Source organism: Listeria cornellensis FSL F6-0969 (genome assembly GCF_000525855.1).
Lineage (GTDB): Bacteria > Bacillota > Bacilli > Lactobacillales > Listeriaceae > Listeria_A > Listeria_A cornellensis.
The window spans coordinates 1-57,671 of record NZ_AODE01000008.1 but is presented as its reverse complement, the minus strand read 5'-3'; the positions used below and the strand labels follow the sequence as shown (position 1 = coordinate 57,671).

52 protein-coding genes and 6 pseudogenes (1 of these 58 running past the window's edge) are annotated in these 57,671 nt (G+C 42.4%); 49 read left to right on the top strand and 9 right to left on the bottom strand.

Features of this window, described 5'->3' with window-relative positions; translation table 11 throughout:
- The 15 genes and pseudogenes from PCORN_RS03130 to PCORN_RS20710 form a co-directional block, all read left to right on the top strand.
- A pseudogene (locus tag PCORN_RS03130) lies at positions 1-85 on the top strand (nitrate reductase subunit alpha) (it extends 3,589 nt beyond the left edge of the window).
- The gene (narH, locus tag PCORN_RS03125) at positions 75-1,670 is read left to right on the top strand and encodes a nitrate reductase subunit beta (protein WP_036077464.1); all 1,596 of its coding nucleotides are present in this window, start codon (positions 75-77) and stop codon (positions 1,668-1,670) included. Before PCORN_RS03130 ends, narH begins: the two are co-directional and overlap by 11 nt.
- Positions 1,633-2,238 carry a nitrate reductase molybdenum cofactor assembly chaperone gene (gene narJ / locus PCORN_RS03120; protein WP_241433055.1) on the top strand — a complete coding sequence of 202 codons (606 nt, stop codon included), beginning with the start codon at positions 1,633-1,635 and terminating at the stop codon, positions 2,236-2,238. The genes narH and narJ overlap by 38 nt, the downstream gene beginning before the upstream one ends.
- On the top strand, positions 2,228-2,896 hold the full coding sequence (gene narI, locus PCORN_RS03115; protein WP_036077459.1) for a respiratory nitrate reductase subunit gamma: 669 nt from the start codon (positions 2,228-2,230) through the stop codon (positions 2,894-2,896). Before narJ ends, narI begins: the two co-directional genes overlap by 11 nt.
- 181 nt (positions 2,897-3,077) lie before the next feature.
- A complete protein-coding gene (locus PCORN_RS03110) occupies positions 3,078-4,325 on the top strand; it encodes a nitrate/nitrite transporter (protein ID WP_077913762.1) in 1,248 nt (415 codons plus the stop codon).
- A 151-nt stretch (positions 4,326-4,476) separates the two neighbouring features.
- Positions 4,477-5,022 (top strand): molybdate ABC transporter substrate-binding protein, encoded by a 546-nt coding sequence (modA, locus tag PCORN_RS03105; RefSeq protein WP_241433054.1) that lies wholly within the window; start codon positions 4,477-4,479, stop codon positions 5,020-5,022.
- Positions 5,006-5,176 carry a substrate-binding domain-containing protein gene (locus tag PCORN_RS20025; protein ID WP_241433053.1) on the top strand — a complete coding sequence of 57 codons (171 nt, stop codon included), beginning with the start codon at positions 5,006-5,008 and terminating at the stop codon, positions 5,174-5,176. Before modA ends, PCORN_RS20025 begins: the two co-directional genes overlap by 17 nt.
- 88 nt (positions 5,177-5,264) lie before the next feature.
- A complete protein-coding gene (locus tag PCORN_RS03100) occupies positions 5,265-6,485 on the top strand; it encodes a molybdopterin molybdotransferase MoeA (RefSeq protein ID WP_036077457.1) in 1,221 nt (406 codons plus the stop codon).
- Positions 6,464-6,949, top strand: a complete 486-nt coding sequence (gene mobB / locus PCORN_RS03095; RefSeq protein ID WP_036077456.1) for a molybdopterin-guanine dinucleotide biosynthesis protein B — start codon at positions 6,464-6,466, stop codon at positions 6,947-6,949. The genes PCORN_RS03100 and mobB overlap by 22 nt, the downstream gene beginning before the upstream one ends.
- Positions 6,946-7,368: a molybdenum cofactor biosynthesis protein MoaE gene (locus tag PCORN_RS03090; RefSeq protein ID WP_036077455.1), complete on the top strand. Its 423-nt coding sequence runs from the start codon at positions 6,946-6,948 to the stop codon at positions 7,366-7,368. Before mobB ends, PCORN_RS03090 begins: the two co-directional genes overlap by 4 nt.
- Complete coding sequence (gene moaD, locus PCORN_RS03085; RefSeq protein WP_036067452.1) at positions 7,355-7,597, top strand: molybdopterin converting factor subunit 1; 243 nt, start codon at positions 7,355-7,357, stop codon at positions 7,595-7,597. Before PCORN_RS03090 ends, moaD begins: the two co-directional genes overlap by 14 nt.
- Before the next feature lie 18 nt (positions 7,598-7,615).
- Complete coding sequence (gene moaC / locus PCORN_RS03080) at positions 7,616-8,095, top strand: cyclic pyranopterin monophosphate synthase MoaC (RefSeq protein WP_036077452.1); 480 nt, start codon at positions 7,616-7,618, stop codon at positions 8,093-8,095.
- Between the two features lie 18 nt (positions 8,096-8,113).
- Positions 8,114-9,115, top strand: coding sequence for a GTP 3',8-cyclase MoaA (moaA, locus tag PCORN_RS03075; protein ID WP_036077450.1), 1,002 nt, complete (start codon positions 8,114-8,116; stop codon positions 9,113-9,115).
- Between the two features lie 59 nt (positions 9,116-9,174).
- Positions 9,175-9,735: an NADPH-dependent FMN reductase gene (locus PCORN_RS03070; protein ID WP_036077447.1), complete on the top strand. Its 561-nt coding sequence runs from the start codon at positions 9,175-9,177 to the stop codon at positions 9,733-9,735.
- Positions 9,736-9,746: 11 nt separating this feature from the next.
- Positions 9,747-9,875, top strand: a complete 129-nt coding sequence (locus tag PCORN_RS20710) for an LOG family protein (protein ID WP_277620150.1) — start codon at positions 9,747-9,749, stop codon at positions 9,873-9,875.
- 55 nt (positions 9,876-9,930) lie between these two features.
- Here the strand turns inward: PCORN_RS20710 and PCORN_RS03065 are convergent, their stop codons facing one another.
- Together PCORN_RS03065 and PCORN_RS03060 are read right to left on the bottom strand one after the other, a co-directional pair.
- A complete protein-coding gene (locus tag PCORN_RS03065) occupies positions 9,931-10,416 on the bottom strand; it encodes a MogA/MoaB family molybdenum cofactor biosynthesis protein (RefSeq protein WP_036077445.1) in 486 nt (161 codons plus the stop codon).
- A gap of 12 nt (positions 10,417-10,428) precedes the next feature.
- Complete coding sequence (locus PCORN_RS03060) at positions 10,429-11,424, bottom strand: ThiF family adenylyltransferase (RefSeq protein ID WP_036077567.1); 996 nt, start codon at positions 11,422-11,424, stop codon at positions 10,429-10,431.
- A gap of 95 nt (positions 11,425-11,519) precedes the next feature.
- On the opposite strand from PCORN_RS03060, the gene PCORN_RS03055 reads away from it, so the two are divergent.
- Positions 11,520-12,149, top strand: coding sequence for a VanZ family protein (locus tag PCORN_RS03055; RefSeq protein ID WP_051999209.1), 630 nt, complete (start codon positions 11,520-11,522; stop codon positions 12,147-12,149).
- Between the two features lie 92 nt (positions 12,150-12,241).
- Here PCORN_RS03055 and PCORN_RS17035 read toward each other — a convergent pair whose 3' ends face one another.
- Positions 12,242-14,719: a LapB repeat-containing protein gene (locus PCORN_RS17035; protein WP_051999208.1), complete on the bottom strand. Its 2,478-nt coding sequence runs from the start codon at positions 14,717-14,719 to the stop codon at positions 12,242-12,244.
- A gap of 180 nt (positions 14,720-14,899) precedes the next feature.
- On the bottom strand, positions 14,900-15,451 hold the full coding sequence (gene def, locus PCORN_RS03045; RefSeq protein ID WP_036077444.1) for a peptide deformylase: 552 nt from the start codon (positions 15,449-15,451) through the stop codon (positions 14,900-14,902).
- Between the two features lie 797 nt (positions 15,452-16,248).
- On the opposite strand from def, the pseudogene pdhA reads away from it, so the two are divergent.
- From pdhA to PCORN_RS03000, 9 genes and pseudogenes are all read left to right on the top strand, one after another.
- Positions 16,249-17,365: pseudogene (gene pdhA, locus PCORN_RS03040) on the top strand (pyruvate dehydrogenase (acetyl-transferring) E1 component subunit alpha).
- A gap of 2 nt (positions 17,366-17,367) precedes the next feature.
- Positions 17,368-18,345, top strand: coding sequence for an alpha-ketoacid dehydrogenase subunit beta (locus PCORN_RS03035; RefSeq protein WP_036077442.1), 978 nt, complete (start codon positions 17,368-17,370; stop codon positions 18,343-18,345).
- A gap of 437 nt (positions 18,346-18,782) precedes the next feature.
- Positions 18,783-20,417 (top strand): dihydrolipoyllysine-residue acetyltransferase, encoded by a 1,635-nt coding sequence (locus PCORN_RS03030; protein ID WP_036077440.1) that lies wholly within the window; start codon positions 18,783-18,785, stop codon positions 20,415-20,417.
- Between the two features lie 5 nt (positions 20,418-20,422).
- Entirely contained in the window at positions 20,423-21,826 is a 1,404-nt protein-coding gene (lpdA, locus tag PCORN_RS03025) for a dihydrolipoyl dehydrogenase (RefSeq protein ID WP_036077438.1), read from the top strand.
- Between the two features lie 340 nt (positions 21,827-22,166).
- Positions 22,167-22,487, top strand: a complete 321-nt coding sequence (locus PCORN_RS03020) for a hypothetical protein (protein ID WP_051999207.1) — start codon at positions 22,167-22,169, stop codon at positions 22,485-22,487.
- A gap of 82 nt (positions 22,488-22,569) precedes the next feature.
- Complete coding sequence (locus PCORN_RS03015) at positions 22,570-22,884, top strand: hypothetical protein (RefSeq protein ID WP_036077561.1); 315 nt, start codon at positions 22,570-22,572, stop codon at positions 22,882-22,884.
- Positions 22,885-23,079: 195 nt separating this feature from the next.
- Complete coding sequence (locus tag PCORN_RS03010) at positions 23,080-23,958, top strand: Rossmann-fold NAD(P)-binding domain-containing protein (protein WP_051999206.1); 879 nt, start codon at positions 23,080-23,082, stop codon at positions 23,956-23,958.
- Complete coding sequence (locus PCORN_RS03005) at positions 23,948-24,220, top strand: UPF0223 family protein (protein WP_036077436.1); 273 nt, start codon at positions 23,948-23,950, stop codon at positions 24,218-24,220. Before PCORN_RS03010 ends, PCORN_RS03005 begins: the two co-directional genes overlap by 11 nt.
- Positions 24,221-24,235: 15 nt before the next feature.
- Entirely contained in the window at positions 24,236-24,769 is a 534-nt protein-coding gene (locus tag PCORN_RS03000; RefSeq protein WP_036077433.1) for a thioredoxin domain-containing protein, read from the top strand.
- A 43-nt stretch (positions 24,770-24,812) separates the two neighbouring features.
- On the opposite strand, the gene PCORN_RS17030 is transcribed toward PCORN_RS03000, so the two are convergent.
- The 3 genes and pseudogenes from PCORN_RS17030 to PCORN_RS02985 all read right to left on the bottom strand — a co-directional run bounded on the left by PCORN_RS17030 (position 24,813) and on the right by PCORN_RS02985 (position 27,479).
- Positions 24,813-25,640 carry a hypothetical protein gene (locus PCORN_RS17030; RefSeq protein WP_051999205.1) on the bottom strand — a complete coding sequence of 276 codons (828 nt, stop codon included), beginning with the start codon at positions 25,638-25,640 and terminating at the stop codon, positions 24,813-24,815.
- 77 nt (positions 25,641-25,717) lie between these two features.
- Complete coding sequence (locus tag PCORN_RS02990) at positions 25,718-26,662, bottom strand: magnesium transporter CorA family protein (protein WP_036077429.1); 945 nt, start codon at positions 26,660-26,662, stop codon at positions 25,718-25,720.
- 198 nt (positions 26,663-26,860) lie between these two features.
- Positions 26,861-27,479 (bottom strand): annotated as a pseudogene (locus PCORN_RS02985) (YktB family protein).
- A 132-nt stretch (positions 27,480-27,611) separates the two neighbouring features.
- Here PCORN_RS02985 and PCORN_RS02980 point away from each other — a divergent pair.
- The 4 genes from PCORN_RS02980 (at position 27,612) to PCORN_RS20700 (ending at position 31,551) form a co-directional block, all read left to right on the top strand.
- A complete protein-coding gene (locus PCORN_RS02980) occupies positions 27,612-28,388 on the top strand; it encodes an inositol monophosphatase family protein (RefSeq protein WP_036077426.1) in 777 nt (258 codons plus the stop codon).
- 279 nt (positions 28,389-28,667) lie between these two features.
- On the top strand, positions 28,668-30,506 hold the full coding sequence (gene typA, locus PCORN_RS02975; protein ID WP_036077424.1) for a translational GTPase TypA: 1,839 nt from the start codon (positions 28,668-28,670) through the stop codon (positions 30,504-30,506).
- Between the two features lie 153 nt (positions 30,507-30,659).
- Positions 30,660-31,196: a DUF5068 domain-containing protein gene (locus PCORN_RS20705; RefSeq protein ID WP_051999204.1), complete on the top strand. Its 537-nt coding sequence runs from the start codon at positions 30,660-30,662 to the stop codon at positions 31,194-31,196.
- On the top strand, positions 31,162-31,551 hold the full coding sequence (locus PCORN_RS20700; protein ID WP_051999203.1) for a DUF5068 domain-containing protein: 390 nt from the start codon (positions 31,162-31,164) through the stop codon (positions 31,549-31,551). The genes PCORN_RS20705 and PCORN_RS20700 overlap by 35 nt, the downstream gene beginning before the upstream one ends.
- A 35-nt stretch (positions 31,552-31,586) precedes the next feature.
- Here PCORN_RS20700 and PCORN_RS02965 read toward each other — a convergent pair whose 3' ends face one another.
- Entirely contained in the window at positions 31,587-31,802 is a 216-nt protein-coding gene (locus PCORN_RS02965) for a YlaI family protein (protein WP_036077422.1), read from the bottom strand.
- A gap of 518 nt (positions 31,803-32,320) precedes the next feature.
- Between PCORN_RS02965 and PCORN_RS02960 the strand changes: the two genes are divergently transcribed.
- Entirely contained in the window at positions 32,321-32,599 is a 279-nt protein-coding gene (locus PCORN_RS02960; RefSeq protein WP_036067182.1) for an Fpa/YlaN family protein, read from the top strand.
- A 486-nt stretch (positions 32,600-33,085) separates the two neighbouring features.
- Here PCORN_RS02960 and PCORN_RS02955 read toward each other — a convergent pair whose 3' ends face one another.
- Positions 33,086-33,997 carry an ArsR/SmtB family transcription factor gene (locus tag PCORN_RS02955; protein WP_036077420.1) on the bottom strand — a complete coding sequence of 304 codons (912 nt, stop codon included), beginning with the start codon at positions 33,995-33,997 and terminating at the stop codon, positions 33,086-33,088.
- Positions 33,998-34,368: 371 nt separating this feature from the next.
- Between PCORN_RS02955 and PCORN_RS02950 the strand changes: the two genes are divergently transcribed.
- The 19 genes and pseudogenes from PCORN_RS02950 to PCORN_RS19215 all read left to right on the top strand — a co-directional run.
- A complete protein-coding gene (locus tag PCORN_RS02950) occupies positions 34,369-35,340 on the top strand; it encodes an ABC transporter substrate-binding protein (RefSeq protein ID WP_051999202.1) in 972 nt (323 codons plus the stop codon).
- Positions 35,324-35,632, top strand: a complete 309-nt coding sequence (locus PCORN_RS20015; RefSeq protein ID WP_051999201.1) for a hypothetical protein — start codon at positions 35,324-35,326, stop codon at positions 35,630-35,632. The genes PCORN_RS02950 and PCORN_RS20015 overlap by 17 nt, the downstream gene beginning before the upstream one ends.
- 66 nt (positions 35,633-35,698) lie before the next feature.
- Positions 35,699-36,601 carry a carbohydrate ABC transporter permease gene (locus PCORN_RS02945; RefSeq protein WP_036077418.1) on the top strand — a complete coding sequence of 301 codons (903 nt, stop codon included), beginning with the start codon at positions 35,699-35,701 and terminating at the stop codon, positions 36,599-36,601.
- Between the two features lie 22 nt (positions 36,602-36,623).
- The gene (locus PCORN_RS02940) at positions 36,624-37,466 is read left to right on the top strand and encodes a carbohydrate ABC transporter permease (protein WP_036077417.1); all 843 of its coding nucleotides are present in this window, start codon (positions 36,624-36,626) and stop codon (positions 37,464-37,466) included.
- A gap of 12 nt (positions 37,467-37,478) precedes the next feature.
- A complete protein-coding gene (locus PCORN_RS02935; protein WP_036077414.1) occupies positions 37,479-37,907 on the top strand; it encodes a hypothetical protein in 429 nt (142 codons plus the stop codon).
- A complete protein-coding gene (locus tag PCORN_RS02930; RefSeq protein WP_036077411.1) occupies positions 37,904-39,640 on the top strand; it encodes a glycoside hydrolase family 2 protein in 1,737 nt (578 codons plus the stop codon). Before PCORN_RS02935 ends, PCORN_RS02930 begins: the two co-directional genes overlap by 4 nt.
- A gap of 137 nt (positions 39,641-39,777) precedes the next feature.
- Positions 39,778-40,977 carry a putative lipid II flippase FtsW gene (gene ftsW, locus PCORN_RS02925; protein WP_241433052.1) on the top strand — a complete coding sequence of 400 codons (1,200 nt, stop codon included), beginning with the start codon at positions 39,778-39,780 and terminating at the stop codon, positions 40,975-40,977.
- A 315-nt stretch (positions 40,978-41,292) separates the two neighbouring features.
- Positions 41,293-44,736, top strand: coding sequence for a pyruvate carboxylase (gene pyc, locus PCORN_RS02920; protein ID WP_036077406.1), 3,444 nt, complete (start codon positions 41,293-41,295; stop codon positions 44,734-44,736).
- Between the two features lie 336 nt (positions 44,737-45,072).
- Positions 45,073-45,964: pseudogene (locus tag PCORN_RS21205) on the top strand (ABC transporter substrate-binding protein).
- 293 nt (positions 45,965-46,257) lie between these two features.
- A complete protein-coding gene (locus PCORN_RS02905) occupies positions 46,258-47,064 on the top strand; it encodes an ABC transporter permease (protein WP_036077402.1) in 807 nt (268 codons plus the stop codon).
- Positions 47,065-47,077: 13 nt separating this feature from the next.
- A complete protein-coding gene (locus tag PCORN_RS02900) occupies positions 47,078-48,070 on the top strand; it encodes an ABC transporter ATP-binding protein (RefSeq protein WP_051999200.1) in 993 nt (330 codons plus the stop codon).
- Positions 48,071-48,338: 268 nt separating this feature from the next.
- Positions 48,339-48,740 (top strand): annotated as a pseudogene (locus PCORN_RS20005) (NlpC/P60 family protein); the annotation flags it as partial.
- A 287-nt stretch (positions 48,741-49,027) separates the two neighbouring features.
- Positions 49,028-50,272 (top strand): SH3 domain-containing protein, encoded by a 1,245-nt coding sequence (locus PCORN_RS02890; protein WP_036077397.1) that lies wholly within the window; start codon positions 49,028-49,030, stop codon positions 50,270-50,272.
- A 390-nt stretch (positions 50,273-50,662) separates the two neighbouring features.
- Positions 50,663-51,610: a glycosyltransferase family 2 protein gene (locus tag PCORN_RS02885; RefSeq protein ID WP_036077395.1), complete on the top strand. Its 948-nt coding sequence runs from the start codon at positions 50,663-50,665 to the stop codon at positions 51,608-51,610.
- Positions 51,607-52,044 carry a GtrA family protein gene (locus tag PCORN_RS02880; protein WP_036077392.1) on the top strand — a complete coding sequence of 146 codons (438 nt, stop codon included), beginning with the start codon at positions 51,607-51,609 and terminating at the stop codon, positions 52,042-52,044. Before PCORN_RS02885 ends, PCORN_RS02880 begins: the two co-directional genes overlap by 4 nt.
- A gap of 15 nt (positions 52,045-52,059) precedes the next feature.
- Complete coding sequence (locus PCORN_RS02875; protein WP_036077390.1) at positions 52,060-53,550, top strand: DUF6056 family protein; 1,491 nt, start codon at positions 52,060-52,062, stop codon at positions 53,548-53,550.
- Positions 53,551-53,651: 101 nt separating this feature from the next.
- The gene (locus tag PCORN_RS17010) at positions 53,652-56,900 is read left to right on the top strand and encodes a PA14 domain-containing protein (RefSeq protein ID WP_051999199.1); all 3,249 of its coding nucleotides are present in this window, start codon (positions 53,652-53,654) and stop codon (positions 56,898-56,900) included.
- Positions 56,901-57,068: 168 nt separating this feature from the next.
- Positions 57,069-57,170 (top strand): annotated as a pseudogene (locus tag PCORN_RS21200) (helix-turn-helix domain-containing protein); the annotation flags it as partial.
- Between the two features lie 198 nt (positions 57,171-57,368).
- On the top strand, positions 57,369-57,671 hold a 303-nt coding region (locus PCORN_RS19215; RefSeq protein WP_159102515.1), incomplete at its 3' end, for a helix-turn-helix domain-containing protein.

Genomic DNA, 57,671 nt, shown 5'->3' with positions numbered 1-57,671 from the left:
TAACTATTATGGACCAATTGGAAATCAGCGGGATCTCTATGTTGCTGTCCGGAAACTGAACGAGGTGAATTGGCTTGAAGATTAAAGCGCAAGTAGGAATGGTAATGAATCTAGATAAATGCATCGGCTGCCATACGTGTAGTGTGACATGTAAAAATACGTGGACAAACCGGCCTGGTGCTGAGTATATCTGGTTTAATAACGTAGAAACGAAGCCAGGTATTGGTTATCCGAAACAATGGGAAGACCAAGAACGCTACAAAGGCGGCTGGAAACTGAAAAAAGGAAAATTGGAACTAGCGGCTGGTTCGAAGTGGAACAAAGTCATGCTTGGGAAAATTTTCTACAATCCAGATATGCCGGAATTAAAGGATTATTATGAACCGTGGACGTACAATTACGATACGCTTTTCACGCCGAAAGAGAAGAAAAATCAACCGGTGGCGCGTCCGAAATCTGTGATTACAGGTAAGAACATGGAAATCGAATGGGGTCCAAACTGGGAGGATGATTTGGCGGGTGCACCAACAACGATGCCGCTTGATCCGAACATGAAAAACATCGAAACGGAGATAAAAACCAATTTTGAGACAGCGTTTATGATGTATTTGCCACGTTTGTGTGAGCATTGTTTGAATCCTTCTTGTGTGGCGTCGTGCCCGAGTGGTGCGATGTATAAACGCGATGAGGACGGGATTGTTCTTGTTGACCAAGAAGCGTGTCGTGGATGGCGTTATTGCATGACTGGTTGCCCGTATAAGAAGGTATACTTCAACTGGAAAACGAATAAGGCGGAGAAATGTACGTTCTGTTTCCCACGTATCGAGGCTGGCTTGCCAACGGTTTGTTCGGAGACGTGTACAGGTCGGATTCGCTATCTTGGCGTGATGCTTTATGACGCGGATGGTGTGAAAGAAGCGGCTTCTGTGGAGGACGAGAAGGAGTTGTATCAAAAACAACTAGACTTGTTCCTTGATCCAAATGATCCAGCGGTAATTGAGCAGGCGCGCAAGGATGGTATTAAAGAAGATTGGATTAAAGCGGCGCAGAATTCTCCTGTTTACAAAATGGCGAAGGAATACAAGATTGCGTTCCCGCTTCATCCAGAATACCGTACAATGCCAATGGTTTGGTATGTGCCACCACTTTCGCCAATCATGAACTATTTTGAAGGGAAAGATTCGATTAACAATCCGGATATGATTTTCCCAGCGATTGATGAGATGCGGATTCCTGTCGATTATTTGGCGAGTTTGCTTACGGCGGGAGATACGGAAGTAATTAAGACGTCGCTACAAAAAATGGCGATGATGCGGATGTATATGCGTGCAGTGAGCTCTGGTAAAGATTTTGATACGGAGAAATTGAAAAAAATCGGTATGACGGAGCAGGAAGTGAAAAAGATGTATCGACTGCTTGCGATTGCGAAATATGAGGATCGTTTTGTGATTCCGGCGAGTCATAAAGAGGATTACATCGATACGTATAAAGCGCAAGGCTCGTCTGGTTTTTCGGAAGATGTTTGTGGTGGTTGTAGTTTAGCGGATCAGATTAATAAGCCGGATGTCACGAATACACCAATGCCAATGGGAAATAGTACGCAGCAGCCTTCGAAGTCAACGCAGGACATGTATGAAGAAAGTTTTTATGGGGGGATTTGGCGTGATTAATTATGCCTTGCTAGACGAAAAACGTGCTGTTTTTGGCGCTATTTCGGCGGTTCTATCTTATCCTGAAAAACGTTTTATCAATGATCGGTTCCTGCTGTTAGAGACGTTTCGGAATCCTAAAACGCTGGAATTAATAACGGCGTTTTGGGAGGAAATTTCTGCGCTGACTTTTGGTGAGATTACGGAAACGTATGTGGACACGTTTGATTTTAATAAAAAGACGACGCTGTATATGACGTTTTATAAGTTTGAAGATGCGCGGGAACGTGGGCAAATGTTGGCGAAGTTGAAAGTGTTGTATGAGATGTTTGGTTTGTTGCCAGACGATGCGGAGTTGACGGATTATTTGCCACTGATGCTTGAATTTATCGATGCGGGTGATTGGTATCTGGATGAGCGTTCTGGTGATAGTATAGAGCTTTTGATTGGTGTCATTGAAGATGGTTCGTATCATTTGCTTCAGGCGCTTGAAGAGGTGGGGAATCCGTATCGGTTTGTGATTGAGGCGATGCGGAATGAATTGCGCGTTTGCGTGAAACAGGGAGAGGAGAAGCAGCATGTGGAATAATTTTTTATGGGTTGTTTTGCCCTACCTTGTTTTGGCGAGTTTCGTGTTTGGACATATTTTCCGTTATCGGTATGATCATTTTACGGTGACCTCGAAATCTTCGGAAATGATTGAGAAAAAGCAATTGATGGTTGGTAGTATTTTATTTCATATCGGGATTATTTTCGTTGTCGGTGGGCATTTTATTGGCTTGGTGATTCCGAAAAGTTGGACGACATCGATTGGCATTAGTGAGCATATGTATCATATTGTAGCTGTTGGAATCGGTAGTGTATTCGGGATTATGGCGTTTGCAGGGATGTTTTTATTGACGTTCCGGCGGTTGTCGAATGATCGCGTGCGGATGACGAGTTCGATTATGGACATAATCGTGAATGTGACATTGTTGTTGACGCTGTTCCTTGGGATGGCGAGTACATTGTTTGCGAACCCAGCGAATCCTGGATTTGATTACCGGGAATCGATTGCGGTTTGGTTTAGGCAGTTGTTTATTTTCCAGCCGGATGCGAGTCTGATGGCGAATGTGCCGGTATTTTTCCAACTGCATATTATTAGTGCGTTCTTGATTTTCGCACTATTTCCGTATACGCGATTGGTGCATGCATGGAGCGTGCCATTGTCGTATTTGAAGAGGAGTTATATTATTTATCGTCGCTAGGAATTTTATGAGATTGGGACATAACTAAAAGCTGAGAAATAACTGCTTTACCATATTTAAAGGGTAGGACGAAAATTTGGCTTAACACAAATCGAGCGAAAGCGTTTGTATTCCATCCGTTTGGTGGAAGCCGGAAGCGGAGCATACTGGTGTATGTGAGAACCGGAAGTTCGCTAAACGGATGGAATGCGAACGCTTGCCGCCGATTTACAGCGGTTATGCACCAAACTCCATACGAGGGGAGAAATTAACATGCAACACACATCAAAAAAAAGACGCGTATATCGCGCTTACCATTGCTACGGTTGCGATGGCGATTTCATTTATGGTCTGGGCTTCCTTATCGCCCGTTTCTAATCAAATTGCCGCGGAATTTGGCCTGTCTGCTTCACAAAAAAGTTTACTTATTGCGACACCGGTACTTCTAGGGTCTATTATGAGAATTCCAATGGGGATCTTAAGTGATCGGTATGGTGGAAAGAAAATATATATTATTACGATGCTATTCACGTTGATTCCACTGGCGCTGATTCCGTTTGCTAGTACTTATTTATACTTAATGCTCTGCGCATTTTTCATCGGTATGGCGGGGACAACTTTTGCCATCGCAATTTCTTACGTTTCTACCTTTTTTCCAGCTGAAAAACAAGGTTTAATTCTTGGTATTGCTGGGATGGGGAACATTGGTAATGCGCTTTCTGGTCTGATTATCCCGCGTATTAATGCGAACTGGGGATTCGATTGGATTTATTATTCCTTGATGATTGCGATTGTGGTTATTGTTGCTATTTTTGCTATTTTTGCGAAAGAAATGAACCTTTCGACGGAGAAGAAAACGTTGAAGCAGTCGCTGTCGGTTGTGAAGGATAAGAACACGTGGTATCTATCTTTGTTCTACTTCCTGACTTTTGGGGCTTTTGTAGCGCTGAGTAACTATTTACCAGCATTTATGGGTGACCAATTCTCGATTGGGGCGGTTAATGCTGGGTTATTCTCTGCTGGATTTGCAGCGACTGCGACCTTTATGCGTCCTGTCGGTGGGATTTTAGCGGATAAATTAAATCCAACGAAATTGTTGACCACTGGTTTTGCGATGATTGCTGTGGCTGCGTTCTTGATTGCTTTTTCACTCACGCAGTACGGTATATTCACGACACTAATTTTTATCACAGCGCTAATTGTAGGTCTTGGAAACGGGATTATTTTTAAAATGGTGCCGATGGTCTCTAAAGGAAATACAGGTGCAGTGACAGGATTCGTTGGTGCTGCCGGGGGACTTGGTGGATTTTTCCCACCGCTCCTGTTAGGTATTATTAAACAAAATACAGGTTCTTATACGCTCGGATTTATTTTGCTAGGCGTGTTTGCACTCATATGTCTTGTGACGGTTTGGGCTGTTTATTTACGCAAGCCAGCCGCAACAAGCTGATTCGAAAAGGAAGGCAGTGGAACTATTTCGCTGTCTTTTTTTTAAGAAATTCCGTACAATGGGGATAGACCGAAATAGGGGGAAGACAAGGTGAAAATGTGGATAAAAAGTGGGCTGATTTTTGTTGGGGTACTATTTGTTATGGTAGGGTGTGGTACGCAAAAAAAACCAAACGATACATATTTCTGTGGCGGCGAGTTTGAAAGATGTGATGGATGATGTGAAACCTTTGTATGAGAAGGAGCACGACAATGTGACATTAGAATTCGACTTCGCTGGTTCAGGGCAAATCCGCGAGCGTGTGGAAAATGGGGCACCGATTGATGGTGTTATTTTAGCGAGCGCGGCGGATACGGATAAATTGATGGATAAGAAGTTGATTGATGGTAACCAGGAAATTGCTTCGAATACGTTGGTGGCTGTGATACCGAGTAAGAGCGTTCCGAGTGGAGATATTAAGACGGAATTAGCAAAGGCTCGTGTGATTGCGATTGGTGACTCCGCTTCGGTGCCTGCGGGGAAATATGCAGAGGAGTTTTTGACGAAAGAGCAGTTGATCGACAGTGTGAAAGCGCGTTTGGTGAAGGCAAGTGATGTGCGTCAAGTATTGGCGTATGTGGAGTCTGGAAATGCAGATATCGGTTTTGTTTATCAAACGGACGCAATGATTTCGAAAAAAAGTGCAGACGGCGTATAATATTAGCAATGATTTGTATAGCCCAATTGGGTATTATGCAGCGGCAATCAAGGATTCGGATGCAACGGATGAGATATCCCAATTCATGGATTACATGGAAGGAACACAAGTGCAGAAGATTTTGAAGAAGTATGGATTTGGTGGGGCGAACTAACAGAAAGTGAACGCTTACACTGTTATTTTCATAGGGATTGATGTATAGTGGAACTAGCTGAAATTTGTGGAAAAAGGAAGTGTCGGGAATGTTGGATAAACGAGTAGCGATTCGAGTGGAGGAAGCGCAGAAAAAGTTGATGGAGAACGCGGTCATGCTTGGCGCAGAAGAGATCGAAATCGCAGACGCGAATGGTCGAATCTTGGCGCAGGAAGTAAAAGCAACGATGGCGATGCCGTATTTCAGGCGTTCAGGCTATGACGGTTTTGCGATTCGAGCCGAGGATGACGCGAATTATCCGCGAATTTTTCAGGTTGTGGCGGACGTGCCATGCGGTTCCGCGTATAATCACGATTTGCAGGAAAATGAGACGGTGCGCATCATGACCGGCGCGAAAGTCCCTGAGAATGCCGGCAAAATTATCATGTTGGAACAGTCCCGCGAAACAGGAGATCCGGCCACAATCACACTCGTAAATACGCATAAAAATACCAACATCACCGAGCGTGGCGAAGAATTCGAGGCGGGCGCAACGTTACTCCAAGCCCATCACCATTTGAATCCCGGCTCGATTAGCCTACTCGCAGCATTCGGCATACCGAACGTGACCGTGTTTCGCCGACCACGTGTCGCGATTTTATCCACCGGTTCCGAACTTGTCCAACCCGGCGAGCCCCTTCCAGACGGAAAAATTTTCAATAGTAACCATCTGATGTTGGTGGCGCTTGCGAAAGATGCAGGCGCGGAAGTCATTGCGGTGGAGCAAATTGAAGACGACCTAGCGTTGACGAAAAACCGGCTCACCGACCTTGCCAAACAAGCCGACCTGATCCTCACGACAGGCGGTGTTTCCGTCGGGGACTTCGATTTCATGGCAATCATCGCAAAAGAAGATGCCGAACTGCTCTACAATAAAATCCAAATGCGGCCAGGCAGCGTCACAACGGCGATGCGCTATGAAAATACACTGGTCGCGGCTTTATCCGGCAATCCAGGTGCTTGCTTCACCGCGTTCCACTTACTCATCGCGCCAGTGCTTGCCAAAATGAGCGGCGACATCGAAACCCAGTTCACTTTTCAACCGGCAAAAATGGGCGTGGACTATCCGAAAAACAACGCTTACGATCGCTTTTTACGCGGACAATTATTATACGAGGCAGGCGAACTAACCGCAGTTCCCGTCGGCAGCGACATGTCGAGCGCGCTGGGCAATTTACACCTAACCGAATGCCTCATCAAAATACCGAGCGGCAAAACGGGCAAAAATAAAGGAGAGGAGATCGAGATATGGCGCTTATCTTCCAAATAACCGGATTCAAAAAAAGCGGAAAAACAACACTTACGAACTGCTTCGTGCAGCAATTAAAAGCACAAGATTACACAGTAGCCGTCATCAAACACGACGCCCACGCCTTCGCAATCGACCATCCGGACACAGATTCTTACTCGTTTCGCGAAAGCGGCGCAGATATCGTCGCCTTATCTTCCTCCTCCCAGCACGCCATCATGGTCGACCAAGGAATCACACTAAAAGACATGATTGCAAGTTTGCCGCCAACCGATGTGATTTTAATCGAAGGCTACAAGGAAGCGCCGTTTCCAAAAATCGTGATGGTGCGCGATTCGGAAGATGTTGCCACACTAGAAACGTTACCAGCAATTTACAAGATGGCGACGTTGCGCGATGATCTTCCAGCCAGCATTTTGAAAGTAAGTACGCAAACTGCTCAAGAAGCACTATGTCAAACGATAATCGAGGAATTTTTACAATGATAGATGTTAGATTACAACAGGAGCCGATTGACGTTGGCGCCACATACCAGAAGTTAGTAAATGCCAAATTTGGTGCTGTGAACATGTTTGTCGGCACGATTCGCGAATGGACCGGCGACATTCAAACGCAAACGATTCGCTACACGGCATACAAAGAAATGGCAATCAAGGAACTGTCAAAACTCGCGCATGAAGTAGAGGCTAAATATGACGCAGACGTGATCGTAATTCACCGTTTAGGGGAGTTAGCGTTGACCGATATCGCCGTATTTATTGGGGTCGCAACGCCTCATCGTGCCGCATCTTATGAAGGTTCCCGTTTTATTATTGAGGAACTAAAAAAAAGGGTGCCAATTTGGAAAGAAGAAGTGGATACGGATCGTGTTCGTTGGGGAGGTGAGCGAGATGACGCCTATTAAACTATTCGCTTTTCTCGTGCAGAAAGCAGGATTCCAAGAAGTGAACCTCGACCTTTCTGATTGCAAGACTGTCGCAGATGTGAGACAGTTAGTAAGCAAGGAAATTCCAGCGATTGAGGCCGACGTGGCGAAATGCATGATCGCGGTCAACATGGAGTTTCAAACAGACGATAGCCTGCTGACAGACGTTTCAGAAATCGCGATAATCCCTCCAGTAAGCGGAGGATGAGATGAAGGAGCCGATAAAATGACTGATGAACTATCCCATTTCAATGACGAACAACGTGCCCATATGGTAGATGTAACAAAGAAAAGTGAGACGCAAAGACGTGCCATCGCCCAAACAACGCTACATATGGAAGAGGCGACCTTAACGCGTATTAAAGACGGACTCATCGATAAAGGGGATGTATTAGCCGTTGCGCAAGTTGCAGGAATTATGGCTACCAAAAAAACAAGCGAACTAATCCCAATGTGCCACCCGATTATGACGACGAAAGTGAATATTATGTTCACTGATGATGGGAAAGATCATTTAACGGTGATTGCAGAAGTTGTAACCATTGGCAAAACAGGCGTGGAGATGGAAGCCCTAACCGCCGTAACCGTCACAGCCCTAACCGTTTACGACATGTGTAAAGCAATCGACAAAAGAATCATCATTGAGAATACCCATCTTGTTGAAAAAACAGGTGGCAAAAGCGGAAAATTCCGTTTCGATAAATAAGGATAGGAGTTCGATATCATGCCATTATTAACCGATCGCTTTGGACGCGTCCATGATTATATCCGCATTTCCGTCACCGATCGCTGCAATTTGCGTTGTGTTTATTGCATGCCTGACGAAGGAATGACCTTTTTACCACATGAACAAGTACTTTCCAAAGATGAAATTGTTGACTTTATGAAAATCATGGTCGGCTATGGCATCAAAAAAGTACGGATTACAGGTGGGGAACCACTTTTGCGAACAGACATCGTGGACATTATCGCAGGTATCAGCGCACTTCCGGAAATCGAGGATATTGCGGTGACGACAAATGCGATGTACCTCGTCAAAAAAGCAGAAGCATTGAAAGCAGCTGGATTAACGCGTGTTAATATTAGTCTAGATTCGCTACAAGAAGACCGGTTTAAAAGCATCACGCGTGGTGGTAGATTGCAGAAAGTATTGGACGGTATCGCGAAAGCCGAAGAAGTTGGCTTTTTCCCGATTAAGCTCAATGTTGTGTTGATAAAAGGCCAGAATGATGATGAGATTCTGGATTTCTTGAAGTTTACGAAAGATAAAGATATTAATATTCGTTTTATCGAGTATATGCCAATCGGTCACGCGGGAGACAGCTGGAAGAAGCAATATTTGTCGCTCCAAACCGTTTTTGATGCTTGTGATAAAGAAGGGTTTACGTATGAAGCTGTGGACACGATTCGCGGGAACGGCCCATCTGAGAATTACCGCTTAGAAGGCGCTAAAGGAACGTTTGGCCTGATTCACCCAGTTAGCTCTCATTTCTGCGCAAGTTGTAATAGGCTGCGTCTGACGGCAGATGGCTATATTAAAGCATGTCTGTACTGGGATGAAGAAATGAACATTCGCCCCTTCATCGATGATCCAGAAAAATTGATGGCTCTTGTGCAGCAGTCTGTCGATAATAAACCAGAAAGTCATGAGATGGCGATCGCTTTGCAAAACGAAATGCAATCTCACAAACCGACGACACGACGTATGAGTCAAATCGGAGGATAATTTAGAATGAACAGAGTTTGTCCCAGCCTTTTTCTATATCATATAAGGAGTGATGAACAATGTCTGAAAAACCAAAAATAGGTTTAATTATTGGAAGTAACCGACCAACGCGTGTTTGCCATACCATAGCAGAGTGGGCGATGAAAGAAATGGAACATGACAAGTTAAATTTAAGCTTGATTGATCTCGCCGAAATGAACCTCCCATTTTTAGATGAACCAGAAATTCCAGCACATCATAACTACCAAAAAGATTACACCAAGGCTTGGAGCAGCTTGATCAGTGGTTATGATGGTTTCGTTCTCGTTTTCCCGCAGTATAATTGGGGATATCCTGCCGTCTTAAAAAATGCATTGGATTTCCTATACGATGAATGGCGCGGGAAACCTGTAAGTATCATGTGTTACGGCGGACATGGCGGTTTCCAGGCGGCGCTTAGTATGAAGCTCGTCACGGAAGGTTTACATATGCATGCCATGGCGACCAACCCACCACTCGATATTTCAGACGAGATGTTTGATGAGACAGGTCAATTTAAAAACATTGAAAAAGACTTCGCACATTATAAAACATCATTACAAGCCGTATCAAACGAGTTCGCGAATTTTTTAACCAAATAATAGGAGTTGCAATGTTTGAATTATATCGCAGTATTTGGTGGGGCAGAATAGGCGAGTACGTGAATCCATGTATCTTATACAATGTGAACGGCTATTATGACTTGCTAGCGAAATTTATCGCCAACGATTCGAGTCTATAAATAACGCAAAAAATCCTAGCGACATACACGCCGTTAGGATTTTTTGTGCCTATGCTTATTTTCGACGTTCTGCTAAAAAATGTGGCAACTCTGGAATAATCAGCTGATTGATTGCAAGCCCACACGCATTGGACGAGCCTGGGATTACAAATAGTAAGACATTATCGAGTGTAAATCCAGCAAAAGCTCGTGACAACATCGCACGCGTCCCAATCTCTTTATAACTCAACATCCGGAACAATTCACCAAACCCAGGAATCTCCTGTGCGACTTGATCCCGCAACGCCTCAAATGTCACATCACGAACCGCAATTCCGGTCCCACCATTCGAAATCACACAATCAGATTGCGGCTTCAGCCCCGCCAAACCCTCATTAATCAAGAAATCATCATCTTTCACAACCATGCGCTGTACGACAACATGGCCCGCCTCCGCAAGCGCCTCCGCTAGCAACTGCCCGCTTTTATCCGTGTCCAAATCCCTCGTATCACTAATCGTTAAAATGCCAACTCGCGCCTGAATAAATTCCTTCTGCTCCATTTTCACGCCTCCTCAAATTTCATTAAAAAAGTGTTGATACTGCTTCTTCGCCACCACTAAATCAGCCGTCCCATGCACTAACACACGCCCGTTTTGAAAAACAGTGAAATCATACCCTTGAAAAGTAAACGTCAGAACAAAGCGATTCGTTTGAAAAATAATATCTTGATTTTGAAGCACCATTTCTAGTTCGCGAAAATCAATCGCTGCACCAATCTGAAATTGCACCGTGTCACGTCCGCAAAGTAGAACTGGCTGTTTCGAAAACGAAATCTCAGCCTTCTCGCCGCGTACACAAACCGCACAATCAGGATTCCGAGTCACACCAAACGCCTGAAATGTCATCTCCCAATTATCCATCTGATAATATTTCGCGCTTCGTTCTCCGAGCAATAGTTTTGTCAAAAGGGACACCTGAAGCCCCGCAAGCATTGGAATAAGCGCACCATGAACCCCGATAATATCACAACTTGTCTCATTGAAAAGTGGCATTTTCTCCATCAAACAATGTAAACAAGCCGTTTCACCAGGAATAATCGGCATCACATTCGCAAAAGTCCCCGCACATGACGCAAAAACCCAAGGCACTTGCTGTTCCAAACACCACTGATTCAAAAAGCGCCGCGTAGCAAAATTATCCGTACAATCTAAAACCGCATCGACCGTGCCAGCATAAGCCGACAAAGACTGCCGATTTGCATCATCCACCAAAAAATCAACCTTAATATCCCGATTAATCGCGCGCAAAGCTTTCGCTGCCGCCCATGCTTTCGCCTCTTTTTGCATCGCATCCTGTTCCGTAAACAACGTCTGCCGTTGCAAATTCGATAATTCCACAAAATCCCGATCCACTAAAATAAGCCGTCCAAATCCCATTCGAGCTGCGATTTCAGCTGCATATGTACCAATCGCGCCCACCCCAATAATTAAAATCGTACTCGCCTGCACTGTTTCCTGTCCTGTCTTCCCAATCTGTGCTACCCGCATTTGACGGTCATAACGCTCAATCTGAAACACCTTCTCTCTGCTCTTCCATTTTACCAGAAAAACGCTTATGAAGCTGTAAAAATGGATGTAATTTCCGAATTATTTCGAGTGAAAAATTGCCGATTCGAGCACATTTAGATATAATAACTACAACCAAACACATCAAAGGAGATAAAAATGATAGAGGCACCAGTATTAGTCGTCATAACACCAATCGTATACATTATTTTTTTTGTTCACATGGCTCAGAAAAAAAAGAAACAATCAAGCGAATAATTTTTAAATCGATCATGCTCATATACATAGTGGGAGTAGTCGGCTATACGATATTTCCAATATTGATAGATCGGGAAATCGGAGGAGGAGGGGCAACTATTTTCCAACTAGGCGTAAATATCATTCCCTTTGCCGCAATGGGAGATATCTACACACAAATGGGCGATGGCGGCCGAAATCACGCGCTATATCAAGTCATCGGCAATATTATTATGTTCATCCCGCTAGGCTGCTTATACCCACTTTGTTCCAAATGCCGAGTCTCATGGAAAAGAATGTTTTGGATTTCTTTATCCGCCTCATTATTTATTGAGCTATCCCAGCTAGCACAAAATATTGTTTTTCAAACCGCATTCCGATCGGCTGATATAGATGACGTAATATTGAATGTAAGTGGAGGCTTCATTGGTTACGCATTGTTCCGACTCTGCAAACCACTTTTCAAAAAAATGAAGCTCTATAATTTCTAGCAAAAAATCATTTTTAAACACGATTACAAGAAAAATCCCCAAAGGCCAGACAACCTATTTCTAGTCATCTAACCTTTAGGGGTTTTTCTATACTATTTTCTTTTTTTCAATAATAGAACTCCTGAAACAAATATAATCCAACCAAATGCGGCAAGTGGAAGCGAGGAATCGCCGGTTTTAGGCAAGCGTTGTACGTCCTCCGACTTATTCGAATCTACCTGACTTTTATTTGGCACAGGCTTTGTCGGATTGACAGGATTAATAGGATTGGTAGGGTCATCCGGTTTCGGCGCAAGCACATGAACTGTCACTTTCACAGGAACCGCAACATTCCCATCCGAATTCACTGCGTTCAATGTAACAATATAATCACCAGCTATCTCCAAATTTACCGCACTCGCAAAATCAGAAGAAACGACACCATCATTGCTAGCACTGGCTTTATCATCCCTCAAAAATTGCGCTGCACTAACCGTCGCGTATTGCTGATAAGTCACATCACTATCCGCCGAAATTACAGGGACTGTCGAGCTAACAATTTTGACAGTCACACGCACGGGTTCCGCAACGTTCCCAAAATTATCGGTAGATTGCAAAGTAACAGTATACTCGCCCGGAATAGCGAAATTCACGGCCGATTCAAAGTCCGAAGTAATCGCGGAACCATCATCCGTTTTTGCTGCAATGCTATCCAAAAAATCTGATTCACTTACCGCTTGATCGATTTCATAAGTGACAATAGGGGATGCGGTAATCACTGGTGGCGTCGTATCGACAATATGCACAACAACACGCACCGGATTTGCAACATTTCCATACTGATCCGTCGCCGTTAGTGTAACAGTATAATCACCTACAACCGCCGAATCGACTACATCTACAAAATCCGAAGTAATCGCGGAACCATCATCCGTTTTTGCATGAATATCTTGTAGAAAAATAGCTTCATTAAGCACGCTACCAGATTCATACGTATACGCACTATCGGCAGTTATCACGGGAGGAACCGTATCCACCACATGAACAGTAACGGTCTCTGGTGTCGCTACATTTCCCATATTATCCGTAGAATTTAACGTAACAGTGTAATCACCAACCACATCCAAGTTTACTGCCGTTGCAAAATCAGAGGTAATAACAGAACCATCATCTGTTATCGCATTAACATCCAGCAAAAACTGACTAGCGGTTGCAGTATCATGTTGTTCGTAAGTAAAGCTAGAATCGGCTGTTATGACTGGTGGTGTTGTATCGGGGATTAAAGGTATCGTAACAGTACCTTGAAAAGATCCAGCATAGCCCCCAAGTACTATCGTCTTAGCAAATGTGTATTGTACGCTTAACTGATTTGTTAAACCAGTCCAAGTAATCATTGGAGCGATAAAAGTTCCACCATTTGAAATCGTATCCGGTGGTAGCTGACTGCCATCGATACTTGTGATTGACATTTCCACGATGCTGAGTGGGTCTGTTGTATTGACCGCTGGCGATGTGAACGTCTGCGAATCAAAACGGAAACTAGAGAGATTAGTTAGGTTAGCAAGCGGACTAATGTCGTTAATATGATTGCCGATCAATCTTAAAATTCCCAGTTGAGTTAAGCCACTTAGAGGCGTCACGTCTGAAATATTATTATTTATTAAATTTAAAGAAGTAATATATTTTAAATGTTCCATACCAACCAAAGACGTAATACCCCTATTCAATGTTTCGCTGTCACCTAAAGATACAATCGTGTTCAAATCAGCTTGATTCACGATATCCGTTACATTCTTTCCTAGTTTCGTTGCAATAATTTGTGCTAAATTTTCATCAGGAAAAATCGTATTTATCGGTCCAATCGGATTAAGCGCCACATTTTGTGTCGGCTGCGTCACTGTTCCGTGGAAAGTACCAATTACAGCCCCGTTTACAACAACATCCTGGATAAATCTAAAACTAAGACTAGTCTGCGATGTTAAGCCGTTCCAAGTGACATTTGGGATACTATAAGAACCGCTATTACTTATGGTATTAATTGTGGTTGGAATGTCACCACTCATATTTTTCAGAACACCAGTTAAGTTTAATACTAAAGACCCGTTATTGGAAACTTGCGGCAAAGTGATAGTCTGAGAGTCAAATCGACCAGCCACTAATTTGGTAAGTCCAGCTAGAGGGGTAATATCGCTTATATGATTAGCGGAGATGTATAGAGAAGTGATATTAGTAAGTCCAGCAATGGGTGTTAAATCACTGATATTATTTGAGTTTAGTCTTAACCCTTGAATATTGTTTAAATTCTGCATGCCATCAAGTGAAGTTATTCCTTTGCCTGAACCCTCGGCATCAGAAATACTCGTAATGGTATTCAAATCAGCAACAGTTACTGTATCAGTGACTGTTTTGCCAAGCTTAGTAGCAATCACTTGCGCGAGTGCAGCATCTGGAAATACTTGATTGATAGGCGCTGGCAAGGTTGCGCTAAGAGGCGATTCCGCCGTCACCTCGGTGCTTGTGCTTAATCCGATACTCCCGAATACGATGACGATACAAATCAATAATTTTAATCCGTTCTTTAAATGCTTCATTTATAAACCCCCAATTTTCCATATAAGCTCATATGTAGTCGTCATTTAAATTTGAAAGAGCTTTTAATAATTAATACCCTTTTTATGAAAAATAACACTATGATGAAGCATTTCCATTTCATCATACAAATAAAAAAGCAATCCAAGCTATATCAAACAGCCAGGATTGCTTCGTTTTCGTTATTCATAAATAGTGACATCTGGTGGTAAATACGACGGGTTCTTCTTATTAATATGATCATAAAACATAATCCCGTTTAAATGATCAATCTCATGTTGTACCACAATCGCAGGATAATTTTTCAATCTTATTTTAATTGGCTTACCGTTTTCATCAAAACCCTCTACCGTCACGCGCGCACTACGCACCACATAACCTGGAACTTCACGATCGACGGAAAGACAACCTTCACCGCCACCTAAGCATGCATTTTCGACAGAATGACTACGAATTTTAGGGTTGTACAAAACATAACTGTATAAACGATCATTGTCATCGTGCACATGGATCGCGATATAACGCTTAGAAACAGCAATTTGTGGGGCAGCAATACCAACACCGCCGCGCAATTCATGTTCCTCAGCGACTTCAGGATCTTGACTATTAATGAGAAACTCTAACATCTTTTGACCAGTTTTCTTGTCTTCATCCGATAGTGGGAAAGTGACTGGTTCTGCGACAGCGCGCAAAATAGGATCACCTTCACGGACGATATCATCCATTGTAAGCATTGTTTTTCTCCCCTGTTCTTATAAACTTATCTTCATTTTACCAAAAAAAGTGGATATTGTGAATGGATTTTACTTTTAAGATACGTAAAATAGGGTAAACAGTAGGGAAGTAATGATTTTTATGTTAAAATATTGACACTGTAAATACGAACATTATGGATTAGGAACATTGTATTGTTCGTCATGTCGAGGTATTGTACAAATATATATGTTTGTGAATTCACAAACAATAGGCGGCTATTTTAAATAAATTTCGAAAGGTGAAGCCCAAGCCATCTTTGCTTTATTATATAACAGTTTCATTTTTAAATCATATTTTCTAATACAGTTTTTGAAAGCGAATGATTTAACGTGAAGCCTTGAAAACACAATAAAAACAAAGTAAGTTTAAGTTATTGACGAATGTAGATGGATGGTGTAAATTAAAGAGGAAGATTGGTGTGTTAATAGTAAGGTGTTTTAAAAATATAACAGTGAAGTATGAAACCGAACAAGGGCCATTGAACAAGGTGAATTTGTGAATGCAAAGGTATTTCCTATCTTTTTCACAATCTCGCCACTAAATTATGTTTTCGGGTTAGTCAAACGGTGGTGGACAAGACTTCACATAATTTTATTTTTAAATTTTGCCGAATAATACACGAATCCAGTTAGGAAAATTGAGAAGCGAACCATGCATTGTATTGCTTGCCTGACAAGCGAAATTTTTGCTACATTATACGTAGTGGAAAAAATAACAAATGTTTGCGCATTCAATTCTTAAAAATATTTCAAACCAGAAGGGAAGAGATTACACGATGGCTTCTAAAACAAAGAAGACTGTAGTAGATGTGAAAGAGCAGTTTAAAGCTGTTGCCGATCAATTTGAATTGGTCCAAATTTTAAATGAAAAAGGAGAGGTTGTTAATCCTGACTTGATGCCCGACTTAACAGACGAGCAATTAGTAGAATTAATGACACGTATGGTTTGGACACGCGTTCTTGACCAACGTTCGATTTCCTTGAACCGCCAAGGTCGCCTAGGATTCTACGCACCAACAGCTGGACAAGAAGCTTCACAACTTGCAAGTCATTATGCGTTAACAAAAGCAGATTACGTGCTTCCTGGTTACCGTGACGTACCACAAATGATCTGGCACGGCCTTCCACTTACGAAAGCTTTCCTATTTTCACGTGGACATTTTGTTGGGAACCAATTTGCAGACGACTTAAACGTTCTATCTCCACAAATCATCATCGGTGCACAAATCGTTCAAGCTGCCGGCGTTGCTTTAGGACTTAAGAAACGTAAAAAAGACGCAGTTGTCATCACATACACAGGTGACGGCGGATCTTCACAAGGTGATTTCTACGAGGGTATGAACTTCGCAGGTGCCTATAAAGCTCCAGCAATCTTCGTTGTACAAAATAACATGTTCGCAATCTCAACACCACGCGAAAAACAATCTGCAGCAGCAACACTAGCTCAAAAAGCAGTTGCAGCCGGAATCCCAGGCGTTCAAGTAGACGGTATGGATCCACTAGCAGTATACGCTGTAACAAAATTTGCGCGCGATCGTGCAGTTGCTGGCGATGGCCCAACGTTGATCGAAACAATGACTTACCGTTATGGTCCACATACACTTTCAGGTGATGATCCAACTCGTTACCGTACAAAAGAGCTTGATGGCGAATGGGAACTCAAAGATCCAATCGTTCGTTTCCGTACTTTCCTAGAAGCGAAAGGGCTTTGGAACGAAGAAAAAGAAAACGCAGTAATCGAACAAGCAAAAGAAGAAATCAAAACATCTATTAAAGAAGCTGACGCTACACCGAAACAAAAAAGTATCAGATCTTCTTAAAAATATGTACGAAACACCAACTGCTCCAATCAAAGAGCAACTGGCAATTTTTGAAGCGAAGGAGTCGAAATAATCATGGCGCAAAAAACAATGATTCAAGCGATTACAGATGCGCTTGCAGTAGAACTAAGAAATGACGAGAACGTCCTCGTTTTCGGTGAAGATGTAGGTAATAACGGCGGGGTTTTCCGTGCTACTGAAGGACTTCAAGCAGAGTTTGGCGAAGATCGTGTATTCGATACGCCACTTGCAGAATCAGGTATCGGTGGTCTTGCTATCGGTCTTGCACTAGAAGACTTCCGTCCAGTTGCTGAAATTCAATTCTTCGGTTTCGTTTTTGAAGTAATGGATTCTGTTGCTGGTCAAATGGCACGTATGCGTTACCGTACTGGTGGCACTCGTACTGCTCCAATCACGATCCGCGCGCCATTCGGTGGTGGGGTTCATACGCCTGAACTTCACGCGGATAACTTGGAAGGCCTAATGGCACAATCACCAGGTCTAAAAGTTGTTATCCCGTCAACACCATACGATGCAAAAGGTCTTTTAATCTCAGCAATCCGCGATAACGATCCCGTTATTTTCTTAGAGCACATGAAATTATACCGCTCATTCCGTCAAGAAGTACCAGAAGGCGAGTACACAATCGAAATCGGTAAAGCAGCCGTTCGTCGTGAAGGTACAGACGTTTCTGTTATCACATACGGTGCTATGGTTCAAGAATCTGTGAAAGCAGCAGAAGAACTAGAAAAAGAAGGCGTATCTGTTGAAGTTATCGACCTTCGTACAATCAGCCCGTTGGATGTAGACACAATCATCGCTTCCGTTAAGAAAACAAATCGCGTAGTAGTCGTTCAAGAAGCACAAAAACAAGCAGGAATCGCTGCTAATGTTATCGCTGAAATCAACGACCGCGCCATCCTTTCTCTAGAAGCACCAGTGATGCGTGTTACAGCACCAGACAGCGTCTTCCCATTCGCACAAGCAGAAACAGTTTGGTTACCAAACCATAACGATATTGTTGAGCGTATTAAAGAAGTTCTAGCGTTTTAAATTAGAAAAGCTGAAAGAGCCCGTTTAGCCTCGACAGAAATTGTTAGGGGGCGCAGTGAAAACCCGCACTTGGTTTTTGCGGAGGCACCGAAATTTCCGAGAGGCTGGCTCTTGAAGCTAGATCCGAGGCGCCAAATATGAAGAACGCAGTACATGGATTACATGTTCACTGTGTTCTTGGAATTAGGTCCGAAAGATACCAAACATGACGAGCGTAGTGCATGGATTACATGCTCACTTTGTTCTCATGCATATTGAGGCTCTAACTTAGCAAAGTACGCTTCGTAAGAGCCACAACAAAATTAGGTTCAAAGATACCAAACATGACGAGCGCAGTGCATGGATTACATGCTCACTTCGTTCTCATGCATATTGAGGCTCTAAGGAAATACAGTACATTTCCTAAGAGCCTCAACAAAACAGGAGGCTTTTAAAAAATGGCATATTCATTTAAATTACCGGACATTGGTGAAGGTATACATGAAGGAGAAATCGTCAAATGGTTCGTTAAACCAGGCGACAAGATTGAAGAAGACGCGTCCCTTTTTGAAGTTCAAAATGACAAATCTGTCGAAGAAATTACATCTCCTGTAACGGGGACTGTAAAAGAAATCTTAGTCGGTGAAGGCGTAGTAGCAACAGTCGGCCAAGTTCTTATTACTTTTGACGGCGTAGAAGGTCATGAAAATGACGCAGAAGAAGCTCCAGCAGCGGCTCCTGCCTCTACACCCGCAGCGGCACCAGCAGGCGGAAAAGGCGTTTACGAATTCAAATTACCAGACATTGGTGAAGGAATTCATGAAGGCGAAATCGTGAAATGGTTCGTTAAACCAGGCGATCAAATAGAAGAAGATGCTACCATTTTCGAAGTACAAAATGACAAATCTGTCGAAGAAATCACATCTCCTGTAGCAGGAACTGTAAAAGACATTTTAGTTGGCGAAGGCGTAGTAGCAACAGTTGGTCAAGTGTTAATCACATTCGAGGGCGACTTTGAAGGCGAAGCAACAACAGCAGATCACTCTTCTACTCCAGAATCTCCAGCAGACACTGCAAAACTTGTAAATAATAACGCAGCACAAGCGCCAGTATCAGGTGGAAACGGTACGCCATCATCGCAAAAAGATCCAAACGGTCTAGTTATCGCGATGCCATCTGTACGTAAATATGCACGTGAAAAAGGCGTAGATATCCGTCAAGTTGCAGGATCCGGCAAAAACAACCGCGTTCTTAGCGCAGACGTTGATGCATTCCTAAATGGCGACACAGCAGCAGTAGCGACAAGTGAAGCAGCTCCAGCAGCGGCATCACAAGAAACTGCAACAGCGAAACCAGCAGCAAAAGCAGCGCCAGTTGTTAGCGGCGGAACATACCCAGAATCACGCGAGAAATTAACGCCAACACGTAAAGCTATCGCAAAAGCAATGGTTAACTCGAAACACACTGCTCCACACGTAACGCTAATGGACGAAATCGAAGTTTCTGCTTTGATGGTTCACCGTAAACGTTTCAAAGACGTAGCAGCTGAAAAAGGAATCAAACTTACTTTCCTACCTTACATGGTAAAAGCGCTAGTAAACACATTGCGTGAGTTCCCAGTGCTCAACACGACACTTGACGACGCAACAGACGAACTAGTTTACAAACATTATTTCAATATCGGTATTGCAGCAGATACAGATCACGGTCTTTATGTACCAGTTATCAAAGACGCTGACAAAAAATCGATTTTTGCAATCTCAAATGAAATTAACGAATTAGCTACAAAAGCGCGCGACGGTAAATTGACTGGCGAAGAAATGCGTCACGGTTCTTCTACCATCTCTAATATCGGATCAGCTGGCGGACAATGGTTTACACCAGTTATCAACTACCCTGAAGTTGCTATTTTAGGTGTAGGTCGTATCGCAGAAAAAGCAATCGTTAAAGACGGTGAAATCGTAGCAGCACCAGTACTTGCTCTATCGCTAAGCTTCGACCACCGCGTAATCGACGGCGCAACAGCTCAAAAAGCTATGAACAATATCAAGCGGTTATTAAATGACCCAGAACTTTTACTAATGGAGGCGTAAAAAAAATGGTAGTAGGCGATTTTCCAGAAGAAAGAGACACCATCGTCATTGGTGCAGGACCCGGCGGATACGTTGCGGCAATTCGCGCAGCACAATTAGGACAAAAAGTAACCATTATCGAGAAAGAACATTACGGCGGCGTTTGTTTAAACGTTGGTTGTATCCCTTCCAAAGCCTTGATCACAGTTGGTCACCGCTTTGCTGAAGCGAAACATTCCGATAATATGGGTATCACAACAGATGGCGTGAACCTAGACTTCACAAAAGCGCAAGAATGGAAAGGTTCTGTCGTTAGTAAATTAACAACAGGCGTGAAAGGCTTGCTTAAAAAGAATAAAGTGGAAATGTTAGAAGGAGAAGCTTTCTTCGTTGATGAGCACTCCCTACGTGTTATCCACCCTGAATCCGCGCAAACTTACACATTCAACAACGTAATCATTGCAACTGGTTCTCGTCCAATCGAGATTCCAGGATTCAAATTCGGCAAACGCGTTCTTAGCTCAACAGGCGCGCTAGCTCTTACAGAAGTTCCGAAAAAACTTGTCGTAATCGGCGGAGGATACATCGGTACAGAACTTGGTGGCGCATTTGCTAACCTTGGAACAGAGCTAACAATCTTAGAGGGCGGACCAGAAATTTTGCCAACGTATGAAAAAGATATGATTTCCCTTGTAAAACGCAATCTTAAAGGTAAAGGCGTGGAAATCGTAACAAAAGCTTTGGCGAAATCTGCCGAAGAAACAGAAACTGGCGTAAAAGTAACATACGAAGCTGACGGCGAAACAAAAACCGTTGAAGCAGATTATGTTTTAGTAACAGTAGGTCGTCGTCCAAATACAGACGATATCGGCTTAGAACAACTAGGCGTTAAATTAAGCGAACGCGGTTTGATCGAAGTAGACAAACAAGGTCGCACAAATATTTCTAACGTTTTTGCTATCGGCGACATCGTTCCTGGTGTTCCACTTGCCCACAAAGCAAGCTACGAAGCAAAAGTTGCCGCTGAAGCAATCGCTGGCGAAACCTCTGAAAATGACTACACAGCCCTACCAGCAGTCGTTTTCAGTGATCCAGAATTAGCAACAGTTGGTTTGACAGAAAAAGAAGCAAAAGAAAAAGGCTTCGACGTAAAAACTGCCAAATTCCCATTCGGCGGTAACGGTCGTGCCCTATCTCTTGACGCTCCAGAAGGTTTCGTACGTCTAGTAACACGCAAAGAAGACGGACTTATCCTCGGTGCTCAAGTTGCAGGAATGAACGCATCCGATATCATCTCTGAGATCGGACTTGCAATCGAAACAGGCGTAACAGCAGAAGACATCGCGCTTACTATTCACGCTCACCCATCTTTAGGTGAGTTGACAATGGAAGCGGCAGAACTTGCGCTAGGTCGCCCAATCCACATGTAAAATAGTTATATATTCCTGATAAATCGGCGACAAGCGTTCGCACTCAGGAGATTCAGCGGACTTCCGGTTCTCACGTACAGTCGTACGCTCCGCTTTGTTGAGATTCTTTGAAGCAAAGCGAAGTAGAACCTCAATATGCAAAGGAATGTAATGAGTTTGCCACCCTTTGTTCCACTGAATCTCCTGACTACAAACGCTTTCGCTCGATTTGTTGGAAGCAGAATGTACGTCTTACCCAATGGAAGGGTTTGGCGTTCTTTTGCTTAATAGGTTATTTATTGTGAATTTAATATCAAAGTAGTATGATAAAGATATAAAATTAAAGAATCCAGGTGTAAAAATGAAAAAGCAGATGGAAAAAATTATTTTCGGTATTGTTTATGGTTTCTCAGCGATTTTCTTTCTCGGTTTTGTGGTTAATATCGTGCACGGTTTTATCGTTCATATGCACGAAACGGATAGTTGGCGGGCCGTTTTGCGAATTTTAGCAAGTCCAGTGACCGATCCTGCCATCTTCGCCATTCACCTAACAAGCCCTGTTTGGTCGACATTGTTAGCGATTATCATTAGCTATTTGATGCCAGCCTTTTTCTGTGTGGCGACGCATTTCCTGAAAAAAGATTATCTCGAAACGCACGAAAATAGCCGCTTTCTTCACTAAAAGTTACTTTTGTGTGATTTTACATAGCAAAAGGAGTAGAATGAAGGTGTCATCACAAAATACGATAGAATTAGGTGAAAAAATGGGGACAACGAAGAGAGCGCTGTTTTGGATAGCGTATGTGATATCTGGCATTTGTTTTGTACTAACGATTGTGGCTTTTATCATTGGATTTTTCCATCATATGCACGATACAGGCGGCATGAAATCTGTGATACAAATTCTAGAAACACCGATTACTGGCTTTATTAAACTGACGAACGGAACGATTCAGAAATCAGTACTGGAGATTATTTTGTTATGCATTGTAAGCTATGTGTTACCAACGTTTTTCTGTATTGCAACACACTATTTACGGAAAAATAAACGCATCGCTTTAGAAAACGAAGAGGAATAGTTAGGAGCATCGATTCTGCGCGTTATAGAGTCGATGCTTTTTTTGAATCACAATATTTTAATCGTCACGGCTTTCATGATAAAATGAGGAGGACAGATGGGAAGAGGGAGCGTGATGCGGGTTTGGCGATAGATCAGAAAAAAAATTGCGATTATCGGGAACAATAAGATAAGCACAAGTTATGCTTTTGCATTGATGAACCAGCAACTAAATGTGGAGGTTTGCCTGATTGCGGATAAGAAGGCGCCAGTTTTGAAAGATATCGGATACAGCGCTTATTTTAGGCCTAAAACTGCATTGACATCGGGTGGTATGGCGGAATGTCGGAATGCGTCGATGATTGTTTTCACGCATGACCCATTTGTGAATGATGAGAATATGCAACAAGCTTCGTCGGTCGTTCGGCGTTTTGTGAATCAATGGATGGAAACTGGATTTCAAGGGATTTGTGTGATTGCGACGCCGCAGAGTGAAGTGGTCGCTCATTGGATTATGAAGTTCTCAGGCCTCGCCGCAGAAAAAATCATTGCGCTTGGAACGATGCTCGATACGGCTTTTCTGCAATGGGAATTGGGACGCTATTTTCAGGTTAACGCAAAAAATGTCCATGCCTACATGATTGGAAGCACCCTCGAAAAAGGTGTCCCAGTATGGAGTCGCGCTTATATTGGTGGCCGTCCGATTTTGAGCTATATGATGGATGACCCAGATCGCTATTCCTTCGAAAAATTGCAACCAATCGTGACGCAGATGCAGGAATTGCCGAGTGAGCCACTAGCGGAGAATCGCTTGTTTGACTATAGCATCGCGCTCGCATTGGTAGAGTTGACGAGAATCATTTTGGGAGATGAACGAATGATTTTGACGGTAGGTGTCTATGTGCAAGATAAATTTGGAATGGCATCAGGATTTATCAGTATTCCAGCAGTCATCGGAGCCACTGGTGTGAAAACGACCATTCCATTAACACTTTCAGATTCCGAGCAAAAACAGCTGGCAACCGTTGTCAAAGCGTTAGAAGAAGATGTACAAGCGGGTTTGCCAAATGAAGGAGGAACGAAACGTGGAGTATAGCTATCCGATTAATTTAGACTGGTCAAAAGAAGAAATGGCGACCGTTATTAATTTTTATCAAGCGGTTGAGAAAGCCTATGAAGTGGGTATCGACGCATCGGAAATAAAAATGAAATATAGTGATTTCAAGCAAGTCATACGCTCGATAGGTGAAGAAAAAAGCCTAGGCAAAGAGTTCGAAAAGGCGAGCGGTTATTCCGCCTATCGCGTCATGCAACTCGTAAAAAATGCGACGACAAGCAAAATTAAAATGCAACCTTAAGGAGGAATTTTTAAGATGGATATTAGTGAAATTATTGTAAGTAATGTAGGAACAGAGGCAGGGATTCATATTGGGAAAAGCGACGCGCCGGTGAAAGTGATTTCGTTCGTGAATGTGCGTTGTCCATTTTGCCGTGAATGGCATGAAAAATCGCGTGATGTGCTCCGTCGTTATTTAGATTCTGGTCGTATTGAGCTTATTGTGAAGCCATTTGATAAGGAGAAAGAATCATTGCAACGCGGAAACATTATACATCATCATCTAGATTATGCAGTGCCAGAGCAGACACTTGAGATTTTAGACGAAGTATACGCGAGACAAGATCTTTGGGGTTCTTTGACGCACGAAGAAGTCGCGAATTTTGCAGAAGATGAGCTAGGACTTTCCGAACAAGATAACGAGGAAGAAGCGGAGAAAATCATTGCAGAAGCAAACGCTGCGAACATCCGCCTTGTACCGACTGTCATTATCGGAGAACATATTTTTGACGAACATATCTCACCAGAAGAGTTGGAAAAATTGATTTTAGAAGAAGCAGGGAAAGAATAAAAAAATAAGCGGTGACTTCCGAATTTGGAGTCGCCGCTTATTTTTATTCGGTAAAACTTGTTGCGATATGAACACCGTCCATTGGATCATTGAAATCGCTCACCGTATAATCCGTTTTTCCGTCTTGCCAGCTAATGATATTGCCTTCTGCCTTGTTTGGAGCGGCTTCAAGCTTCATGCCACCAACTTGATGCGGAGCGGGGAGTGTTTCTTTTTCAAGCACGCCGACTATCTTTTTAGCGAGGTCAATCGAATCTTGAGGATTTGCACTCGTGGTGTTGCGAACGCCCATGCTCCAACGACCTTCCGCCCAATTGAGAAAAGTAGAACCAGCACCCGCGTCAGAATATCCTGTAATTCCTGAACCAAGATCCACGCCGTTCATACCTGTATTGACGTCATTCATATGACCAGTTGCATCGGCTGCAGCTTCTTCTGTCGCATATGCTTTCCCAGAAACCGTGGCAATCGGCGTTGCTTTAGACGTGTCTTTCAGGTCAGAACTATTCACCGAAATAGGAGCCTTCGTTTCGTAAAAAATGACTTGATAGGCGTCCGATGAATCGCTCGTTTTAGCGCTTAGGTAATGTTTATCTGAAGAGAGCGGAATTGCTTTTGGAAGCATCACGACAACGCCAGAGTTAAGTTTCGATAGTACCGTTGCCAAAACATCTTTTTGCGTGAGTGTTGGCGTTTTTGTACCACCGCTCATGTCATTTTTGCGCATATCATCGGTGGTTGTGCCGTAGTTATTGTTGCTGCTACCGTAAGAATTAGAACTATCCGAACTATCTGAGGAGTAAGAACCGCCACAACTTGCGAGAAGCAGCGCACTAAAAACGACTGGAATAACCAAAAATTTAGTATTCATTACTTTCACCTCTTTGCTAGGGTTTTCCCGATTTTGACATAAGAAAACCACCTTCTGTAGCAGAAAGTGGTTTAAAGTTAGAAAAATTTCCGTTTCCAAAAGACAAATCCGAGTATCCCTGCGATGCCAAACGAAATACAGATGACTAGTACCCATGCAATAGGGATATCAGATAATGGCAATCTTACGTTCATCCCATAAAAACTAAACACCATCGTCGGAATCGTCAAAATGATGGTGAACGAGGTTAGGAATTTCATCACGATATTCATGTTATTCGAAATAATCGACGCGTATGCATCCATCATTCCACTCAAAATATTCGAGTGAACTTCGGCCATCTCAATCCCTTGCCGGTTTTCAATGATAACGTCTTCCAGTAAATCTTGGTCTTCCTCATACATCTTCACGATATGTTGGCGCATCATTTTGTCGAGCACCAGCTTGTTCGATTTGAGGGCGGTCAGGAAGTAAACCAAACTTTTCTCAATCCCCATTAAATCGTAAAGTTGCTTGTTCTTCATCGACTCATGCAATTCTTTCTCGATATCATCCGTTTGGCGACTCATCCGCTTCAAGTGACGGAGAAATTGCGTCGAAATCATATACAATATTTGCAAGGCAAAACGCGTTTTCATATGCGTAAAAAAGCCTTTTATCCGGTTTTTAATGAAGGACTGAATAATCGACGAGTCAATCGTGCAAATCGTGATAAAGTAATCCTTTGTCATAATCATCCCAAGTGGAATCGTTTCAAAAGACGCGTAGTGAATATCATCCTCATCCACAATCGGAAAGTCACAAATAATCAGGATGGCTTCGGTATCATCATCCCGCTCAATCCGAGCACTTTCATCTTTATCCAGTGGATCTTCGAGGAACTCAAGTGGAATCCCGTATTGATCGGCAATCTGATTGATTTCTTCTGATGACGGTGCCACGATGTTAATCCAGCAATTGCGCTCTGGCTTCTCTAATTCTTCTAGTTTACCAGCTTCATTCGATTTGAAAATTTGATGCATAGGCGTATTCCTCCTTTTCTAAGGCTTCGGCCACATAGAGTGCTGTTGCAAGCCATGACTCGAATCCTTGTATGATCTCTGATGCGGATCTGGTTCACTCGGCGCGATACTCGTTTTCATGGTGCTCAACTCCTTTTCCTCAAATAATCACAACTTCATCATTATACAGAGATTTAGCCGTTTTGTACATCCTATCTTCTAAATTTCTTGCATTTCAAAACTCATATCATAAAGCGGTAGCAACAAGTCCACCGTTTTTTTCGAGTTCTTTTGTAAATTGGGCATCATTTTTCAAGGCTTCGTCGCCATGTTTGAAAATACGGCCAACCATGAATTCGCCTTTCTTCACATCGCGGAAACGTTCTAAAACCTTGGTCAAATCCGTATTTTGGATAAGGCTTGTCGGTTTTTCCGTATGATCCGGTGAAATCGAGAAGTTCGCTGGCAAGTTTTCCAACTGATCCAGATTTTCTAGGAAATTATGCACGACGATTTGACGATTCTCCGTTTCATAGATAAAAGCAAGCCAAATAAAGACATACTCATCCCAAATTCCAACTTGGAAATGCGGATGTTTTTTGTAGCCGCGTTTATTATTAGCGACCGCAAGCCAGGTACTGTCAGGGGGATTCACCGAACGGCGGGCGTGACGCGCAATATGCAAAAACATTTCAGTGCCAGTTTTAGCGCTTAAATAAGTAGCAAGACCCTCGCCGATTTCGCGGAATTTTGGTTGAATCTGTGTTTGAATAGCTTCCATCCGGTCTTCAAGTCCAGGCGTTTGCATCGCTTTAAAATCATTTTTTGTAAAAGTCATTAAGATTCCTCGCTTTCGTAAAAATAGGCGTTCACTTCATTATAACGTAAAAATGGATCTTAGAGGCTGTATTTAGCTTGAATTTATGATAAGCTAGGAAAAATAAGAAACAAACGAAGGAGTGGTGCGAAGATGGGACTGGAAAAAATCGATCAACTAGCGCGGGAATGGTTGGAGGAAGCGGGAAATCGAATTTTTATGGCGCTTGAACAGGCTAATATAGAGGTGGAAGCAAAGTCAGATCGCAATGATTTGGTGACGAATGTGGATAAATCGACAGAGCGTTATTTCGCGGAGAAAATTGCAGAAAACTTTCCTGAACATCGCTTGCTTGGCGAAGAAGGGTACGGCGAAGAAATCACCAGTTTAGAAGGTATCGTTTGGGTGCTTGACCCGATTGATGGCACGGTAAATTTCGTCGAACAGAAACGGAATTTTGCGATTTCGCTCGGCATTTACCAAGAAGGCGTCGGAGAACTGGCTTATATATACGATATTGTTGGCGGTGAATTTTACTTTGCTAAGCGTGGCGAAGGTGCTTTTGTGAACGATGTGGAGATTCCAAAACTTGCGAAAAACAATAAATTAGAAGATTCGCTCGTAATTATCAATACGGCGTCAGTTCGCAAATTCCCGCACATGCTTCCAGTCATCCAAGCGGCTCGCGGACTGCGTTTATATGGTGCTGCGACGCTTGAATACATGGCGGTAGCAACAGGTCGTGCGGACGCTTACGTGAGCGCTAATCTATCACCTTGGGACATTGGTGCTGGAAAAATTATTGCCGAAGAAGTTGGTGCTATCGTGACACGTGTGGATGGTTCTGAGATGCTAATCACCGAAAAAGGCGATTCATTCGTTGCGAGCCCTGGTGTTCATGCCGAAATTTTGCGGGACTACAGTCGCTGAAAAAAAGGGAATACGATAGGCGTCTAGTTAAATTTCATTTTATGGAATAAAAATCGTGCTAAACCCGAGTAAATGTGCTATAATTGGAAAGTTGATTAAAACTAAACGATCCAGAAACGGGGAAAATAAGCCAATTTTCCTCTTTCTTTTGGCTCTGGTAGCTAAGTCGTATTACCATATATGAAGAGCGCTTGACTTTAGTTAGGCCATTTTTGAGTAGCTGAGTGGGTTCTATGACGCCAGCTGTGAGAAGGTAATTTAATATTAGGAGGAAACATTTTGAAATTAAGAGAAGATATTCGTAACGTCGCCATTATTGCCCACGTTGACCATGGTAAAACTACATTGGTGGACCAACTTTTACGTAAGTCAGGAACATTCAACGATCATGAGCAGGTAGCTGAGCGTGCGATGGATAGCAATGCCATTGAAAAAGAGCGTGGTATTACTATTTTAGCAAAAAATACTGCCATCAATCATAACGGTGTGCATATCAATATTTTAGATACTCCTGGACATGCCGATTTCGGTGGGGAAGTAGAACGTATTATGAAAATGGTTGACGGTGTTGTTTTAGTCGTTGATGCGTATGAAGGTACAATGCCACAAACGCGTTTCGTATTGAAAAAAGCACTAGAGCAACATTTAACGCCACTTGTTGTTGTTAACAAAATTGACCGTCCATCCGCGCGTCCAGCAGAAGTTGTAGATGAAGTTTTAGAATTATTCATCGAACTAGGTGCAGACGAAGACCAATTGGAATTCCCAGTTGTTTATGCAGCGGCAGTTAACGGAACAAGCTCATTAAGTGATAACGTAGAAGATCAAGAAGAAACAATGGATCCGATTTTTGACTTAATCATCAATAACGTGCCAGCGCCTGTGGATAACAGTGACGAGCCTTTGCAATTCCAAGTATCCTTACTTGATTACAATGACTACGTTGGTCGTATCGGTATCGGTCGTATCTTCCGTGGAACAATGGAAGTCGGTCAATCTGTTGCATTGATGAAATTGGACGGTACCGTGAAGAAATTCCGTGTTACTAAAATGTTCGGTTTCTTAGGACTTAAACGCGTAGAAATTACACAAGCCAAAGCCGGTGATCTTGTTGCCGTTTCTGGAATGGAAGATATCTTCGTTGGGGAAACAGTAACGCCAGATGATCACCAAGAAGCTTTGCCAATCTTACGTATTGACGAGCCTACTTTACAAATGACTTTCGTAACGAACAATAGTCCGTTCGCTGGTCGTGAAGGTAAGCACGTAACAAGTCGTAAAATCGAAGAACGTTTACTGTCTGAGCTACAAACAGATGTAAGTTTACGTATTGATCCTACTAATTCACCTGACGCTTGGGTTGTATCTGGTCGTGGTGAGTTGCATCTATCGATTTTGATCGAAAACATGCGTCGTCAAGGTTATGAATTACAAGTATCTAAACCAGAAGTTATCATCCGCGAAATCGATGGCGTGAAATGTGAGCCAATGGAACGCGTACAAATTGATACTCCTGAAGAATATGTTGGTAGCATCATGGAATCTATCGGTTTGCGTAAAGGTGAAATGGCTGATATGGTCAATGACGGTTCAGGACAAGTTCGCTTGATTTTCCTAGTACCATCACGTGGACTTATCGGTTACACAACCGAATTCCTATCGATGACTCGTGGTTACGGTATCCTAAACCACACATTCGATTCTTACCAACCAATGCAAAAAGGCCGTGTCGGTGGACGTAGCCGTGGTGTTCTTGTATCGATGGAAACTGGTAAATCAACTACTTACGGAACAATGCAAGTAGAAGATCGCGGTACTATCTTTATTGAACCAGGTACGGACATTTATGAAGGCATGATCGTCGGAGAAAACAATCGTGACGGTGATATCGCTGTAAATATCGTAAAAGCGAAACAAATGACAAATATTCGTTCTGCGAATAAAGACCAAACAAACGTTATCAAGAAACCTCGTACATTAACACTTGAAGAATCACTAGAATTCCTAAATGATGACGAGTATTGTGAAGTAACGCCAGAAAGTATTCGTTTGCGTAAGAAAATCTTGAACAAAAACGAACGTGAAAAAGCAGCGAAACGTACGAAAGTATCTGACTGAGTATAAATCAGGAAAGCCGTCCAGAAATGGGCGGTTTTTTTTCACGGCTGAAATATTCTGTTGATTAATTAATTTTGTAACATGATTGTAATATGACGTTTTTTTTTGGTATAATTCATCTAAGGAAAGACGTGAAAGAAGGAGGGGATTTGCATGAAGAAATTACTGATGGTAGGCACAATGAGTGTGATGATTTTAGCTTTGGCGGCTTGTGGTTCGGGGGCGGACTCGAAAAGTTCGGAATCAGAGGAGCAGGCGCCGAAAACAGAGGAGAAGCAGGCAAAGCAAGATGTGAATTCTAGCGAGGATACCAAAGAGAAAACAGAGGTAAAACAAGATAAAGAAGAAGTAACAACGAAGGAAGATACACCAGCAACAGATGACACCACACCGGAGAAAGAGGAAGAAGCAACGACCCCTGATCAAAAAGTAGAAACACCGAAAACGGAAACTGCGAAGAAACCAGTCGCAGCAACGACAGCGGCATTCTCTTTGAGTGCAGATGGCTTCAAGCAATCCGCGGTAGCACCGAAAACAGGTGGAACAGTATCGCTAGTTTACCTAAATACAACGCCTCAAACAGCGGATTTTGGCCCGTTAAAAGTAACGGTGAAGCAATACAAATTGGAAAGCGTAACAGGAGCCAATAAAAAAAATGGACCCTTACAGCCCAGAATCTTATTTAGCTAATCAAGATGGTTTTGTAGTAACAGCAGATGTGATTGTTGAGAATACGACAGCGAGCAACATCAACTATTTAGCGGAGCGAATTCAAATCAATGGTGGCGGAATTTCTAAAGGCGCAAGTCTCGAAAACTTCGTACCGACAGCTTATCAATTATCAGGCAGTCCGTCTGCGCATAATATGTTCCCAGCAAAATCAAAACGAGAAGGCGCGATTACCTATATGCTTAACAAAGAGAACTACTATACACTCGTGCATTTAACTAAACTAATCGTACCAAATCCGAATGACTTCGCAGAAAAAGCGTTACCAACAAAAACAACGAAAACCATCGATTTAGACTTCCGGATTACAGAATAAAGTTTTTACTAAGATAGAACCGAAAAACCCGCTATTTAATGCTTAGCGGGTTTTTCAATAAAGCTTTTCGTTTTCGGTTTATGAAATTCGAACTTGCCAGTATTAATCCGAGCAACCGTTTTCTCAGCAATACGACCTTCACATTCTGGGCAAAGGTACATTCGAATCGGTTTATTGCGAAGTTGCTTCGTTTTAAATTTCTTATCATCTAATTCATCGATTGTTTCACATAAAATACATTGTGCCTTCATTGCGTTCACCTCGTGATTTTATTATAGCATGAAAAAAATGAAAGATAAACATTGGTATATCTACGGGAGGTTTTAGAAATGGTGATAGAGAAAAAGGCGGGGCATAAAGAGATGGTGCTTACATTATTGGCATCAGTAGTAGCTTTTTTTAGCGTTAGTATTTGTTCAGCAAGCGGTTTACTGGTTTGATAACTTTTACTTGGCGTTTGGCATTGCGTTTGTTCTGATTATTGGTTATGTTGTCATGACGTTGATTGCCTTTTTCAGGTCGTTCAAGAGGCATTTTCAGTTTTTTGATAGGATCATTATTTATTTCTCGATCCCACTGAGCCTGTGCTTCCTCGTTTTTATGTATCTAATGACTGTAATGTGGTTATCTTAAAAAATGTTAGGATATCAGGTTACACAGCGAAAAAAAATATGCTATACTAAAGAGGATAAAATTTGCAAAATTATAGTTTCGGTGGAAATAGATTAATGAAGCGCATGCACATGTGTTTTGAATGGGGGGTTCTGTGATGACAAATAAACAAATAGATCACAGAGAAGAGGCTATTACTCTTCTTAAAGAAGATGCGAAAAGAATTTTGCAGTTAATTAAGGTGCAGATGGATAACCTAACTTTACCTCAATGTCCGGCTTATGAAGAAGTTTTGGATACCCAAATGTACGGCTTATCGCGCGAGATAAACTTCGCAGTAAGATTAGGCTTGATTGACAGAGCAGAAGGAAAGAGCTTGCTGAGTACGCTTGAGAAAGAGCTTTCCGTATTACATGAATTATCGACAAGTAAGTGAATATAGATATAGAACACCCCTCTTGACGTGAGATTATGATGCGTCGGGAGGGGTGTTTTTGTTGAGGCTCTTATGAAGCATCCTTTGCTGAATTAGAGCCTCAATATGCATGAGAGCGAAGGCGAGCATGTAATCCATCAGTGGCTCTTATGCGGTGAACTGAGAACAAATAGCAATCAGAAAAGAATCGGCTAAACCAAGAGCCTCAATATGCATGAGAGCGAAGGCGAGCATGTAATCCGTTGGTGGGTCCTGGCACGGTGAATCTGGATTAAATGCTAAACCGAATTAAGAGGCGAGTGAGCGGGATGGTCTTGGTTTTATATGGAGTCGGATTCAGCGTATACCTTGTTCGGCGTCATGTTTTGCGCCTCCGGGATCCGGCTTCAACGGCCAACTCCTCGAAAACTTCACGACCTCCACAAAAAGCAAGAGCGGCTTTTTCTTGCGGCCGCTCTAGTTTTTTTCGGAGCTGAACGGGCCGTTTCAGCACTTCGATGAATAATAAAACTTAAACTCCATATCCTTCTGATGGTTCCCAAATCCTTTTCCAAATATCGTTGTTCCGCCAATGTTCTTCGCGTCTTTTTCAACGGCTATTCGGAATGTAAGGAGCTCTTCAGTTATATCTAAATCATCCAAAGTTAGCTCGGATAATATGTCTCCATCAAAATGGGTCCCGTGCTTCGAAATGCGAATGGTTTTGAAAAGGCCATACTGGCTGTTAGCGTCTTCCCACCAACTGGGCGTATATTTTCCGCGAATGTCAGAAAAATTACCTGGGCAGGTCCATATCCCGAGTCTGTGACCGTTTAAGTAGAAGGAGATGTCAGAAGGCCAGACGTTGTTGGAATAGGGAAACTCGGAGGCAATTTCGAAATTAATCTCAAGTAGTTCTATTTGTTCTTCTTTCTGCAGTGGATTGGGAACTTTGTACTCTAAATAGCCTTGTGTGAACCAGATGATTTGCGCTTCCATTCGTCTGGCGTCCATGAAATATTTCGGTTCGTCTACCTGGCCGATGAAGTCTTTGCTAGAGGCCAGTCCGCACGTTGGTGTGACATTGTAATCGGTGTAATGACCCACTGGTAATTCTAAGGAACGCATCTTAAAATTAGGGTAAATGGTAGTCGGGAATGTAATCTCGATTTTATCCACTACAAGCTTGGAAATTTTCTGGATTCCAGATTTGCCAGGTATTTTTTCTGTGCGGATCAACTTAGCGTTTTCTAGTTGATTGATGTGCCGCGTGATGATAGCGCTACTCATATGTAAGGCGTGTGCGAGTTCCTTAATATTCATCGAACTTTGTGAAAGTAAGTTCAAAATTTGAATCCTCGTGTCGCTGGCAAGAGCTTCATATACGTGAATCGAATCTTTGGAAATATCTAATTGCATGTAAAAATATCCTCCTTTAGTTAATGTTTAGATAGATTAAGTAGCGTTATAATTGGATAGAAAACCATTTAGTGAACCTATTAGTTCATCATAACATAAAATTGCTATCAAAAGAACTAAAAGTGTTGACAATAAAATTTTAGTGAATTATAGTAAAAATATAAAAGAAATTTAGTTATTAATTTACTTAATAGTTAACTAAATCTTTTCTTTTTTAAATGTGTTATGTAGGCGTTTACATTATACTGCAGGTAATGTGAAGGAAAGATTGGATTTAAAGATGTGAGACGGGTGAGGTAGTTTTCACAAGTGGGTTTAAGGAAACAAATTATGTTACTTAAGATTCTCGACAAAACAGGGAGGAATTTAAAATGAAAAAAATGTTAGGTCTTGTTTGTATGTTATTGTTGGTTGCTGGATTGACTGCGTGTGGGGGTTCTAGTGATGCGAAGGACACTGCTAAGAGTAAGGAAATCATATTCTGGAATCCATTCACTGGTCCGGATGGCGCGAATATGCAAAAAATGGTGGACGCTTACAACAAAACAAATCCGGAATTCAAAGTCAAAAACATGTCACTAAAAGAAGGCGATATGTACACAAAAATCCCGACAGTTGTAAACTCGGGCAAGAATATTCCTGATTTGACGATTGTTCACGCTGAGCGGATTAAGCAATATGTAGATAGCGATATGTTGATGATTTATGACGATTATTTAGCTGGTTTTCCTGATATTAAAGCGGAGAATTATGTACCGGAAGCTTGGAATATCGGGCAAATAGATAATAAACGATACAGTGTGCCGCTTGATATTCATTCGTTTATTATGTACTACAACAAGGATTTAGTGAAAAAATATGCTCCGACCGCGCTTGATGATGACGTCGTGACTTTTGACGAAATAAAAGCGGCGGGAGAACTTGCTAAGAAAGATAAAATGGATGCGGTATCGGTGAGTTGGGTGAAGCCGGTTTTCTTATCGCTATATGCACAAAATGGTGGGAAGTTGACGGAGAACGGTGTGGATCCAACGCTTGATAACCAGCAGGCGAAAGATACGTTTAACCTTTGGAAAGACATGTATAAAGATGGCATTACGACGAAGGACGGTGAGGATTACTTCCAAAAATTCATCGCTGGAAAAGTAATATTCGCGCCAGAGGGCATTTGGATGCAAAACAACGCGAAGGATGCCAAGTTCGATTGGGGAATCACGAATGCGCCACAGTTGAGTGAGGACAAAAATAAGATGGTGAACTGGTCTAGCTCGCACCAATTTACGATGTTTAATAGCGAAGGGCGTTCGAAAGAAAAAAACAAAAGGCGTGCTAAAATTCATTGATTGGGTACAAGATAACTCGCTAGAATGGGCGAAGTCAGGTCAAAATCCAGCATCTCTGAAAATCGTGGAAGACCCGGCTTACAAAGAAATGCCGCAATCGTTCTTGTTGCTAAACCCAGCTGAGCAGAAGTCATTGAAGATTTTTGATTATAAATATAATGGTTACGTATCCGAGCAATTGGAGGCGAACGGGAATGACATTATTTTCGGGAAAACGCCAGTGAATAAAGGCTTGGCGGATATGCAAAAAGCGGTGGAAGATAAGATAGCAAAAGATAAATCCAATAAATAAATCGAAAAAGGGACTTGGGGATGCGTAGACCTCAAGTCTTTAGATGAAAAATTGGGAGTGATGGAAATGGAAGCAAACGCTAAAACAATAACGTATAAAAAAAGAAAATGGCAATTCACACCATGGTTGTTCGCAGGTCCACATTTAATTATTTTCTTGATATTCTTTCTCGTTCCTGTTGTTTACGGAATCTATATTTCTTTTACGGATTGGGATTTGATTGGGACACCGGATTTTGTCGGTTTTGATAATTATCGCGAAATTTTGTTTCAGAAGGATTCAACTTTTTATGAGCAGTTACATAATGGGTTGCGAAATACATTCGTTTTTGTCGTGTTGACTGTGCCATTTTGTATTATTGTACCATTGTTGTTGGCCAGTGCATTGAACGCGAAACCGAGGCTGAATAAGTTGTTTCAATCGTTGTTTTATTTGCCGTCGTTGTTCGCGATTTCAGCGGTTATTATTATTTGGGGCTTGATGTTTAATGTGAGTTTTGGACCGATTAATCAGTTTCTGGGCACGACGGTAAACTGGGTCGGAACGCAGCCGTATGCTTGGTTGACGCTTGTAATTGTAACGGTTTGGTGGTGTATTGGCGGGAATATGATTATTTATCAAGCGGCGCTAAACGGGATTTCGAAGGATTTTTATGAGGCGGCGGAAATCGATGGAGCTACCTCTGTGCAAAAGTTCTTCCGGATTACGCTTCCGAGTATTCGCGCGCAGTTGTTGTACACGGTTGTGATGACGACGATCGCACAATTTAACGTGTATGGGCAACCGTTGATGCTGACAAAAGGTGGTCCGTCCGGTTCAACGTCGGTGCTGTTGATGTATATTCAGCAAAATGCGTTCGGTACGGGACAATCGATTGCGGGGATTGCATCCGCGATGGCGGTTATTCTCGGTTTGTGCATCATGGTTGTTTCCGCGATTCAATTTTTCTTTTTACGGAATAAGAATTAACGACGAGGGGGATGGATTTCTGATGAAAAAAGATACACGTTTTATACCAAAATTAATTGCTTTTATATTCCTGCTCGTGATGGCGGTCATTTGGGTTGTTCCGCTCGCGTGGGGAATTGTGACGTCCTTTAAATCGGAGGCGGAGGTCGCATCGGTGGGCTTTAAGTTCCTGCCAGTGCAGTGGGTGACGACGAATTATACCGAATTGCTGTTCGATAATGCAGCGACGCCACTTTTGCGGTGGTTTATGAACTCGATGATTATTGCGCTATCGCAGACGGTGTTGGTGCTTATTGTGGTATCGCTGGCGGCATTTGCTTACAGTCGCTTGAAATTCCGCGGACGCAATGCGATGTTTGTTTTTTTGATGGCAACGATGATGTTCCCAAGTGTGGTGAATTTGATTCCGCTGTATAAAATTATCGATACATTCGGTTGGGTGAATAATTATTTAGCGGCAATTGTGCCCGGTGCTGCTGCTGTGTTTAATATTTTCTTGGTGCGGCAGTTCATGGTGAATATTCCGATTGAATTTGACGAGGCTGCGCGCATGGACGGTGCTGGTGATTTCAAAATTTTCTACAAGGTTATTTTGCCACTTTTGCGACCGGTGTTGATGGTTGTGGCGTTGTTCACTTTCACGGCGGCTTGGAACGATTTCCTCTGGCCTTCGATCGTCTTCAATGACATCGAAATGATGCCGATTACGCCGGGACTTCAACTGCTGCAAGGGATGTACCAAGCCCAACCAGCGCATTTGATGGCAGGAGCACTCGTCGCTATTGTGCCAACTTTCATACTCTATTTATTCGCGCAAAAATATTTCCTACAGTCGATGGCACTATCATCTGGCGTAAAAGGATAGGAGGGCTTTCAAGTGAGCAGACGATTGGAACGGGTTTTTATTTATATCGCGGCGGCTTGGCAGTTGTTGGATGGGTTGTTGACAGTTTTTGTGTATGGGTTATTTATAAAACGGCAAGGATTGGATGTGGCGGGGCTTTCTGTGGCGCAAATGCGGGCGATGAAGGCGCTGTTTGGCAGTATTTTTAATTTCGTGGTGATTTTCGGGGTGTTGTTGATTTTACTCGGATTGTTGAATATTTATTTAGCGAGGAAGCATTGGAAAAATGGCGCGATTGGCTGGAAATTACCGGTTTGGTTCCTCGTTTGCGGCGTATTTTCGTATTTTATTATGGATATACCGAATATTTTCTTGTTTATGAGCGCGGGAATTATTGGCTTGGCGAAAAATAAAGGCATGAGAGCGCGACAAAATAGCTTGATTGGGGAGGAAATGGGATGACAAAATTGCATCCGAGGCCGCAGTTTGTGCGGAAGGATTGGGAGTTGCTTGACGGAAAATGGGCGTTTGCGTTTGATGATGCCGGAATTGGTTTGGCGGAGGATTGGTGCGCGCATTTGCCAACGGAACGTGGGATTGAAGTGCCATTTACGTATGAAACAAAGGCGAGCGGGATTCACGATGAATCGCATCACGCGGTCGTTTGGTATGAGCGGGAAGTGGAGATTACGAAGATGGAGAAAGACGTGTTGCTGCATTTCGAAGGTTCGGATTATGCGACGACGGTTTGGGTGAATGGGAAAGTGGTCGGTGAGCATCGGGGTTGCTATACGGCGTTTGTTTTTAATATCACGGATTACGTGACGGCTGGGGAAAATCGGGTGACTGTTCGCGTTCAAGATAGTATGGATACGGCGCAACCGCGTGGAAAACAGCGCTGGATTAAGGATAACTTCGGTTGTTGGTATGTTCAGACGACGGGGATTTGGAAGTCGGTTTGGCTGGAATACGTGTCGCCGGTTCATATTGATTATGTGAAAATGACGCCGGATGTCGATGCTCGGAAAATTGACTTGGAAGTGGAAGCAAATGCTTGGCATGAAGGCGTGACGGCGCGAGCGACAATCCGGTTTGACGGCGACCTTATTGAAGAGGTTAGCGCTACTTTGAAAGACGGCGTGGCCATTATGAACGCATCGGTTTTGGCAAACGGTGATCCGTGGAGTATGAAAGTTTGGAATACGGAGACACCGAACCTATACGACATCACGTTCACCTTGATAGAAGGCAATACCGTCGTTGACCGCGTGGAATCCTATTTTGGGATGCGGAAAATCGCGATTGAAGGCGAGAAAATCTTGCTAAATAACGAAGAGCTGTATCAGCGGCTTATTCTCGATCAAGGCTATTGGCAAGACAGCGATTTGACACCACCATCTGTCGCGGCGCTTGAGCTCGATATCGACAAAATCATCGAGATGGGTTACAACGGCGTCCGCAAACATCAAAAAGTCGAGGATAATCGTTTCTTGTATCTGTGCGATAAGAAAGGCTTGCTCGTTTGGTCTGAAGTTGGCTCGACTTACAGTTTTAGCGATAAAGCGGTTGCGAATTTTACGGCGGAGTGGCTTGAAATTGTGAAGCAAAACTACAATCATCCGTCGATTATCACGTGGGTACCGTTCAATGAGTCGTGGGGAATGGAGGATATTCATGGGAATAAGAAACAACAACAATTCACAGAAGGCATTTATTATGTGACCAAAAGTTTTGATGCGATGCGTCCTATTGTGACGAATGATGGCTGGGATCACACAATTTCTGATATTATTACACTACACGATTATGAAGAAAACGGTGAAAAATTTACCGAGCGCTATGCGGATCAGGAAAAACTATTATCCAATGCGTTCCAACATAACGGTTTCCGTCACCCTTTTGCTAGCGGTTATGAAAATCTTGGGAAACCAGTCATTATTTCGGAGTTTGGCGGAATTGCCTTCCAATCCGAATCCGGCTGGGGTTATGGTAATCAAGTGCAGGACGAGGCGGCGTTTTTAGAGCGTTTTGAAAGTATAACGAGCGCGATTCAAGGCCTTGATTATATTTCTGGTTTTTGTTACACGCAAGTCAGTGATGTACAGCAGGAAATCAATGGCCTGCTTACGATTGACCGCCAAGATAAGGTGGATTTAGCCAGGATTCGAGATATTAACCAACGGCGTAAGAAATAATACGTTTCCCATACATTTTCTAATAGGGCGCACTTATCATTTCTTTTCGAGCTGATTTCCTATATAATGGAGAGATACTACAGTAGGGACCTTGCATGAGGCTCGAAATGATTGGACGATGTGTATGTTTAAAAAAAATGTTGAAATCCTATGACTATCCTCTTTTGGCGGTATACCTCATTGTGTGTATCTTTGGATTGATCATGGTCTATAGTTCGAGTATGTTTGTCGCGATTAATAAAGGTTGGGACCCAGCGACGTTCTACAACAGTCAATTGAAAAACTGGATTATTTCGCTGGTTTTGCTGATTTTCTTCGCGGTTTTTCCATACAAAATTCTTCAAAATAATAAAATGTTGATGCTGATCATGTTCGGCTCGGTCGCGATGCTGCTGCTTGTGTTGGTTTTTGGCGACTCAGCGAACAATGCGCAAAGTTGGTTGGAATTGGGACCAATCCGGATTCAGCCTTCTGAGTTTATCAAGGTGTCGATGATTATTTACATGGCTGCGATTTATTCGAAAAAGCAACGTTACATTGATGATTTTAACCGTGGTGTTTTGCCGCCGGTCTTATTTTTAGTCGTGATTTGTTTCTTGATATTGCTACAACCTGATATCGGGACGGCTGCGATTATTTTTCTAACAGGCTGTGGGATCATTATGGCATCAGGTATGCGACTGAAAACGATATTAAAATTAGTCGGGCTTGGGTTGCTCATTTTAGCGGTTTTATGCGTTGTTGTTTTCCTATTACCAGAGGAGCTTCGTTCAAAATTGATTACGACGAAACGAATTGGCAGGATTACGAGTTTTCAAAATCCATTTACGGACCATGGCGCGAGTGGGTACCAGTTGGTCAACTCGTTTTATGCGATTGGTTCTGGTGGTTTCTTTGGACAGGGGCTAGGCGAAAGTGTGCAGAAACTAGGTTATTTGCCAGAATCTCATACCGATTTTATTATCGCGATTATTGCCGAAGAACTAGGCTTTTTCGGTATTTTGATTACGGTCGGCGGGATTTTCTTCATTGTCCTGCGCTCGATTACAAATGGGATGCGATTGAATGATTCGTTCGGTTCCCTGCTTTGTTACGGGACGGCGACGCTCATAGGGATTCAGGCGTTTATTAATTTAGGCGGCGCTTCGGGCATGATTCCGCTCACCGGGGTGACGTTGCCATTCACGAGTTTCGGTGGGTCGTCGCTGATGTCGATGTCGATTTTGGTCGGAATTGTGCTAAACGTGTCGATGATGAATAAATTTCAAAAGAATTACGGCTCGGAAAAGGATTTGGCGAAACCTAGGAAAGCGGTGCAGCCACGAACGCAGAGGTAAGGATAGGAGAAACGGGCTGGGATTTTGCGGCTCGTTTTTTATGTCATAAGGTATCAAATATACGACATTTTTGCTGGTTTGTAGTATATCTGATACTTTATGCCGAATTTTTATGTTCATCACGAATCAAACATTGATACCACTCACTTCACACCGAACTCTCGAACATTTTTTGCAAAAATCAGCGAAAACAATTTACATTCGGGGTACTTTAATACTATAATTGTCTGATATACCGTTTTTCTCCATGACGGTAATAAGGTTAGCAGCTATGTAGATAGAAAAATTAGGTAGTGTAGGTTAGGAGGAAAAAAAATGAACAACATTAAAAAGGTATTAGTTGCCAATCGTGGCGAGATCGCGATTCGCGTACTTCGGGCGTGTACGGAACTAAACATTAAGACAGTGGCGATTTATTCGCAAGAGGATACGGCGGCGTTTCACCGTTATAAGGCGGATGAGGCTTACCTCGTAGGGGAAGGGAAAAAACCGATCGATGCGTATCTGGATATCGATAATATTATCGAGATTGCCAAGATCGCTAATGTTGACGCAATTCACCCGGGTTATGGCTTTTTGTCGGAAAATATCGACTTTGCCAAACGCTGTGAAAAAGAAGGCATCATTTTTGTAGGACCTAAATCGAAACACCTAGATATGTTCGGGGACAAAATTAAAGCGAAAGAACAGGCTTTACTTGCCGACATCCCAGTTATCCCAGGAAGTAATGGACCTGTTGTGTCACCTGAGGAAGTAGCTGCTTTTGGAGAAAAACATGGCTATCCGTTGATGGTAAAAGCTTCTCTTGGCGGTGGCGGACGTGGCATGCGTGTCGTTCAAGGACCGGCGGACGTGAAAGACGCGTTTGAACGTGCTGGATCAGAAGCAAAAGCGGCTTTTGGGAACGATGAAGTGTACGTTGAGAAATGCGTTGTTAATCCGAAGCATATCGAAGTGCAGATCTTAGGGGATTCTCACGGAAATATCGTCCATTTATTTGAACGTGATTGCTCGGTACAACGTCGTCACCAAAAAGTAGTAGAAGTCGCACCATGTAACGCGATTACATCCGATTTGCGTCAGCGTATTTGTGATGCTGCCGTGAAATTAATGAAGAACGTCGATTATTTAAACGCTGGAACGGTGGAATTTTTAGTTGCTGGTGAAGAATTTTATTTCATCGAAGTGAATCCGCGTGTTCAAGTGGAGCACACGATTACCGAGATGATTACAGGGATTGATATCGTTCAGTCGCAACTGTTTATCGCAGATGGTTGTTCGATGCATGACCAAATTGTCGGTATTCCGCAACAAGAAGAGATTCGTATCAACGGTTCGGCGATTCAATGTCGGATTACGACGGAAGATCCTTTGAATAACTTTATGCCAGATACTGGTCGTATTAATACATACCGCTCAACTGGTGGTTTTGGAGTGCGTCTTGATGCTGGGAATGGTTTCCAAGGTACAATCGTGACGCCGTTTTACGATTCTTTACTTGTAAAATTATGTACGTGGGGCATGACGTTTGAACAAGCGTGCCGCAAAATGATTCGTAACTTGATTGAGTTTCGGATTCGTGGCGTGAAAACGAATATTCCGTTCTTGCTAAACGTGGTGCAACATCCTGATTTCATTAGTGGAAACTACAATACATCGTTCATCGACACAACGCCTGAATTGTTCGATTTCCCGAAAGTGCGTGACCGCGGTACGAAGACACTTCGCTACATCAGTAATGTGACGGTGAACGGCTTCCCGGGTATTAAACATCGCGAAAAACTGGTTTATGATGATCTGCGCATTCCGAAGATTCCTTTCGACGCAAAAATCGAACCAGGAACGAAACAAATTTTGGATGCAAAAGGTCCTGCGGGAATCGTCGAATGGGTCAAATCGCAAAATGAGGTCTTGTTGACGGATACGACATTGCGTGACGCGCATCAATCGTTACTTGCGACGCGTGTTCGTTCGAAAGACATTTTCCAAATTGCAGATCCGATGGCGCATTTATTACCGAACATGTTCTCGTTTGAAATGTGGGGCGGGGCAACGTTTGATACGGCTTACCGGTTCTTGAATGAAGATCCGTGGGTGCGTCTGGAAACGTTGCGTAAACAAATCCCGAACGTGATGTTCCAAATGTTATTACGTGGCGCGAACGCTGTTGGTTACAAAAACTATCCAGATAACGTGATTCGCGAGTTCGTGAAGCAGTCTGCGCAAAGTGGCGTCGATGTGTTCCGTATTTTTGATAGCTTGAACTGGTTGAAAGGCATGGAAGTTTCCATTGAAGCCGTTCGTGATGCTGGTAAAGTCGTGGAAGCAGCGATTTGTTATACGGGTGATATTGAAGATGCAACGCGTACGAAATATAACATAGATTATTACAAAGATATGGCGAAAGAACTTGTGGCGCAAGGTACGGATATCTTGGCGATTAAAGATATGGCTGGGCTTTTGAAACCGCAAGCGGCGTACCGTCTTGTGAGCGAACTGAAAGACACGATCGATGTGCCGATTCATTTGCACACGCATGACACGAGTGGTAACGGGATTTATACGTATGCCGCTGCGGTTAGTGCGGGCGTAGATATTGTCGACGTATCCTCAAGTGCGATGAGTGGCGCGACGTCTCAACCGAGCATGACTGGTCTTTACTACGGTCTTGAAAACGGAAAACGTCAAACGATTCTCAATGCGCACAATTCGCAAATCATCAACCATTACTGGGAAGATGTTCGTAAATACTACAAAGACTTTGATAACGCGCTGAACTCACCGCAAACCGAGGTTTATATCCACGAGATGCCGGGTGGTCAGTACACGAACTTGCAACAGCAAGCCAAAGCAGTTGGCCTAGGCGATCGTTGGGATGAAGTGAAAGACACGTACGCAGTCGTGAATGAAATGTTCGGCGATATCGTGAAAGTAACACCATCCTCGAAAGTTGTCGGCGATATGGCGCTGTTCATGGTGCAAAACGACCTTACAGAACAAGATGTATACGATAAAGGCGAAACGCTAGATTTCCCAGATTCGATTATCGAGTTCTTTATGGGCGAGATTGGCCAACCGTACGGCGGATTCCCAGAGAAGCTGCAAAAACTTGTCTTGAAGGGCCGCACGCCTTTGACAGAACGACCTGGTGCTTTGATGGAGCCAGTTGATTTTGAGTCAGTTCGCGCAGAGCTTGCTGAAAAAATGACGACGGGTGATCCGACAGACCACGATGTAATGTCTTATATCCTCTATCCGAAAGTGTTCTTAGATTACTTGACGATGATTGAGAAATATGGTGATGTGACGGTGCTTGATACGCCGACCTTCTTTAAAGGCATGCGTTTAGGCGAGACGGTAGAAGTAGAGCTTGAAAAAGGTAAAACGTTGATTATCAAGTTAAACTCAATCGGAGAACCTATCGCAGACGGCACACGCGTGATTTACTTCGAGCTAAACGGCCAACCGCGCGAAATCTCTGTACAAGACTTTAACGTCCAATCAACCGTTGTGACGCGTCGCAAGATTGACACGACGAATCCAGAACATGTTGGAGCAACGATGACTGGTTCCGTGATTAAGATTGTTGCTGAGAAAGGCCAAGAAGTGAAGAAAGGCGATCCACTTCTAATCACCGAAGCAATGAAGATGGAAACAACAATCCAAGCCCCATTCGACGGCAAAGTCAACGCGATTTTTGTCACAGATGGCGATGTGATTGAATCAGCTGACCTGCTTATGGAAGTTGGAAGAGTCTGAAACGGCCCGTTTATGTTGATGAACTTTCAAACCGTCGTTTGGTTTGATTTAGTGGATCAATAGGCAGTGGAGCAACGCGAGACTGACAACCATATTCTGGCTAAAAGGAAGGCAGTTTTATTTCACTCCACTGCATATTGAGGTTCTAAAAAAGCAAAGACGCTTTTCAAGAACCACAACAAAGCTGGATCCGAAGGCGCTGAATATGATGCATTATAATTCCAAACCAGCAAGATATGCCTCATACGGACTATAACAACAAGGAAAAAGTCGGGATATCCAAACGCCCGACTTTTTCCATTTTGAAAGGGAGAATTCAGATGCAATTTAAAAAAAATAATCACGGCTTTAAGTCTAGCCATTATCCTCGTTTTAGCAGGCTGCGGGGCACAAACAACATCTGAGAAAACCGCACAAAAACCAGAATACATAGCAACAGACGCGACAGGCGCTAAAATGGAGCTCAGCGCGAAACCGAAAAAAAATCGTTTCCCTGATTCCTAGCAATACCGAAATTTTATACCGACTCGGGCTTGGTGAAAACGTGGTAGGCGTCACATCGAGCGACGATTATCCAGCCGCGGTCAAAAAAAGTTCCCGTCGTTGCGACAACAGAAATCAATGTCGAGAAAATCATTGGCATGAAACCCGACCTCGTTCTTGGCCACGCCTCGATGATGAGCTACAATAAAGACGCCTACGATCAAATCAAGAAAGCGAATATTCCACTGTTCGTCGTAGAAGATGCGCAAACGTTCGATGCAGCCTACAAAACATTCACACAAATCGGCGACCTCACCGGCACGACGAAAGAAGCCGAAAAACTAGTGTCATCCATGCAAGCAACGGACAAAATGATACGCAAGGAAGCCACGCAAAAAGTCCAAACGAAAGCGAAAGTATGGCTAGAAATCAGCCAGATCTATACACAGCCGGCCAAGACACGTTCATCAACGAAATGCTTACCAACATCAAAGCTACAAACATCGTCTCGGAAAAAGGCTACCCGCAATACAGCGAAGAGCAAGTTATCCAAGCCGCGCCCGACGTGATCATCACGATTTACCCCAATGCTAAACAAGAAATCGCCAAACGCTCCGCATGGAAAAACATCCCCGCGGTAAAAAATAATCGCATCTACGAAATGGATCCATCCATTGTCAGTCGTCCGGGACCACGCCTCATAGAAGGGCAAGAAGCCTTATTCGAAGCTATCTATCCAAAATAAATGCGCGTAAAATAAAGATCTTACTTTACAAATGCCCACTTTTGAGGTAATTTAACATAAGGTGGGTTTTTACCATTTTTCAAATAGCTCACCGCCAATACGTAGAAACAGACCTACATTTACGGAAGAATCGACTAAAAAGCAGCCTAGAAAAACAACCCAGAAACGCGTAAACGACATCATTATGTACCTTTTTCTAAGAACCAAGGGGTGGAGCCTATACGATATGGAGCAAGCGATTTTCGGTTACTAAAATAGCTAACCGCATTATTATTCCGGAAAGAAGTGTTTTTGTGAAACAAGTAATAGAAGTCCTAAAAGAACAATTTAAGTACGCGCCAATGATTTTTCGAATTGCGCGTTATGAAGATAAAGCGACGTATCAGAGCCATTACCTAGGTCTTGCGTGGCAAATTTTAAACCCACTAATTCAAGTTGCTATTTACTACTTTGTATTCGGATTCGCGATGCGTGGCCAATCAGGGATAGCAGGCGCTAGTTACATCGAGTGGATGCTTGCCGGTATTATCCCGTGGTTTTTCATCAGCGCGGTTATCTTGCAAGGAGCGAATAGCATTTTCAATAAGATACACATGGTTTCCAAGATGAAATTTCCGATGAGTGTTATGCCGAGTATCACGATTGTATCGAATCTAACTAGTTATGCGACAATGATGGTCATCTTTTTTGTGTTACTTTTTATAAAAGGCGCTCCAGTATCGATGTATTGGGCACAATTTTTCTACTATTTTATTGCGATGATTGCGTTTCTTTTTAGTGTCACTTTATTGAACGCAACGATAAGTGTTCTAGTTCGTGATTACTATGTTATGTTACAGTCCGTTATGCGTGTTCTGTTCTATGTTTCTGGTGTTGTTTGGAATCTAGACACGAAGTTGCCTGCATGGGTTGTCGACCTTTTGAAACTGAACCCAATCGTTTATATTTTGAAAGGATTCCGAGAAAGTTTTGTCGGTAATAAAGGCTTTTGGCAAGAACCATCCTACACCGTCTACTTCTGGCTTATCACACTTGTATGTTTATTTGTAGGATCCGTATTACACATGAAATTCCGCGAACGATTCGTGGATTATTTATAGGAGGTAAGGACAAATGGGAAAAAATATTAAAGTAGCATTCAAACATGTGTCCAAAGAATACGACCTCTATCAAAATAAATCTGATAAAATCAAAGGACTATTCTTGCCTAAAAGCAAACAAATGCAATCTTTCTGGGCACTGCGCGATGTCAACTTCAACATTTACGACGGCGAAACAGTGGGACTAATCGGCATCAACGGCTCTGGAAAATCAACCATTTCCAATATCATGTCTGGCGTTATCCCGCCAACCCAAGGCGAAGTAGTCATTAACGGCGAAACATCGCTCATTGCCATCGCAGTCGGCTTAAAAGGTCCGCTCACCGGTTACGAGAATGTCCGCTTAAAACTACTCATGCACGGCTTGAAAACATCCGAAATCGATGCCCTCATGCCGAGCATCATTGATTTTGCCGATATTGGCGACTTCATGAATCAACCAATTAAAAACTACTCCAGCGGTATGCGTTCACGACTAGGTTTTGCGATTTCAGTTCACACTAACCCAGATATTCTAGTTATTGATGAAGCATTATCTGTTGGTGATTCAACTTTTTATAAAAAATGTGTCGATAAGATTACTGAATTTAAAGAAGCTGGTCGTACAATTGTTTTTGTCAGCCATTCTTTAGGTCAAATGAAAGGGTTGTGCGATAGAATTATTTGGATGCATTATGGGCAAATTCGAGAAATCGGAGATGCACAAGAGGTAGCCGACAAGTATGATGAGTTTGTACGATGGTTTAATGGTCAGCCTAAGGCATACAAGAAAGAATACCAAGATGATTACAAAAGAAATCAAAAGCTCCCCCAAAAAGTTATTTATCCCAATCCAAATGCGAATAGATATAGGCTCGGCTGGCTAGATAAATTTATGTTGACATTACTTATTATACTTATGATATTCTTTGGTTATTTTGTTGGAACAGGGCGATCGGTGATGGACGCGTTCAGAGTATCTGAGAATAACCAACCAGTTATTGTTCAAACATTGAAAAATGTATAGAGTTTAAGATTTATATTTCTTAGTAAGAGCTGCTAGATACGCTGTTTTGTAGATTTTAAATGGTCTAATTGAGTGTATCTATGCAGATTTTTTGCTACAAGCTATTATATTAATTTAATAATGGGTGTATACTTACACAGAAAAATGATTGCGCTTTCTTTTTAGCTGTGCTAAAGTTAATTAGAACATAATACTAAAAAGGGAGAGGCGCTTAATGAAAAAAATATCAAAAATATTTGTGGTACTACTTGTATTTGTAATTTCTTTTGCAAATATAAACTGGAGTACTGAAAATGCAAATGCAACACCTGCTAAAACGTATGAAAATCTTTACAATGAAGCGAAGAAGCACTTAGGTAAATCCTATACTTGGGGAGGTAATGGACCAAATACATTTGATTGTTCTGGCTATACAAAATATGTTTTCCAGAATGGGGTTGGGGTTTCTATACCAAGGACTTCAGGGGGACAATACAGTGCGTCTACCAAAATCTCAAGATCACAAGCAAAGCAGGGAGACTTAGTATTTTTTGATTACGGGAATGGAATTGCTCATGTCGGAATATACATAGGCAATAATCAGATGATAAACGCTCAGGATAACGGAGTAATGATTGATAATTTAAATAACTCTTTCTGGAGTAGATATATAGTTGGCTTTGGTCGCATGACTAATTTAGAAGAACCTTCTAAAGGAAAGGAAACATTATACGCCAAAAATGATTTGTATATATTGAAGTCAGGAAATTGGAATAGCGGTACAGCCTTCACGCTTGCTAAAGGGTCTGCAGCTGTGATTGATTTTGATCGTACACAAAACGGATTTGTGCATGTGAAATCAGGAACTCAAGAGGGCTGGTATTCAGGAGCGATGGATCCTTATTGGTCAGAAACCAAAATTGTAAATGATAAAAAAAGGGAAAAAAGTGGCTGTATGCAAAGAATGATTTATATATATTGAAATCAGGAAGCTGGAGTAGCGGCTCGTCGTTTACTCTGAAAAAATATTATGCAGCATTAGTTGATTTTGATCGCACACAAAATGGATTTGTACATGTACAAGTGGGAGATCAAGAAGGCTGGTATTCAGGAGCCATAGAGCCTTATTGGTATGAAGAAAAGCCAAACACTGAAAGTAAAGGAAAAATGACTTTATATGCAAAGAATGATTTGTATATTTTGAAATCTGGGGATTGGAATAGCCAGTCTGCATTTACTTTAAAAGCTAATACACCAGCAGTAGTTGATTTTGACCGTACACAAAATGGATTTGTACATGTTAAATCGGGAACTCAAGAGGGCTGGTATTCAGGAGCAATGGATCCTTATTGGTCAGAAACAAAACTTGCAAACGAGGGCAAGGGGAAAAAATGGCTATACGCAAAGAATGATCTATTCATTTTAAAGTCCGGAAATTGGACTAGTGATTCATCATTTACTCTGAAGAAATACTATGCAGCATTAGTTGATTTTGATCGTACGCAAAATGGGTTTGTACATGTGCAAGTTGGTGATCAAGAAGGTTGGTACTCAGGAGCAATAGACCCTTATTGGTATGAAGAGAAGCCAAATGTAAGGACTCTATATGCAAAAAATGATTTGTATATCTTGAAGTCTGGGGATTGGAATAGTCAAGTTGCATTTACTCTAAAAGCAAACACGCCGGCAGTAGTAGATTTTGAACGTACGCAAAATGGGTTTGTTTATGTCAAAGCTGGTGATCAAGAAGGATGGTACTCAGGAGCAATAGATCCTTACTGGTTAACAGAGAATCCTAATGTTAATTTGAAAGGCAAGAAAACCTTGTATGCAAAGAATGATTTGCATATTTTGAAAACGGGAAACTGGAACAGTGAATTGTCATTTACATTAAAAGCTTACTATGCCGCTACAGTTGACTTTGACCGTACGCAAAATGGATTTGTACACGTTCAGGTAGGAGATCAAGAAGGTTGGTATTCCGGAGCAATAGACCCTTACTGGTATACTGTGAGTCCTAATACTGCGTATATATGCATGAAAGATGTAATATTCAGAGACGCACCTCAATGGGGGACAGGTCAAGCTGGAAGCCGTAAACAAGGTGAACAAGTCAATGTTGTGGGTAAAGAAAATGGGTGGTTAAAGGTATCTTTATCAGGAGATATAGGCTATCTACCAGATGACGGGCAACACTTACAGAAAAAAATAAATAAAAGTTGAGAAAGTTATTTTTGGACTTGGTCTAATTAAGTAGACACGAAATTAAGAGGAAATTGAATTCCAATGTAGCAGCAAGCTGTGCAAAAGGCTGGATAGAAATTATGATCAAGGAACCCGTTATTTTATACCAGTTCAATATTTAATGAAGAAAATAGATAGAGAATAGAGTACTGGTGGACTAATTTGCCCACCAGTACTCTATATTTAGGTTTTAATGTAAGCTAAAGAAATGTTTGCAAGGTAGATTACGAATTATGTACACCATGGCATACTCGATATTAATAGAAAAACCATCGTAAACTGTATGTTTGTAATTCTTTCCTTTTGCCCGCAAATCTTTTCTGTTATACTGATAAGGTATGTAAAAAAATGATGAGGATGTAGTGAAATATGAAATTAATAACAATCTCGGTACCTGCTTATAATGAAAGTGAGGTACTACCACATTTATACGATCGCATAAAGGAAGTCATGGCTACGGTTTCGGATCGTTATGATTACGAGCTTCTGTTCATTAATGATGGTAGTTCGGATAATTCGGTTCAAATTATGAAAGACCTACGTGCTAAGGATTCTCGGGTTTCTTACGTGGATCTTGCTCGGAATTATGGGAAAGAAGTAGCGATGGCTGCGGGTTTTGATTACGCGAAGGGCGATGCGATGGTGACGATGGATGCTGATTTGCAACATCCACCAGAGTTGATTCCAGAAATGTTGCTGCTATGGGAACAAGGTTACGAAGATGTTTACGCGAAACGGAAAATTCGTGAGGGCGAAACATGGCTGAAAAAATTCACATCGAAAAAGTACTATCAACTGCTACAAAAAATGTCGAAAACGCCGGTTCTTCCAGATGCTGGTGATTTCCGCTTGCTTGACCGTCGTTGTATCGATGCGCTCAAAAAATTACGAGAAACACAGCGCTACTCTAAGGGGCTGTATAGTTGGATGGGATTCAAGAAAGTCGAAATTGAATTCGATGCTGCTCCGCGTTTAGCTGGAGAAACGAAATGGAACTACGGTTCGCTATTCAATCTAGCTTTGGAAGGGATGACATCATTCACCACAACGCCGCTCAAAATTTCCTCCATCTTAGGATTTATCGTATCGATCGCTGCTTTTATTTATATGATATACATATTCATCGCAACGCTTGTGACAGGGAATGCCGTCGAAGGTTTCCCAACGCTGATGATAGTTATTTTATTCTTAGGTGGAATTCAGCTGATTTCGATTGGGATTATCGGAGAATATTTGGGTCGAATTTTTAATGAAGTGAAAGGTCGTCCGCTATACTTTGTCGAAGAATACAACGATGAGAGAGAGCCGATAAAATGAAGAAGATAAAGGAACTAATCGCTAACTTTAGAAAAGAGCATGCCAATTTGTATAGTATTATCATGTATATCATCATGGGCGGCTTTACAACAGTCGTTAATATTGCATCATTCTGGTTGTGTAATACTGCGCTCGGGATCGATTACGTCACATCAAATACCGTGGCGTGGGTACTGTCTGTCATTTTTGCTTATGTGACGAATAAGCGATATGTGTTTGAAAGCTATACACCGACTTGGAAAGACCGCGCGCGTGAAGCTTCGTCGTTCTTTGGTTTCCGTTTTTTGACGTATTTGGTCGATTTGGCGGTAATGGTTGTTCTGATTAGTGGATTGGGCACGAACGCGTTGCTAGCAAAAATTCTGACAAACGTGATTGTGCTTGTGTTGAACTATGTATTTAGTAAGTGGATAATATTTAAAATTAGGAATTAAAAAGGTAGGTAAATTATGATTCGTACAGAGAGAAATTGGAAGTTATTAAGTTTGGTAAGTTTTGTTGCATTTATGTTTTATTTATACATTGCGTTTCGGACACCGCTAACGCATGATGATTGGACTTGGGGAATTGCTGAGGGAATGAAGCGATACCACAATGGCTTTGCGGACTACAACGGTCGGTATCTTGGAAATATAGTGGAGATATTAATTACGCGTGTGGATTGGTTCCGTATTTTGATGATGGGTGCATTTGGCGCGCTGATGGTTATTCTTCCAGCAGTTATTGCCAAAACGAATTCGCTAGGCGTCTATTTGCTTAGCTTCTTGTTATTCTTGATTGTGCCAGCGAACATGTTTGCGCAAACCTACGGCTGGGCAGCTGGATTCGCGAATTACAATACGGCAGCGATTTGTATCTTGGTCTATTTATTGATTGTAAAAAATGTGTTTTATGATAAAACACCGAAGTATAATATTTTCTTAACGATTTTTGCAGTGCCGCTGGGTGTTTGTTCGCAGTTATTTGTAGAGCATGCAACGTTATACAATATTGTGGCTGGGATTTTTGTTATTATTTTAGCTTTCGTTAAGTTCCGCAAATTTTTCATGTTCCATATTCTTTATTTAGTATCGGCGATTGCTGGTGCAGTATGGATGTTCTCAAATGGAGCTTATGCCAAAATTTTCAGTGGGGAAGACACGTACCGTACACTTGATCGCGATATGAATTTTTTAGAAAGAATGTACAGTATTTTTAAAACGACAATGTATCAATTCCTTGTGATGAATAATGTTGGGTTGAATATTGTTCTAGCTATCATCGGGATTCTCGTTTTGACGAAAGTCGCGCAAAACCTTTCAACCGTACAACTTATTTTCAAAAATCTATTCATCATTGTTTTAACGATTTATCCGTTATATCGCCCGGTTGTGGATCAAGTATTCCACATTGCATCGGCGGATACAGCAACATTTGAAGCGTATTTCTCGCTAGCGTTTTATCTCGTATTAGTTGCGACTGTGTTTCTATTTATTCCAGGAAGCAATTTAAAAACGGAATTATCGTTCTATTTGTTATCTGTGGTTACACTAGCAGCACCATTGTTTTTCGTCACACCAGTTGGTCCACGGAACTTTATTATTTGTTATATGTTCTTCGTTCTTTTTGCAGTCAGAACAGTGCATTTCATGTATGATAAGAATTATTTAAATCTGCGAGCGGCCTATGTACCGTTGTTCTCACTTGTTCTTGTATTCATGATTGCTTTCATGTATATGTTTACGCAAATTGGGCGTTCAGATGATGCACGTATCGCAAGTGTTAAGGCTCAAGCTGAGTCGGGTGCAAAAGTAGTTACCTTGAAACGTTTACCTTATGAACAGTATTTGTGGATGAGTACCCCTATTGTTCCTGGTTATCAAGCAAGTAACTTTGTGATTTATTACAATTTACCTAAGGGAACAACCCTAAAAATAGTTCCAGCAAACAGCGCAAAATGACACCATTGTAATATTGTTTAAACCCTCCAAGTGTGAAATAATAGAGACGTACGCAATTTATGTCAAGGAGGTAAAGGTCAATCAGAAATAAAATAGTAATAATGGCGTTAGGATTTGCTGCGACGTGTGCGGTTTTTGTGATGAAAGAACCGATGCAAGCGGAGGCGGCAACTCCAAGTTCGTGGGAAGCGAGCTATTATAACAACAAGACGCTATCTGGTACCCCGGTCTTAAAACGGACGGAGAAGGATCTTCATCTGGATTGGGGTTACGGTTCACCAAGCGCAGCGCTACCAGTGGATGGTTTTTCTGCGACGTTCCGTAAAACAATTACAGTTGGCACCACCACAGATTATCGCTTAATTGGGCGAGCCGATGATGGTATTCGTGTGTATGTTGATAACCAGCTTGTGTACGATGATTTCAAACCGAGCATGGCGAACCTGAACATGACGATTCCGTTAACAGCGGGAACACATGAAATCAGAATCGATTATCTAGAAGCGGGTGGCGCAGCATACATTACCGCGGATTTAGTTCGTGCGGATGAATGGAATGCGGTGTACTTTCCAAACAATAACATGACGGGCAACGTGAAGTTGACAGAGAATATCGGCAATAAAACGTATCTGAATAAAGTTTGGGGTTACGGTTCACCTGGCGCTGGTATTGGCGTCGATAATTTTAGTGGCTTCTTTTCGAAACAATATGATATTGCCGAAGCAGGTAACTATCGTTTTGTTGGAAAAGTAGACGATGGCATGCGAATTTACGTGGATGGCAAAGCGATTGTGAACACTTGGGATTCTTTTCAGGATAACTTAAATGTTACAATTCCACTCACAAAAGGTAAACACCAAGTTACCGTACAATATCGTGAAAAGTCTGGCGCGGCTCATTTGCAAATGAATCTCGTGAAGGCAAATGTTTGGTATGAGCAGTACTTTAACAATGCGAAATGGAGCTTGAATGCAGGCTACTTTACGGTTGGTTCGACAACGAATAAACTGTCGCATAATTGGGGTACAGGGGCACCAAATATAAGTATGATAAAAGACAATTTTACAGGTATCATGGATAAACAAATCGAAGTAGCAACGGCTCGCGATTACCGGATTATCGGGAATGTGGACGATGCGGCGGCGATTTATGTAGATGGCAAACTCGTGACGAACTTAACGACACGCGGTGAGTTTAATACAGTTGTTTATTTATCAAAAGGTACACATGATGTTCGGATTAAGTTTAAAGAAGGCAGCGGCGTGGCATATGTTAACTTTAATGTGATCGATGCCAACGTTTGGTACGCTAAATACTACCCGAATGAAACCGTATCTGGCTTTCCGTATGCCTTTGATGAGGTAACGAGCATGACAACGATTGCGAAGAATTGGGGTACAGGTTCGCCAAATAGCGCGGTACCAAACGATCATTTCTCCGCACGGATGCACCGTCAAATCGATGCCCCAGAAGCGAGTCACTATCGTTTTTACGGCGACGTTAAGGACGAAGCAACCATTTATATGGATGGCAAAAATATGGGCACTGTTTCTGGCCAATACAACCAAGTAATCTGGGTTCCAAAAGGAAAACATGCAATCTCGGTTGTTTACAAACATAAAACCGGCGCAGCATCGATTAACATGAACATCGAAAAACTAGATAAATGGTTTGCGCGCTACTACAAAAACACCAATTTTACCGGTGCTTATGTAGCTAAGCTTCACGACACGCAATCAGCATTTTATCAAAACTGGGCGTATGGTAGTCCAGACCCAGCGATTCCAAACGATAATTTCTCAGCAGTCATCGAAAAGCAATATGTCGCTCCTAAAACAGGGAATTACAACATTGTAGGACGTGCGGATGATGGGATGCGCGTAACGATCGATGGGAAAGTGGTTTTTGATAACCGTAATCTAAGTTATGTACGAGAGGAAAATTATGTGATTCCTTTAACGCAAGGAACGCATAATGTAAAAGTCGAGTATGTCGAACGCACAGGTGCGGCATCTGTTGATTTTAATATTTTACCGAGCAATACTTGGTTGGCGCGATATTATCCAACAGACAGCTTCTCTGGACGTCCTGTCTACAAAACAATGAGTAGCATTAATGATAACTGGGGAGCAGGCAGCCCAGATCCGAGCATTCCAAATGACCGCTTCACGGCTCGCTATGAGGCAACATTAAACATGGCGAAAGACGGTAATTATGAAATATCGGGTCGCGCTGACGATCGCATCCGCGTGAAAGTGGACGGCCAAGTCGTTTATGAAGATTGGACGGCAGGCTTAAGCAATTACAAGGAAGCTATCCCACTCACAAAAGGAAATCATAAATTCATCATTGAATATATGGAGGACACAGGCGGTTCAGCTGTATCATTTAACATCAATTACGTAGCAGGCATCGAAAAGAACTATCGCACGCAATCGTATACTTCCACGTTGGCACAAGCTCTAGCGAAACAAATGGCTGGTTCCACACCACCGCAAACGAGTGTCAAACCGCCGAACAATTACGTTCGTAGTAATTTTGTCACTTTAAATACTGGTGGAAAGACTGGGAAAACAACGGCAGCGACGAGCGTTCGCGATGCTGCGAATCCAAATGCCTTTTTAGTTGGACCGCTCGCGAAAGATTTAACGATCACCATTACGGGAACTGTCACAGGAACCGATGGCGCGAAATGGTATAAATTCAACTACACACGTGCTTGGGTGAATGCGTATCAAAAAGATGTACAGTTTTATATGAACCCGAACAGTTTTGTGAAAGATACGAAAGAGTATTTGCAGTTCCTTGTGCTATCGAAACCAGCAGGGATCAATACGGCAGAAGTGAACAGTAAAATTCTTGTGAATAAAGGAATCTTAACTGGGCAAGGTGCAAGCTTTGCAACGGCTGCGAAAACGTATCAGATTAACGAAATTTATCTGATGTCACATGCAATGCTAGAAACAGGAAATGGTTCCTCACAACTTGCAAACGGTGTGTTGGTAAGCTCTGTAGATGGCAAACCAGTAACGCCGAAACTTGTATATAATATGTATGGAATCGGCGCTGTAGATAGCAATCCGTTGAAAGGTGGTTCCGAGTATGCCTATAAACAAGGCTGGGACACACCAGAAAAAGCAATCATCGGTGGCGCACAGTTCGTAGCGCAAAACTACGTAGCAAAAGGACAGGATACGATCTATAAAATGAGATGGAATCCTGCTAACCCGGGCGTTCACCAATACGCAACAGATATTAAGTGGGCGACGAGTCAAACAACGAATATGTATAACATGTATAAATTACTCACAAGCTATATTCAAGACTTCGAAATACCAAAATATAAATAAAAAAAATGCTTGGGGCTTCAGATCTAATTGATATGCTCCCTATAGAGTAGACAATGGAAAAAACAAAAATTCCAAATCTACTTTATAAGGGAGTTTTTTGTATGTCAAAACGCACACGTTTTTCCGTCGAAGAAAAACATACCGCAGTAAAAAAAATGCCTCCAAGGCGAAATATCCATTAACGGCATGTCCAAACAGCTAGGAGTTGGATTTCAAACCGTCAAGACTTGGATAAGGAAATGGGAGCTAGAGGGGCTATCAGGTTTAAAAGAAAGTCACACGAATAAAAAATACAAGGACGAACTGAAACAAAAAGCCGTAGAAGCTCATCTTTTAAACGGCGATAGCATGGAAAAAGTGCTTCGTACCTATCATATTTCAGAAATAAGTGTTCTAAAAAAATGGATTTCCAAGTATACTAATGGAGAAGTCATTCCATTGACGAATCCGGGTAGGGGGAAATCCAACATGTATTATGCAGGTCGAAAAACAACCTTCAAAGAACGTTTAGAAATTGCGCAGTTCACCATCGCGCACGAGAAAAATTACCAACTCGCTATCGAAACCTATCAGGTTTCCTACAATCAAGTGTACAGTTGGGTACAGAAATATCAAGCATCTGGAGAAGGTGCGTTACAGGACCGACGCGGTCGTTCCAAGCACAAAGAAGAACTAACGGAAACAGACCTTTTAACGCTACGCATCAAAGAATTAGAGGCACAGAATGAGCGTTTAGAAATCGAGAATGCCATCGCAAAAAAAGTTGCAGGA

Bases quoted from the DNA above. Each gene is read 5' to 3' on its own strand.
- narJ (WP_241433055.1), top strand. From the start codon at position 1,633: ATGAAGAAAGTTTTTATGGGGGGATTTGGCGTGATTAATTATGCCTTG.
- narI (WP_036077459.1), top strand. From the start codon at position 2,228: ATGTGGAATAATTTTTTATGGGTTGTTTTGCCCTACCTTGTTTTGGCG.
- PCORN_RS03110 (WP_077913762.1), top strand. From the start codon at position 3,078: ATGGAATGCGAACGCTTGCCGCCGATTTACAGCGGTTATGCACCAAAC.
- PCORN_RS03100 (WP_036077457.1), top strand. From the start codon at position 5,265: ATGTTGGATAAACGAGTAGCGATTCGAGTGGAGGAAGCGCAGAAAAAG.
- mobB (WP_036077456.1), top strand. From the start codon at position 6,464: ATGGCGCTTATCTTCCAAATAACCGGATTCAAAAAAAGCGGAAAAACA.
- PCORN_RS03090 (WP_036077455.1), top strand. From the start codon at position 6,946: ATGATAGATGTTAGATTACAACAGGAGCCGATTGACGTTGGCGCCACA.
- moaD (WP_036067452.1), top strand. From the start codon at position 7,355: ATGACGCCTATTAAACTATTCGCTTTTCTCGTGCAGAAAGCAGGATTC.
- moaC (WP_036077452.1), top strand. From the start codon at position 7,616: ATGACTGATGAACTATCCCATTTCAATGACGAACAACGTGCCCATATG.
- moaA (WP_036077450.1), top strand. From the start codon at position 8,114: ATGCCATTATTAACCGATCGCTTTGGACGCGTCCATGATTATATCCGC.
- PCORN_RS03070 (WP_036077447.1), top strand. From the start codon at position 9,175: ATGTCTGAAAAACCAAAAATAGGTTTAATTATTGGAAGTAACCGACCA.
- PCORN_RS20710 (WP_277620150.1), top strand. From the start codon at position 9,747: ATGTTTGAATTATATCGCAGTATTTGGTGGGGCAGAATAGGCGAGTAC.
- PCORN_RS03065 (WP_036077445.1), bottom strand. From the start codon at position 10,416: ATGGAGCAGAAGGAATTTATTCAGGCGCGAGTTGGCATTTTAACGATT.
- PCORN_RS17035 (WP_051999208.1), bottom strand. From the start codon at position 14,719: ATGAAGCATTTAAAGAACGGATTAAAATTATTGATTTGTATCGTCATC.
- def (WP_036077444.1), bottom strand. From the start codon at position 15,451: ATGCTTACAATGGATGATATCGTCCGTGAAGGTGATCCTATTTTGCGC.
- PCORN_RS03035 (WP_036077442.1), top strand. From the start codon at position 17,368: ATGGCGCAAAAAACAATGATTCAAGCGATTACAGATGCGCTTGCAGTA.
- PCORN_RS03030 (WP_036077440.1), top strand. From the start codon at position 18,783: ATGGCATATTCATTTAAATTACCGGACATTGGTGAAGGTATACATGAA.
- lpdA (WP_036077438.1), top strand. From the start codon at position 20,423: ATGGTAGTAGGCGATTTTCCAGAAGAAAGAGACACCATCGTCATTGGT.
- PCORN_RS03020 (WP_051999207.1), top strand. From the start codon at position 22,167: ATGAAAAAGCAGATGGAAAAAATTATTTTCGGTATTGTTTATGGTTTC.
- PCORN_RS03015 (WP_036077561.1), top strand. From the start codon at position 22,570: ATGGGGACAACGAAGAGAGCGCTGTTTTGGATAGCGTATGTGATATCT.
- PCORN_RS03010 (WP_051999206.1), top strand. From the start codon at position 23,080: ATGAACCAGCAACTAAATGTGGAGGTTTGCCTGATTGCGGATAAGAAG.
- PCORN_RS03000 (WP_036077433.1), top strand. From the start codon at position 24,236: ATGGATATTAGTGAAATTATTGTAAGTAATGTAGGAACAGAGGCAGGG.
- PCORN_RS17030 (WP_051999205.1), bottom strand. From the start codon at position 25,640: ATGAATACTAAATTTTTGGTTATTCCAGTCGTTTTTAGTGCGCTGCTT.
- PCORN_RS02990 (WP_036077429.1), bottom strand. From the start codon at position 26,662: ATGCATCAAATTTTCAAATCGAATGAAGCTGGTAAACTAGAAGAATTA.
- PCORN_RS02980 (WP_036077426.1), top strand. From the start codon at position 27,612: ATGGGACTGGAAAAAATCGATCAACTAGCGCGGGAATGGTTGGAGGAA.
- PCORN_RS20705 (WP_051999204.1), top strand. From the start codon at position 30,660: ATGAAGAAATTACTGATGGTAGGCACAATGAGTGTGATGATTTTAGCT.
- PCORN_RS20700 (WP_051999203.1), top strand. From the start codon at position 31,162: ATGGACCCTTACAGCCCAGAATCTTATTTAGCTAATCAAGATGGTTTT.
- PCORN_RS02965 (WP_036077422.1), bottom strand. From the start codon at position 31,802: ATGAAGGCACAATGTATTTTATGTGAAACAATCGATGAATTAGATGAT.
- PCORN_RS02960 (WP_036067182.1), top strand. From the start codon at position 32,321: ATGACAAATAAACAAATAGATCACAGAGAAGAGGCTATTACTCTTCTT.
- PCORN_RS02955 (WP_036077420.1), bottom strand. From the start codon at position 33,997: ATGCAATTAGATATTTCCAAAGATTCGATTCACGTATATGAAGCTCTT.
- PCORN_RS02950 (WP_051999202.1), top strand. From the start codon at position 34,369: ATGAAAAAAATGTTAGGTCTTGTTTGTATGTTATTGTTGGTTGCTGGA.
- PCORN_RS02945 (WP_036077418.1), top strand. From the start codon at position 35,699: ATGGAAGCAAACGCTAAAACAATAACGTATAAAAAAAGAAAATGGCAA.
- PCORN_RS02940 (WP_036077417.1), top strand. From the start codon at position 36,624: ATGAAAAAAGATACACGTTTTATACCAAAATTAATTGCTTTTATATTC.
- PCORN_RS02930 (WP_036077411.1), top strand. From the start codon at position 37,904: ATGACAAAATTGCATCCGAGGCCGCAGTTTGTGCGGAAGGATTGGGAG.
- ftsW (WP_241433052.1), top strand. From the start codon at position 39,778: ATGTTGAAATCCTATGACTATCCTCTTTTGGCGGTATACCTCATTGTG.
- pyc (WP_036077406.1), top strand. From the start codon at position 41,293: ATGAACAACATTAAAAAGGTATTAGTTGCCAATCGTGGCGAGATCGCG.
- PCORN_RS02900 (WP_051999200.1), top strand. From the start codon at position 47,078: ATGGGAAAAAATATTAAAGTAGCATTCAAACATGTGTCCAAAGAATAC.
- PCORN_RS02885 (WP_036077395.1), top strand. From the start codon at position 50,663: ATGAAATTAATAACAATCTCGGTACCTGCTTATAATGAAAGTGAGGTA.
- PCORN_RS02880 (WP_036077392.1), top strand. From the start codon at position 51,607: ATGAAGAAGATAAAGGAACTAATCGCTAACTTTAGAAAAGAGCATGCC.
- PCORN_RS02875 (WP_036077390.1), top strand. From the start codon at position 52,060: ATGATTCGTACAGAGAGAAATTGGAAGTTATTAAGTTTGGTAAGTTTT.
- PCORN_RS17010 (WP_051999199.1), top strand. From the start codon at position 53,652: ATGGCGTTAGGATTTGCTGCGACGTGTGCGGTTTTTGTGATGAAAGAA.